The sequence below is a fragment of the Actinomycetospora straminea genome (assembly GCF_028737255.1).
GTDB classification, from domain to species: domain Bacteria; phylum Actinomycetota; class Actinomycetes; order Mycobacteriales; family Pseudonocardiaceae; genus Actinomycetospora; species Actinomycetospora straminea.
This window is the reverse complement of the sequence record NZ_JAQZAN010000002.1, coordinates 283610-340501: the sequence shown is the minus strand read 5'-3', so window position 1 is coordinate 340501 and position 56892 is coordinate 283610. Positions and strand designations below refer to the sequence as shown.

The 56892-nt window shown below is 75.6% G+C and carries 55 protein-coding genes and 2 pseudogenes (2 of these 57 only partly in view); 47 read left to right on the top strand and 10 right to left on the bottom strand.

Translation table 11 applies throughout. From position 1 onward, the window contains the following. The 3 genes from PH190_RS04870 to PH190_RS04860 all read left to right on the top strand — a co-directional run. Positions 1-2933, top strand: the 3' portion of a protein-coding gene (locus tag PH190_RS04870; RefSeq protein ID WP_274230357.1) for a pyruvate carboxylase. The gene continues 445 nt to the left of window position 1, outside the view; 2933 of the gene's 3378 nt are visible here — the last part of the coding sequence; the start codon falls outside the window, past its left edge; the stop codon is at positions 2931-2933. Positions 2934-2961: 28 nt separating this feature from the next. After that, positions 2962-3501 (top strand): 16S rRNA (guanine(966)-N(2))-methyltransferase RsmD, encoded by a 540-nt coding sequence (gene rsmD, locus PH190_RS04865; RefSeq protein ID WP_274230356.1) that lies wholly within the window; start codon positions 2962-2964, stop codon positions 3499-3501. Between the two features lie 326 nt (positions 3502-3827). Then, positions 3828-4973: a hypothetical protein gene (locus PH190_RS04860; protein ID WP_274230355.1), complete on the top strand. Its 1146-nt coding sequence runs from the start codon at positions 3828-3830 to the stop codon at positions 4971-4973. Positions 4974-5018: 45 nt separating this feature from the next. Here the strand turns inward: PH190_RS04860 and PH190_RS04855 are convergent, their stop codons facing one another. Continuing rightward, positions 5019-5258 (bottom strand): hypothetical protein, encoded by a 240-nt coding sequence (locus tag PH190_RS04855; RefSeq protein ID WP_274230354.1) that lies wholly within the window; start codon positions 5256-5258, stop codon positions 5019-5021. Beyond that, a complete protein-coding gene (locus PH190_RS04850) occupies positions 5255-6286 on the bottom strand; it encodes a hypothetical protein (protein WP_274230353.1) in 1032 nt (343 codons plus the stop codon). The genes PH190_RS04855 and PH190_RS04850 overlap by 4 nt, the downstream gene beginning before the upstream one ends. Positions 6287-6422: 136 nt before the next feature. Between PH190_RS04850 and PH190_RS04845 the strand changes: the two genes are divergently transcribed. Then, complete coding sequence (locus PH190_RS04845) at positions 6423-6797, top strand: hypothetical protein (RefSeq protein ID WP_274230352.1); 375 nt, start codon at positions 6423-6425, stop codon at positions 6795-6797. Here the strand turns inward: PH190_RS04845 and PH190_RS04840 are convergent. Next, positions 6787-7449 carry a GNAT family N-acetyltransferase gene (locus PH190_RS04840; RefSeq protein ID WP_274230351.1) on the bottom strand — a complete coding sequence of 221 codons (663 nt, stop codon included), beginning with the start codon at positions 7447-7449 and terminating at the stop codon, positions 6787-6789. The two genes, PH190_RS04845 and PH190_RS04840, sit on opposite strands and share 11 nt — an antisense overlap. Positions 7450-7485: 36 nt before the next feature. Here PH190_RS04840 and coaD point away from each other — a divergent pair, with 36 nt between their 5' ends. The 6 genes from coaD to mutM all read left to right on the top strand — a co-directional run bounded on the left by coaD (position 7486) and on the right by mutM (position 11279). Beyond that, complete coding sequence (gene coaD / locus PH190_RS04835) at positions 7486-7959, top strand: pantetheine-phosphate adenylyltransferase (RefSeq protein ID WP_274230350.1); 474 nt, start codon at positions 7486-7488, stop codon at positions 7957-7959. 81 nt (positions 7960-8040) lie between these two features. Continuing rightward, positions 8041-8796 carry an ATP synthase F0 subunit B gene (locus PH190_RS04830; protein WP_274230349.1) on the top strand — a complete coding sequence of 252 codons (756 nt, stop codon included), beginning with the start codon at positions 8041-8043 and terminating at the stop codon, positions 8794-8796. A 72-nt stretch (positions 8797-8868) separates the two neighbouring features. Then, positions 8869-9456: a YceD family protein gene (locus tag PH190_RS04825; protein ID WP_274230348.1), complete on the top strand. Its 588-nt coding sequence runs from the start codon at positions 8869-8871 to the stop codon at positions 9454-9456. A 15-nt stretch (positions 9457-9471) separates the two neighbouring features. Continuing rightward, entirely contained in the window at positions 9472-9654 is a 183-nt protein-coding gene (gene rpmF, locus PH190_RS04820; protein ID WP_274198908.1) for a 50S ribosomal protein L32, read from the top strand. A gap of 28 nt (positions 9655-9682) precedes the next feature. Continuing rightward, positions 9683-10408 (top strand): ribonuclease III, encoded by a 726-nt coding sequence (gene rnc, locus PH190_RS04815; protein WP_274230347.1) that lies wholly within the window; start codon positions 9683-9685, stop codon positions 10406-10408. Beyond that, the gene (gene mutM / locus PH190_RS04810; RefSeq protein ID WP_274230346.1) at positions 10401-11279 is read left to right on the top strand and encodes a bifunctional DNA-formamidopyrimidine glycosylase/DNA-(apurinic or apyrimidinic site) lyase; all 879 of its coding nucleotides are present in this window, start codon (positions 10401-10403) and stop codon (positions 11277-11279) included. Before rnc ends, mutM begins: the two co-directional genes overlap by 8 nt. Before the next feature lie 4 nt (positions 11280-11283). On the opposite strand, the gene PH190_RS04805 is transcribed toward mutM, so the two are convergent. Beyond that, a complete protein-coding gene (locus tag PH190_RS04805) occupies positions 11284-11775 on the bottom strand; it encodes a DUF1059 domain-containing protein (protein ID WP_274230345.1) in 492 nt (163 codons plus the stop codon). 185 nt (positions 11776-11960) lie between these two features. Here PH190_RS04805 and PH190_RS04800 point away from each other — a divergent pair, with 185 nt between their 5' ends. Further along, on the top strand, positions 11961-12488 hold the full coding sequence (locus tag PH190_RS04800; RefSeq protein ID WP_274230344.1) for a helix-turn-helix transcriptional regulator: 528 nt from the start codon (positions 11961-11963) through the stop codon (positions 12486-12488). Positions 12489-12492: 4 nt separating this feature from the next. Here the strand turns inward: PH190_RS04800 and PH190_RS04795 are convergent, their stop codons facing one another. Both PH190_RS04795 and PH190_RS04790 read right to left on the bottom strand, forming a co-directional pair. Continuing rightward, positions 12493-12705 (bottom strand): hypothetical protein, encoded by a 213-nt coding sequence (locus PH190_RS04795; protein WP_274230343.1) that lies wholly within the window; start codon positions 12703-12705, stop codon positions 12493-12495. 85 nt (positions 12706-12790) lie between these two features. Continuing rightward, positions 12791-13240, bottom strand: a complete 450-nt coding sequence (locus tag PH190_RS04790; RefSeq protein ID WP_274230342.1) for an SRPBCC family protein — start codon at positions 13238-13240, stop codon at positions 12791-12793. Positions 13241-13410: 170 nt separating this feature from the next. Here PH190_RS04790 and smc point away from each other — a divergent pair, with 170 nt between their 5' ends. The 8 genes from smc (at position 13411) to ffh (ending at position 27023) form a co-directional block, all read left to right on the top strand. After that, entirely contained in the window at positions 13411-17184 is a 3774-nt protein-coding gene (gene smc, locus PH190_RS04785; protein ID WP_274230341.1) for a chromosome segregation protein SMC, read from the top strand. A 145-nt stretch (positions 17185-17329) separates the two neighbouring features. After that, entirely contained in the window at positions 17330-17941 is a 612-nt protein-coding gene (locus PH190_RS04780) for a hypothetical protein (RefSeq protein ID WP_274230340.1), read from the top strand. Between the two features lie 435 nt (positions 17942-18376). Further along, positions 18377-20350, top strand: coding sequence for a signal recognition particle-docking protein FtsY (ftsY, locus tag PH190_RS04775; protein ID WP_274230339.1), 1974 nt, complete (start codon positions 18377-18379; stop codon positions 20348-20350). 35 nt (positions 20351-20385) lie between these two features. Then, the gene (locus PH190_RS04770; protein ID WP_274230338.1) at positions 20386-20772 is read left to right on the top strand and encodes a VOC family protein; all 387 of its coding nucleotides are present in this window, start codon (positions 20386-20388) and stop codon (positions 20770-20772) included. Positions 20773-21021: 249 nt separating this feature from the next. Beyond that, complete coding sequence (locus tag PH190_RS04765) at positions 21022-22317, top strand: ammonium transporter (RefSeq protein ID WP_274230337.1); 1296 nt, start codon at positions 21022-21024, stop codon at positions 22315-22317. 5 nt (positions 22318-22322) lie between these two features. Then, the gene (locus PH190_RS04760; RefSeq protein WP_133824904.1) at positions 22323-22661 is read left to right on the top strand and encodes a P-II family nitrogen regulator; all 339 of its coding nucleotides are present in this window, start codon (positions 22323-22325) and stop codon (positions 22659-22661) included. Positions 22662-22779: 118 nt separating this feature from the next. Further along, entirely contained in the window at positions 22780-25248 is a 2469-nt protein-coding gene (locus tag PH190_RS04755; protein ID WP_274230336.1) for a [protein-PII] uridylyltransferase, read from the top strand. A 146-nt stretch (positions 25249-25394) separates the two neighbouring features. Then, positions 25395-27023, top strand: a complete 1629-nt coding sequence (gene ffh, locus PH190_RS04750; protein WP_274230335.1) for a signal recognition particle protein — start codon at positions 25395-25397, stop codon at positions 27021-27023. Here the strand turns inward: ffh and PH190_RS04745 are convergent, their stop codons facing one another. Further along, a complete protein-coding gene (locus tag PH190_RS04745; protein ID WP_274230334.1) occupies positions 27024-27431 on the bottom strand; it encodes an MmcQ/YjbR family DNA-binding protein in 408 nt (135 codons plus the stop codon). Between the two features lie 60 nt (positions 27432-27491). Here PH190_RS04745 and PH190_RS04740 point away from each other — a divergent pair, with 60 nt between their 5' ends. After that, positions 27492-28589: an amidohydrolase family protein gene (locus PH190_RS04740; RefSeq protein WP_274230333.1), complete on the top strand. Its 1098-nt coding sequence runs from the start codon at positions 27492-27494 to the stop codon at positions 28587-28589. A gap of 12 nt (positions 28590-28601) precedes the next feature. Here PH190_RS04740 and PH190_RS04735 read toward each other — a convergent pair whose 3' ends face one another. After that, entirely contained in the window at positions 28602-30083 is a 1482-nt protein-coding gene (locus PH190_RS04735; protein WP_274230332.1) for an MFS transporter, read from the bottom strand. A gap of 63 nt (positions 30084-30146) precedes the next feature. On the opposite strand from PH190_RS04735, the gene PH190_RS04730 reads away from it, so the two are divergent. From PH190_RS04730 to rimM, 4 genes and pseudogenes are all read left to right on the top strand, one after another. Further along, a complete protein-coding gene (locus tag PH190_RS04730; RefSeq protein ID WP_274230331.1) occupies positions 30147-30899 on the top strand; it encodes a LamB/YcsF family protein in 753 nt (250 codons plus the stop codon). Between the two features lie 148 nt (positions 30900-31047). Next, a pseudogene (gene rpsP / locus PH190_RS04725) lies at positions 31048-31380 on the top strand (30S ribosomal protein S16); the annotation flags it as partial. A gap of 20 nt (positions 31381-31400) precedes the next feature. Continuing rightward, on the top strand, positions 31401-31640 hold the full coding sequence (locus PH190_RS04720; protein WP_133824910.1) for an RNA-binding protein: 240 nt from the start codon (positions 31401-31403) through the stop codon (positions 31638-31640). A gap of 4 nt (positions 31641-31644) precedes the next feature. Then, the gene (gene rimM, locus PH190_RS04715) at positions 31645-32175 is read left to right on the top strand and encodes a ribosome maturation factor RimM (protein WP_274230330.1); all 531 of its coding nucleotides are present in this window, start codon (positions 31645-31647) and stop codon (positions 32173-32175) included. Between the two features lie 3 nt (positions 32176-32178). On the opposite strand, the gene PH190_RS04710 is transcribed toward rimM, so the two are convergent. Further along, the gene (locus tag PH190_RS04710; RefSeq protein WP_274230329.1) at positions 32179-32895 is read right to left on the bottom strand and encodes an MgtC/SapB family protein; all 717 of its coding nucleotides are present in this window, start codon (positions 32893-32895) and stop codon (positions 32179-32181) included. A 39-nt stretch (positions 32896-32934) separates the two neighbouring features. Between PH190_RS04710 and trmD the strand changes: the two genes are divergently transcribed. The 10 genes from trmD to PH190_RS04660 all read left to right on the top strand — a co-directional run bounded on the left by trmD (position 32935) and on the right by PH190_RS04660 (position 43394). Next, positions 32935-33783 (top strand): tRNA (guanosine(37)-N1)-methyltransferase TrmD, encoded by an 849-nt coding sequence (trmD, locus tag PH190_RS04705; protein ID WP_274230328.1) that lies wholly within the window; start codon positions 32935-32937, stop codon positions 33781-33783. Positions 33784-33882: 99 nt separating this feature from the next. Then, entirely contained in the window at positions 33883-34242 is a 360-nt protein-coding gene (gene rplS / locus PH190_RS04700) for a 50S ribosomal protein L19 (RefSeq protein ID WP_116706340.1), read from the top strand. Between the two features lie 1023 nt (positions 34243-35265). Continuing rightward, entirely contained in the window at positions 35266-36207 is a 942-nt protein-coding gene (lepB, locus tag PH190_RS04695; protein WP_274230465.1) for a signal peptidase I, read from the top strand. A gap of 77 nt (positions 36208-36284) precedes the next feature. Then, the gene (locus PH190_RS04690) at positions 36285-37142 is read left to right on the top strand and encodes a ribonuclease HII (protein WP_274230464.1); all 858 of its coding nucleotides are present in this window, start codon (positions 36285-36287) and stop codon (positions 37140-37142) included. Beyond that, complete coding sequence (locus tag PH190_RS04685; RefSeq protein WP_274198883.1) at positions 37139-37459, top strand: DUF2469 domain-containing protein; 321 nt, start codon at positions 37139-37141, stop codon at positions 37457-37459. The genes PH190_RS04690 and PH190_RS04685 overlap by 4 nt, the downstream gene beginning before the upstream one ends. A 229-nt stretch (positions 37460-37688) precedes the next feature. After that, the gene (locus tag PH190_RS04680) at positions 37689-38075 is read left to right on the top strand and encodes a YraN family protein (protein ID WP_274230327.1); all 387 of its coding nucleotides are present in this window, start codon (positions 37689-37691) and stop codon (positions 38073-38075) included. Then, positions 38076-39677 (top strand): YifB family Mg chelatase-like AAA ATPase, encoded by a 1602-nt coding sequence (locus PH190_RS04675; protein ID WP_274230326.1) that lies wholly within the window; start codon positions 38076-38078, stop codon positions 39675-39677. Continuing rightward, positions 39674-40909, top strand: coding sequence for a DNA-processing protein DprA (dprA, locus tag PH190_RS04670; RefSeq protein WP_274230325.1), 1236 nt, complete (start codon positions 39674-39676; stop codon positions 40907-40909). Before PH190_RS04675 ends, dprA begins: the two co-directional genes overlap by 4 nt. A gap of 342 nt (positions 40910-41251) precedes the next feature. Continuing rightward, positions 41252-42286, top strand: coding sequence for a tyrosine-type recombinase/integrase (locus PH190_RS04665; protein ID WP_274230324.1), 1035 nt, complete (start codon positions 41252-41254; stop codon positions 42284-42286). Next, entirely contained in the window at positions 42261-43394 is a 1134-nt protein-coding gene (locus PH190_RS04660) for a FliA/WhiG family RNA polymerase sigma factor (protein ID WP_420791575.1), read from the top strand. The genes PH190_RS04665 and PH190_RS04660 overlap by 26 nt, the downstream gene beginning before the upstream one ends. A 3-nt stretch (positions 43395-43397) precedes the next feature. Here the strand turns inward: PH190_RS04660 and PH190_RS04655 are convergent, their stop codons facing one another. Continuing rightward, positions 43398-43979: a M23 family metallopeptidase gene (locus tag PH190_RS04655; RefSeq protein ID WP_274230322.1), complete on the bottom strand. Its 582-nt coding sequence runs from the start codon at positions 43977-43979 to the stop codon at positions 43398-43400. Positions 43980-44540: 561 nt separating this feature from the next. Between PH190_RS04655 and rpsB the strand changes: the two are divergent. The 13 genes and pseudogenes from rpsB to rlmN all read left to right on the top strand — a co-directional run. Next, positions 44541-45300, top strand: a pseudogene (rpsB, locus tag PH190_RS04650) (30S ribosomal protein S2); the annotation flags it as partial. Positions 45301-45623: 323 nt separating this feature from the next. Then, the gene (gene tsf / locus PH190_RS04645; protein WP_274230321.1) at positions 45624-46448 is read left to right on the top strand and encodes a translation elongation factor Ts; all 825 of its coding nucleotides are present in this window, start codon (positions 45624-45626) and stop codon (positions 46446-46448) included. Positions 46449-46565: 117 nt separating this feature from the next. Beyond that, positions 46566-47312: a UMP kinase gene (gene pyrH / locus PH190_RS04640; protein WP_274230463.1), complete on the top strand. Its 747-nt coding sequence runs from the start codon at positions 46566-46568 to the stop codon at positions 47310-47312. A gap of 14 nt (positions 47313-47326) precedes the next feature. Then, positions 47327-47884: a ribosome recycling factor gene (frr, locus tag PH190_RS04635; RefSeq protein WP_274230320.1), complete on the top strand. Its 558-nt coding sequence runs from the start codon at positions 47327-47329 to the stop codon at positions 47882-47884. 11 nt (positions 47885-47895) lie between these two features. Then, a complete protein-coding gene (locus PH190_RS04630; protein ID WP_274230319.1) occupies positions 47896-48840 on the top strand; it encodes a phosphatidate cytidylyltransferase in 945 nt (314 codons plus the stop codon). Beyond that, a complete protein-coding gene (locus tag PH190_RS04625; RefSeq protein WP_274230318.1) occupies positions 48837-49559 on the top strand; it encodes a class I SAM-dependent methyltransferase in 723 nt (240 codons plus the stop codon). The genes PH190_RS04630 and PH190_RS04625 overlap by 4 nt, the downstream gene beginning before the upstream one ends. A 162-nt stretch (positions 49560-49721) precedes the next feature. After that, positions 49722-50945, top strand: coding sequence for a glycine cleavage T C-terminal barrel domain-containing protein (locus tag PH190_RS04620; protein WP_274230317.1), 1224 nt, complete (start codon positions 49722-49724; stop codon positions 50943-50945). A gap of 7 nt (positions 50946-50952) precedes the next feature. Beyond that, entirely contained in the window at positions 50953-51819 is an 867-nt protein-coding gene (locus PH190_RS04615) for a methylenetetrahydrofolate reductase (protein ID WP_274230316.1), read from the top strand. Positions 51820-51852: 33 nt separating this feature from the next. Beyond that, positions 51853-54345, top strand: coding sequence for a GcvT family protein (locus tag PH190_RS04610; protein WP_274230315.1), 2493 nt, complete (start codon positions 51853-51855; stop codon positions 54343-54345). 7 nt (positions 54346-54352) lie between these two features. Then, entirely contained in the window at positions 54353-55108 is a 756-nt protein-coding gene (locus PH190_RS04605) for an electron transfer flavoprotein subunit beta/FixA family protein (RefSeq protein WP_274230314.1), read from the top strand. Beyond that, on the top strand, positions 55108-56067 hold the full coding sequence (locus PH190_RS04600; protein ID WP_274230313.1) for an electron transfer flavoprotein subunit alpha/FixB family protein: 960 nt from the start codon (positions 55108-55110) through the stop codon (positions 56065-56067). The genes PH190_RS04605 and PH190_RS04600 overlap by 1 nt, the downstream gene beginning before the upstream one ends. Positions 56068-56132: 65 nt before the next feature. Next, on the top strand, positions 56133-56729 hold the full coding sequence (locus PH190_RS04595; RefSeq protein WP_274230312.1) for a hypothetical protein: 597 nt from the start codon (positions 56133-56135) through the stop codon (positions 56727-56729). Beyond that, positions 56726-56892, top strand: partial view of a dual-specificity RNA methyltransferase RlmN gene (rlmN, locus tag PH190_RS04590; RefSeq protein WP_274230311.1) — the start only. It continues 1015 nt past the right edge of the window; only the first 167 of its 1182 coding nucleotides appear in the window; its start codon is at positions 56726-56728; its stop codon lies beyond the right edge, outside the window. Before PH190_RS04595 ends, rlmN begins: the two co-directional genes overlap by 4 nt.

Sequence of the window (56892 nt, the reverse complement as noted above, 5' to 3'; positions counted from 1 at the left end):
AGTCGATGGCCTTCCCGGTGTTCGTCAAGGCCGTCGCGGGCGGCGGCGGGCGGGGCATGCGGCTGGTCAAGGAGCCCCGCGCGCTGCGCGACGCCCTGCAGGCGGCGATGAACGAGGCCTCCAGCGCGTTCGGTGACGCCACCGTCATCCTCGAGCAGGCCGTCGTCGACCCGCGCCACATCGAGGTCCAGATCCTCGCCGACGGCGACGAGCACGTCATGCACCTCTTCGAGCGCGACTGCTCGGTGCAGCGACGTCACCAGAAGGTCGTCGAGATCGCCCCCGCGCCGCACCTGACGCCCGAGCTGCGCGAGCGCATCTGCGCGGACGCGGTGCGCTTCGCCGAGGCCATCGGCTACGTCAACGCGGGCACCGTCGAGTTCCTGCTCGACGCCGACGGCCACCACCACTTCATCGAGATGAACCCGCGCATCCAGGTGGAGCACACGGTCACCGAGGAGGTCGCCGACGTCGACCTCGTGGCCGCCCAGATGCGCATCGCGTCGGGCGAGACGCTCGCCGACCTCGAGCTCTCCCAGGACTCGGTCGCCCTGCACGGGTTCGCCGTGCAGTGCCGCATCACCACCGAGGACCCGGCCAACGAGTTCCGCCCCGACATCGGGATGATCTCGGCCTACCGCTCGGCGTCCGGCTCGGGCGTGCGCCTCGACGGCGGGACGGCCTACGCCGGCGCGGAGATCAGCGCGCACTTCGACTCGCTGCTGGTCAAGGTGACGTGCCGCGGGCGCGACTTCACCACCGCGGTGCGCCGGGCCCGTCGCGCGCTCGCCGAGTTCCGGGTGCGCGGCGTCGCCACCAACATCCCGTTCCTCATGGCCCTGCTCGACGAGCCGGACTTCCGCGAGGGCCGGGTGACGACGAGCTTCATCGCCGAGCACCCCGAGCTGCTCTCCGCGCGGGCGCCCGCCGACCGCGGCACGCGCCTCATGAGCTACCTCGCCGACGTCACCGTCAACAAGCCCTACGGCGAGCCGCCGCGGCTGGTCGACCCGCGCGAGAAGCTGCCCGCGGTCGACCTCTCCACGGCGCCGCCGGACGGCTCGCGCCGGCGCCTGGCCGAGCTGGGCCCCGAGGGGTTCGCGTCGTGGCTGCGGAAGCAGACCACGGTCCCGGTCACCGACACGACCTTCCGCGACGCCCACCAGTCGCTGCTGGCGACGCGCGTGCGCACCCGCGACCTGCTCGACATCGCCCCGCACGTCGCACGCACCGCCCCGGAGCTGCTCTCGCTCGAGTGCTGGGGCGGGGCGACGTACGACGTGGCGCTGCGCTTCCTCGCCGAGGACCCGTGGGAGCGCCTCGCCCGCCTGCGCGAGGCCGTCCCGAACCTGTGCCTGCAGATGCTGCTGCGCGGGCGCAACACCGTCGGCTACACGCCCTACCCGACGGAGGTGACCGACGCCTTCGTCGCCGAGGCGGCCCGCGTCGGCATCGACATCTTCCGGATCTTCGACGCGCTCAACGACGTCGCGCAGATGCGCCCGGCGATCGACGCCGTGCGGGCTTCCGGCGGGGCGATCGCGGAGGTCGCGCTCTGCTACACGAGCGACCTCAACGACCCGTCGGAGAAGCTCTACACGCTCGACTACTACCTGCGCCTGGCCGAGCAGATCGTCGAGGCCGGCGCGCACGTGCTGGCGATCAAGGACATGGCGGGGCTGCTGCGTCCGCCGGCCGCGCGCCGGCTGGTCACGGCCCTGCGGGAGCGCTTCGACCTGCCCGTGCACCTGCACACCCACGACACCGCGGGCGGCCAGCTCGCGACGCTGACCGCGGCGATCGACGCCGGCGTGGACGCGGTGGACGCCGCGGTGGCGTCGATGGCGGGGACGACGTCGCAGCCGTCGCTGTCCGCGCTCGTGGCCGCGACCGACCACTCGGACCGCCCGACCGGCCTGTCGCTCGACGCTGTCAACGCCCTCGAGCCGTACTGGGAGCTGGTCCGCAAGGTCTACGCGCCGTTCGAGGCCGGCCTGGCGTCGCCGACCGGGCGCGTCTACACCCACGAGATCCCCGGCGGGCAGCTGTCGAACCTGCGCCAGCAGGCCGTGGCGCTGGGGCTGGGGGACCGGTTCGAGCAGGTCGAGGACGCGTACGCGGCCGCCGACCGGATGCTCGGGCACCTGGTGAAGGTCACGCCGTCGTCGAAGGTCGTCGGCGACCTCGCGCTCCACTTCGTCGGCGCCGGCGTCGACCCGGCGGCGTTCGAGGCGGAACCCTCGCGCTACGACATCCCCGACTCGGTGATCGGCTTCCTGCGCGGCGAGCTCGGCGACCCGCCCGGCGGCTGGCCCGAGCCGCTGCGCTCGCGGGCGCTGGAGGGCCGGACCGAGCGCCCCGGCCTCGCCGAGCTCACCGACGACGACCGCAAGGGCCTCGAGTCCGACCGCGCCGCCACCCTCAACGACCTGCTCTTCCCCGGGCCGACGAAGGACTTCCGCGAGCACCGCCACTCGTACGGCGACACCTCGGTGCTGCGCAGCCAGGAGTTCTTCTACGGCCTGGAGTCCGAGCGCGAGTACGCCGTCGACATCGACACGGGCGTGCAGCTGCTCATCGAGCTGCAGGCGATCTCCGAGCCCGACGAGCGCGGCATGCGCACGGTGCTGATGTCGCTCAACGGCCAGCTGCGCCCGCTGTCGGTGCGCGACCGCGCCGTCGACACCGACGTCAAGGCCGCCGAGAAGGCCGACCGCAGCGACCCGGGCCACGTGCCGGCGCCGTTCGCGGGCGTGGTGACGCTGCAGGTCGGCGAGGGCGACCGCGTCGAGGCCGGCGACACCGTCGCGACGATCGAGGCGATGAAGATGGAGGCGTCGATCACCGCGCCGAGGGCCGGGACGGTGGAGCGCCTGGCGATCGGGTCGGTCCAGCAGGTGGAGGGCGGCGACCTCGTCGTCGTGCTCGCCTAGTCGCGATCAGGCGACAGGGATCGGGGAGATGACCCGCATCATCGGTGGCGTGGCCGGCGGTCGGCAGATCGCGATCCCGCCGACCGGCACCCGGCCGACCGCGGACCGGGTCCGCGAGGCCCTGTTCTCCGCGCTCGAGGCGCGGGGGGCGCTGGAGGACGCGGAGGTCCTCGACCTCTACGCCGGCTCCGGCGCGCTGGGGATCGAAGCGCTCTCCCGCGGGGCGTCGACGGCCGTGCTCGTCGAGCGGGACCCGCGGGCGTGCGGGGTGATCCAGAGCAACATCGGGGTCGCCGGGGTGCGGGGCGCGCTGGTGCGCCGGTCGTCGGTGCTCGCGTACCTGCGCCGGACCCCGGGCCCGGTGGACCTCGTCTTCGTCGACCCGCCCTACGCGGACCCGGTCGACGACGTGCTCGCCCTCCTCCCGCGCTGGGTGCGCGGGGGCGGGCTCGTGGTCGTCGAGCGGGACACACGCTCGCCCGCCCCCTCCTGGCCCGAGGGCCTCGACCCCGAGGCACCCCGCACCTACGGCGAGACGACCCTCCACCTCGCGACCGCCCCGACCTGACCGGGGCGGCAGGCGCCGCGTGCCAGCGATGCGGCCTCGCCGGCGTCCAGCGCCAGGATCGCCACATCCTCGCCGCGCGACACGCCGGGTGCGGGCGGGGCGGCGGGTCGCGCCGACCGGACGGACACCCCCGCGTCCGCGGCGCAGCGGCGCGCGGTGGCGGGGCGCACCGGCTGCGCCGCTCGGAGCCACTTCGCCGTGACGGCCCGTGGTGCGGCGTCACCCGTCCGTGGGTCGGGAATGCCGGGCTCCCACGCGGCGGGTCGACCACCTCGGCCCGCCCGCTCCCTCGGACAGCGACGTCCGGACCACCGGAAGGACCCACCATGACCGAAGCACTCGGCATCGGATCGATCGACCTCCACGGCAGCATCGTCATCGGCGGCCGTCGGGTGCGGATCGACATCACGACCGAGGACGACGAGCCGCGCGACACCGGGCAGAGCCAGGACGGCGCCGAGCAGGACGGGGTCGGCGCGCGGTCCGGCGGGCTCGAGGGTGACACCCGCGCGGTCGGCGGTGAGGACGTCGACGTCGAGGACAGCGCCGACGTCGAGGACGTCGACCTGGCCGACGCCGACGCCGGGGACCTCGAGGACACCGAGGCGGAGGACGCGGAGGACGCCGAGGGCGAGGACCTCGAGGCGGAGGACGCGGACCAGGTCGACGACGAGGCGACGGCCGAGGACGAGGACGAGGACGAGGACGAGGGCGAGCTCGAGGACAGCGACGAGGCGGCCGACGACGAGGTCGAGGACCTCGACGACGAGGCCGACGACGAGGCCGACGACGAGGCCGACGACGAGGCCGACGACGAGGCCGAGGACGAGGCGGACGACGAGGCCGACGCGGAGGACCTCGAGGACGAGGCGGAGGACCTCGAGGACGAGGCCGAGGAGGAGGACGAGGAGGAGGACGAGACCGAGGACGAGACCGAGGACGCCGACGCCGAGGCCGACGACCTCGACGACGAGGCCGAGGACGAGACCGAGGACGAGGACGCCGACGACCAGGCGTCGGTCGGCGGGTCCCGGGACCAGGGTGTCGACGTCGACGAGACGGCGGAGGAGTCCGGCGCCTCGGCCCAGGAGTCGACGGACGACGGCGGGAGGCAGGACGGCGACGACCAGCGCCACGGTCTCGCCGAGCGGCTCCACCTGCGCCGTCCGCGGCGTCCGGAGGAGCCGGCCGGGGCCGCGCCGTCCCCGTCCTCGGGGTCGTCCCGGTCGACGCGGACGTCGTCCTCGTCCCCGACCTCGACCCAGCCCCGCCGCTCCAAGCGCCCCGACGAGACGCCCGACGCGCAGCCGGGCCGGAACGGGGGAGCGCGGCGCCGGCGGTCGTCGGAGTCGGGTACCGACGAGCCGGCGCGCCCGCGCTCGCCGCGACGTCCCCGGCAGACGGGCGAGGGCGGCGACGAGGAGCAGCCCTCGACCCGCCGTCGCCGCAGCTCGTCGGGATCGGCCGGCTGATCGGTCATCCCGGGCGGCCGGCGCCGAGCCGGCCGCCCGGGCCGATCAGGCCGGGTCGTCGGGCGCGTCGATCCAGGACAGGATCGCCTCGTCGACCTGGATGTCGCGGTAGGTCGTGAGGGCCTGCACCCGGTCGGGGAGGTTGCGGCGCCGGCTCCCGGAGGTCGAGTCGTCGTCCTGGTCGCCGGTCAGGTCGACCCGGACCTCCGGCTCCTCGTGGAAGCGCAGCCGGTCGGCCCGGATCCTGGCCCGGAACTCGAGGTCGGGCGGGCGGTCGTCGCTCACCCGGTCGTCCGCCGTGCGGTTCGGGGCCGCGTCGACGTCGACCGGCGGGACCGCCCGCCGCTCGACGACCGGCTCGAGGTCCGGGCAGCGCCCTCCTCGCCGTCGTCCTCGCCCGTGCTCCCGCTCCCGGAGGTCCTCGACGCCGCGTCCTCCCGGCCGGAGTCGGAGCCGGACTCGGAGTCGGAGTCGGAGTCGGAGTCGGAGGACGCGGCATCGGAGACCGCCTCGCCCGCCACGCCGACGGCGTCCCCGGCCGTCTCGGTCGTCGAGCCGATGGCGTCGCCGGCCGTCTCGGTCGCGCTGCTCGCGGCGTCCCCGACGGCCCCGGTCGCATCGCCGACGGCACCGCCGGCCTGCTGCCCGACCTCGCCGACGGCGCCGCCCGCCGCCTCGCCGACGTCCCCGACCGCGTCCCCCGCCGCACTGCCGAGCTGACCGACCGCACCTCCGGCCTGCTGCCCGAGCTCGCCGACCGCGCTGCCGGCCTGCTGCCCGAGCTCGCCGACCGCGCTCCCGGCCGCACGCCCGACCTCGCCCGTCGCCTCGCCGAGGCCCGACCCGACGTCCTGCACCGCGCTCGCGGCGCTGCGCACGACCGTCTCGAGGATCTGCGGGTTGCGGTCGATCGTGGTGAGGACCCGGTCGATGATCCCGGCGACCTCGTCGAGGCGGACCTTCAACGTCGCCTCGGCCTGCACCCCGTCGATCTCGAGCGCGACCTTGCCGAGCTGGGCGTCGACCCCCACGTTGAGCTTGAGCAGGTTGAGGACCTCGGCCTGCAGCGACACCTTGGCGCGCAGGTCCTCGACCTCGAGCCCGATGTGGTCGACCTCGAGCTTCGCGATGTCGAGGTAGACGTCGGGGCGGCCGTCGCCCTCGGTGCGCGGGCTCGTCGACCCGGACGCCCGGCGTTCCGGACGCTGCTCGCCCTGCCGACGCGGGGTGCCCTCCTCGGACTCGGTGCGCCGGGCGCCGTCGCCCGTCGAGGTGCTCGTCCGGCGGGTCCGCCGCGGGGCTCCGTCAGCCATGTGTGCCTCCTTGTGGGGTACCTGGCAGGGTCGCCGCCGCCATGAGGTGCGGAAACGACGCCGGTCGGCGCAGCCGGAACCGCCCGACGGACCAGGTCGCGGCTCCCCGCACGGAGCACCTGCCAGGATCGGCGCCGTGCGGTCGACCGTCCTGCGCGTCCTCCTGACGGCCCTGCTGGTCGCCCTGCCGGTCGCCCTGCCGGGGTGCACGACCGCGCCGCCGCCCCGCGACGGCCCGCCCACCCCCGCTCAGGTCGACCGCGCCCTGCGCTTCGCCGCGCTCGCCCCGCTGCCCGGGGACGCGGTCGTGACGCGGCTGGACACCGAGAGCGGGATCGACACCCGCGTCGTGCTCGCGGTCCGCCTCGCCGAGGCCGCCCCGTGGCGCGCCGCCTCGGGGCTCCCGGCCGACGACGCCCAGCAGCGCGTCGCGAACCCCGACGGGGCGGTGGTGTACCGATCCGCCGTCGACGGGCCCGGCGAGGTGACGGTCACGGCCTTCACGACGTGACGGCGGCCAGGAACGCGTCCACGCCCTCCACGTCGACGTCGGGCAGGCGCCGGCGCCGCCAGGTCGCCGGGGTGATCGCGGCGTGGACCTCGACGACGCCGTCGCCACCCGTCACGCGGTGGGTCTCGCGGTAGCCGAGCCGCCCCGTCACGGCCCGCGACGCCGCGTTCCCCTCGGCCGCGCCGGTCACCGCCCGCAGCGCCCCGAGGTGCGCGAACGCCAGCTCCAGCAGCATCAGCCGCACCCGCCGCCCCAGCCCGCGCCCCTGCTCGGCGCGCGCCAGCCAGGACGAGGTCCGCACCGTCCCCGCGGGGTCGTCGAGCTCGTGCGCCAGCACCGCGAGCCCCAGCGCCCGGCCCCCGTCGAGGATCGCCAGCGGCGCCCGCCACCGTGCGGGGGTCGGCGCCTCCCGCAACCGCCACGCCCACTCGAGGAACCGCCGGGCGGCGACCTCACCCTGGTCCTCGGGCCAGCCCATGAGCTCCCCGGAACGCCCCGGCTCCACGACCCCTCCCGGCTCGGCGACGAGGTCGGCGAGCTCGAGGAGCTCCTCGTCGGTGGGCCCGAGCAGCACGGTCCCGGCGTGGGCCACCCGCAGCCCGAACTGCGGGTAGAGCGCGGCGAGGTCGGCGCGCAGGAGGTCGGCGTCCACGCCGCTCATCGTCGCGCTCTGGAATGATCAGGCGCCATGGCGATCGCGGTCTGCCCCGGCTCGTTCGACCCCGTCACGCTCGGGCACGTCGACGTCGTCTCGCGCGCCGCGGCGCTGTTCGACGAGGTGGTCGTCGCCGTCGCGGTGAACCCGAACAAGCAGGGCATGTTCACCGTCGACGAGCGTCGCGAGCTGCTCGCCACGGCGCTGGAGGGCGTCCCGAACGTCCGCACCGACGCCTTCGAGGGCCTCGTCGTCGACTACTGCCGCGCGATCGGTGCGGCGACGCTGGTCAAGGGGCTGCGCTCCTCGGTCGACTTCGGGTTCGAGGAGCCGATGGCGCAGATGAACCGCCACCAGACCGGGGTCGACTCGACGTTCCTCATCACCGACCCGCGCTTCTCCTACGTCTCGAGCTCGCTGGTCAAGGAGGTCGCGCGCGGTGGCGGGGACGTCAGCGCCTTCCTGCACCCCGAGGTCCACCGCCGCCTGCGCGAGCGGATCGGCTGACCCCGCACGGACCTGCCCCGACACGCCGACGCACGGGCGCAATCCCCGGTCCCGGTGATCGCCGGGCGCACACTGTCCGCCGTGTACCGCGTGTTCGAGGCGCTCGACGAGCTCGTGACCCTCTGCGAGGAGGCGCGCGGGCTCCCCATGACCAGCAACTGCGTCCTGCCCCGCGGCGACGTGCTGGAGCTCCTCGACGACGTCCGCGAGGCGATCCCGGGCGAGCTCGACGACGCCCAGGACGTCCTGGACCACCGCGACAAGCTGATCGCCGACGCCACCGAGGAGGCCGAGACCGCGCGCCGCGAGGCCCGCGAGGAGGCCGACCGCCTGCTGGCCGAGGCGCGCGAGCAGGCCCAGCAGATGATCGCCGAGGCCGAGCACGAGGCGGAGCGCACCGTGGGCCGGGGGCGCCGCGAGTACGCCGAGCTGACCGAGCGCGCCGAGGCCGAGGCCGAGCGCATGGTCGAGGCCGGGCGCCAGCACTACGAGCGCTCGGTGGCCGACGGGCGCGCCGAGCAGGCGCGGCTCGTCGAGGCCCACGAGGTGACGCGCGCGGCCCAGGCCGAGGCCGAGCGGATCGTCGACGCCGCCACCGACGAGGCCGACCGCCGCCGGGCGGAGTGCGACCACTACGTCGACGGCACCCTCGCCGACTTCTCCGAGACGCTCGAGTCGGTGCTCGACACCGTCGGGCGCCACCGCCACCAGCTTCGGATGAGCGCCCCGGTCGGTCCGGCCGCCGCGGGCCCGCCCCGTCGCGACGAGGAGCCGGAGCCCCGCGACGAGGCGCCGCGCGAGGGCTGGCGGCGCTGGACCGAGCGCCTCGGCGCCTGATCGTGCTCGCGTAGACTGGCTCGTCGGGCCGTGATCACGCGGCCACCGAGCACCACCGTCACGAGCAGTGAGATGACGAGCGAGAAGAAGAGCCCCGAGCCGTCCGTCGACGCGACCAGCCCCTGGGTGGTCGACGTCGCGCGCGAGCTGCTGCGCCGCCCCGGCCAGATGAAGACGCTGCGCCGCGACGTGCCCGCCCCCGAGGGCTTCGGCCTGGAGATGGTCGGCGTGCCCGTGGGCGAGCCGATCCACCTCGACCTGCGTCTCGAGTCGGTGATGGAGGGCGTGCTGGCGTCCGGCACGGTCGAGGCCGACGTCACCGGCGAGTGCTCGCGCTGCCTCGAGCCGTTCACCGACCACGTGGACGTGGACCTCACCGAGCTCTACGCCTACCCCGACTCGGTCACCGACGACACGGCCGACGAGGACGAGGTCAGCCGCATCGTCGACGAGCGCATCGACCTCGAGCCGGCCGTGCGCGACGCGGTCCTGCTCGAGCTGCCGGTGACCCCGCTGTGCCGCGAGGACTGCCCCGGCGTGCCGACCCCGGACCCGGAGGCATGGGCCTTCGTCCCGGCCGGGGAGGCCCGTGAGACAATCGATCCTCGCTGGGCCGCGCTGCAGGAGAAGTACGGCGGCACCGGCCGCACCGAGAACTGAGGAGAAGGAACCACCGTGGCCGTCCCCAAGCGCCGGATGTCCCGCGCGAACACCCACGCCCGCCGCTCGCAGTGGAAGGCGTCGGTGCCGCAGCTGGAGGCGTGCCAGAACAAGGCCTGCGCGAAGCCGAAGCCGCCGCACGTGGCGTGCCCGCACTGCGGCCAGTACGCCGGCCGCCGCGCCGTCACCCCGGCCTGAGGCCGCACCGGACGTCACCGTGACGGCCATGAGTGCGGAGCCGGTGGAGCCACCCCAGGAACCGACGCTCAGCGAGGTCCTGCAGGTCGATCTCGACCAGGAGCTGGTCGAGCTCGCCCTGACCCACCGCTCCTACGCCTACGAGCACGGCGGTCTGCCGACCAACGAGCGTCTCGAGTTCCTCGGTGACGCCGTGCTCGGCGTCGTCGTGACCGAGCGGCTCTACCGCGAGCACCCCGACCTGCCCGAGGGGCAGCTGGCGAAGCTCCGCGCGAGCGTGGTCAACATGCACGCGCTGGCCGGCGTCGCCCGCGAGCTCGGCCTCGGCGACCGCCTGCACCTCGGGCGCGGCGAGGAGCTCACCGGCGGCCGCGACAAGCCGAGCATCCTCGGCGACGCGGTCGAGGCCGTGCTCGGCGCGGTCCACCTCCAGCACGGCATCGAGACCTCGCGCTCACTGGTCGAGCGCCTCTTCGGCGAGCTGCTGCGCACCGCGCCGCTGCTCGGCGCCGGGCTCGACTGGAAGACGAGCCTGCAGGAGCTCACCGCCGCCCGCGACCTCGGCGTGCCCGAGTACCGGATGGCCGAGGAGGGCCCGGACCACCTCAAGGAGTTCACGGCGACGGTCGTCGTCGCGGGCGAGGAGCGCGGCACCGGGGTCGGGCGCACCAAGAAGGAAGCCGAGCAGAAGGCCGCCCGCGCGGCGTACCAGTACCTCGAAGGGGACGACGGGACGCCGTCCGGCAGTGCCTGAGCTGCCCGAGGTCGAGGTCGTCCGGCGGGGGCTCGCCGACCACGTGCTGGGCCGTCGGGTGCGCGAGGTCGAGGTCCTCCACCCCCGCTCGGTGCGCCGCCAGCCCGGCGGCGGCCCCGAGCTGGTCGAGCGCCTGACCGGCCAGGTGCTGCGCGCCGTCCGCCGTCGCGGCAAGTACCTGTGGGTGGAGCTCGGCCCCCTCGACGCCGACGCCCCCGACGCGGCGCTGCTCGCGCACCTCGGGATGAGCGGCCAGCTGCTCGTCCAGCCCGCCGAGCGCCCCGACGAGAAGCACCTGCGCATCCGGCTGCGCTTCGCCGACGACGGCCCCGAGCTGCGGTTCGTCGACCAGCGCACCTTCGGCGGGCTCACCGTCGTCGACGTGGCGGGCCCCGAGGCGCTGCCCCTGCCGGTCGTCCACATCGGCCGCGACCCCCTCGACCCCGCGTTCGACGGGGAGGCCGCGGTCGCCGGGCTGCGCCGGCGCCGCACCGGCCTCAAGCGGGCGCTGCTCGACCAGACCCTGGTCTCGGGCATCGGCAACATCTACGCCGACGAGGCGCTGTGGCGCGCCCAGCTGCACTACGAGCGGCCCACGGCGACCCTGACGCGCCCGGAGGGCCGGCGCGTGCTCGCGGCGGCCACCGAGGTGATGGGGGAGGCCCTGGCCGCGGGCGGCACCTCGTTCGACGCGCTCTACGTCGACGTCCACGGCGAGTCCGGCTACTTCGACCGCACCCTCGCGGTCTACGGGCAGGAGGACCGGCCCTGCCCGCGGTGCGGCACGCCCGTCCGGCGCGCGCCGTTCATGAACCGGTCGTCGTACTGGTGCCCGCACTGCCAACCGCGGCCGCGGCGCCGGCACGCCTGACCGGCTACGGCGTCATCGCCCGGATGACGTCGAGGTTGCGGAAGCCCACCGGGCCGTCGCACAGGGCGGTCATCTTGCCGGCGAAGGCGGTGGTCACGGGGCTGTCCGAGTTGGCCTGCGCGGCCTCGGCGCTCGGGAACTCGACGACCTCGACGTAGGTGTCGGCGTGGTCGCGGTCCCGGCCCATGATCATCCACTGTGCGGTGCGGTCGGCGCCGATCTCGCTGGCCCAGCCGTCGATGAGACCGTCCATCTGGTCGTAGTGCTGCGTGCGGAACTCGATGAGCTGCACGAACGCTCCCGGGCCGGTCGCCTGCGGCGCGTCGCGCAGGGCGCCGCGCAGGGCGTCGCGGAGCTCGGGGCCGTCGGTGTGCCCGTGCACCGCGACGGCGTGGGCGGCGCCGGCCTCGAGGACCTCGTCCTCGGACCCGGTGAGGGTGAGCGAGCAGCCGCTGTCGCTCGGGACCTCGCGACAGTCGAGCATGCGGCGGGTCATGGGGACCTCCTGGTGACTCCGGTGGACCACGGACGGCGGTGTGTTCCATGAAGCCGCAATGTCGCTTCCGTGAGCGATACGGAGGAATCCGTAGGCCGGACGAGTGACGGCGATGCCGTACGCGCGGGCGCCGGTCCACACTCGGTGGCCCGCCTCCGCCTGCGAGCGTGCCCGATGAGCTCCCGATGAGCCCCGAACCGGTCCTGACCGCCGCGCTGGCGCTGGCCGCCGGGGCCGCCGTGGTCCGGGCCCCGGGCGACCTCGCCACGCACCTGTGGCCGCGCCTCGCCGACCTCGTGCCGTGCGCCGGCGTCCTCGTCACGCGGTTCGACGGGGTGACGACCGCGTGGCCCGGGGTGCGCCCGCCCGGCGGGCACCGCGCCGCCGTCGACCTCGAGCGCGCCGGCGCGCGGGCCCGCGTGGTGCTCGACCGGCCGGCGCCGTTCGCCGACCGGGACCTGGCGCTGCTGCGCCTCGTGCGCCCGCACCTCGCCGACGCCCTGTGGCGCGTCGCCGCCGGCGGCGCACCCGTGCGGCTGACGCCGCGCGAGCGCCGGGTGCTCGCGCTGGTGGCCCGGGGCGCCACGGACCGCGCGATCGCCCACGAGCTGGGCATCAGCCGCCGCACGGTGGGCAAGCACCTCGAGAACGTCTACACGACGCTCGGGGTGCACGACCGCACGTCGGCGGCGATGCGGGTGGGCGCGGGGTGACTGTCTAGCCGTCGCCGCGCAGCGAGCGGCGGATCTCCTCGAGCTTGTCGCGGGCCGCGGCGTCGTGGTCGGCCTCGCGCTCCGCGCGCTCGCGGCCGGCGGGGCTCTCCCCGACGAGCTCCTCGTAGCCCGCGGCGGTGGCGGAGCGGCGCTCGATCGTCTCGCGGACGTGCTCGAACGTGGGCACGCCGTCCTCGGTGTATCCCGGCTCGGTCACGCCGCCCAGCCTAGCGGTCCGGACGCACGTCGGGCCCCGATCCGCGTCGGCGGAACGGGGCCCGAGGAACGTGCGGGGGTGCTGCTCAGACGTTCTGCGAGGAGCGCTCCATGAGCTGCTTGAACTCCTCGAGCGCCTTCTCGATCTTCTTCTGCGGGTCGGCGAAGAGCTTCGCGACCGCGTCGCCCGCGGCGCCGCCCGGGGTGTTGACGTGCAGGCTGACCTCGACACCGGTGGTGTCACCGTGCGGGTCGAACCGGACCGCACCGCCGGTCTCGACGTGGTTGTTGCTCTGCTCGAGCGACTTCCACGCGATCTTGCGGTCGGTCTCCTCGTCGATGATCTTGGCGTCCCACTCGACGGACTTGCCCAGCGGACCGTCCACGACCCAGTGCGTGACGTCGGCCGAACCGTCCTTCGGCTCCACCGAGCGCACGTCGTCCATGATCTGCGGCAGATGGGTCAGCGGCCGCCACCACTGGTAGCACTGGGCGGCCGGGGCGTTGACCTCGAGGTAGTGCGTTGCGGTAGCCATACCAGCGGGTTGACGCGCCGTCACGGGGCCGAAACGCCGGCGTGGCGACCCGTCCGTGCGACGCGGCCCACGGGCTCGACCGATCCGGACGACGTTTCACCGCGCCCGTCGGGGTGTCGGGGGGCTCGCGTAGCGTCTGGCGCACCCGGGGCGGGGAGGAGGACCGGGCCGTGCACCTCAAGAGCCTCACGCTGAAGGGCTTCAAGTCCTTCGCGTCGACCACCACCCTGCGCTTCGAGCCGGGCATCACGTGCGTCGTCGGGCCCAACGGGTCGGGCAAGTCCAACGTCGTCGACGCCATCAGCTGGGTCCTCGGCGAGCAGGGGGCCAAGGCGCTGCGCGGCGGCAAGATGGAGGACGTCATCTTCGCCGGCACGTCGGGGCGCGCCCCGCTGGGCCGCGCCGAGGTCACGCTGACCATCGACAACGCCGACGGCGCGCTGCCCATCGACTACGCCGAGGTGTCGATCACCCGGCGGGTCTTCCGCTCCGGGGCGGGCGAGTACGAGATCAACGGCTCGAGCTGCCGCCTGCTCGACGTCCAGGAGCTGCTGTCGGACTCCGGCATCGGCCGCGAGCTGCACGTCCTCGTCGGCCAGGGGCAGCTCGACGCCATCCTCCAGTCGCGCCCCGAGGAGCGGCGGGCGTTCATCGAGGAGGCCGCGGGCGTCCTCAAGCACCGCAAGCGCAAGGAGAAGGCGTTGCGCAAGCTCGAGGCGATGCAGGCGAACCTCACCCGCCTGTCCGACCTCACCACCGAGCTGCGCCGCCAGCTCAAGCCGCTCGGGCGCCAGGCCGAGATCGCCCGGCGCGCCCAGACCATCCAGGCCGACCTGCGCGACGCCCGGTTGCGCCTCGCCGCCGACGACCTCGTGACGCTGCGGGGCACCATCGAGCGCGAGCAGGCCGACGAGGACGCCGCCCGCCGCCGCCGCGACGAGACCGAGCGGGCGCTGGCCGAGGCGGGTGCGCTGGTCGCGGAGCTCGAGGCGGCGGTCGAGGCCGCGACGCCGGCGCACACCCGCGCGCAGGAGGGCTGGTACCGGCTCTCGGCGCTGCAGGAGCGGCTGCGCGGCACGGTCGCGCTGGCCGCCGAGCGCCACCGGCACGTCGCCGCGGCGGAGGACGCGCCGTCCGGGCCCGACCCCGACGAGCTCGAGCACCGCGCCGGTGAGGCGGCCCAGCACGAGGCCGCGCTCGAGGCCGAGGTCGCCGAGGCGCGCGCCGTGCTCGAGGGGCACGCCGAGGGACGCGAGCGCGCCGAGGACGCGCTGACCACCGCCGAGCGCCGCCTCGCCGCCGCCACGCGGGCGGCCGCCGACCGCCGGGAAGGGGTGGCGCGGCTCGCGGGCCAGGTCGAGACGCTGCGCGGGCGACTGGCGTCGTCGACCGAGGAGCTCGAGCAGCTCGCGTCGTCGCTCACCGAGGCCCACGAGCGGGCGGCCGCCGCCCGCGAGGAGCTGGCCGCGGTGGAGGAGGAGGCCGGCCCGGAGCCGGCGGCCGGGCCGTCGGGCGAGCCGGTGGCCGAGCCGGTGGCCGAGTCGGTGGCCGAGTCGGTGGCCGAGTCGGAGTCCCCGGCACCCGACGCCCCGGACCCCGAGGCCGCCCTCGACGCCGCGGTCGAGCGCCACGAGGCCGCCCGCGCCGCCGTCGACGCCGCCGGCGCCGCCCACCGCGACGCCGAGCGGGACCGCGCCCACTGGAAGGCGCGCACCGACGCGCTCGCCCTCGGCCTGACCCGCCGTGACGGCGCCGGCGCGCTGCTCGCCGTCGCGGACGCGTCGTCCGGGGTGCTCGGGTCGGTCGCGGCCCTGCTGCGGGTCGCGGCGGGGGACGAGGACGCGGTCACCGCCGCGCTCGGGCCGGCCGCCGACGCCGTCGCGGTCCGCGGGCCGGAGGCGGCCGCCGACGCCCTCGACCGCCTGCACGACACCGAGGGCGGGCGCGCGGGGCTGCTGGTCGGCGGCGGGGACGCCCCACCGCCGTCCGAGCTCTCCCCGCCCTCCCCGCCGCCCCCGGGCACCCGCTGGGCCGCGGACCTCGTCGCCGCCCCCGACGAGCTCGCCGGCGCCGTCGCCCGGGTCCTGGCCGGCGTCGTCGTGGTGGAGGACCGCGCGGCCGCCCGCGTCGTGGTGCGCGACCACCCGCACCTGCGCGCCGTCACCCGCGGCGGCGACCTCCTCGGCGCCGACTGGGCGGCCGGCGGACCGTCGGGCAACCAGAGCCTGCTCGAGATGCAGGCCGCCGCCGACGAGGCGGGCGACCGGCTGGCCGCGGCCGAGCGCCACGTCCGCGAGGCCGAGGCCGCGCTCGAGACCGCCCGGGAGGCCGAGTCCGGGGCGCGCGCGGAGGTCGGGGTGGCCCGCCAGGTCCGCGACGACCGCCGCCGCGCCGACGCCGATGCGCGCCGCGCCGCCGACGCCCGCCGGGCCGCCGACGACGCCGCGCGGGCCGAGGCGGCCCGCCGTCACGGGCGCCTGGGCGAGACCGTGCGCGCCGCGGAGGCCGAGGCCCAGCGGCTCACCGAGCGGCGCGCGGCCGTCGAGCGCACGCGCGACGAGCGCCGCGACGAGCTCGACGAGCTCACCGAGCGGCTCGCGATGGCGCAGGACGAGGCCGCGGACGACACCGCGGGCGACGAGACCGACGAGTACGCCGCGGCGCGCGACGCGGCCTCGGCGGCGCTGACGGCGTCGCGCGCGGCCGAGGTCGACGCGCGCCTGGCCCTGCGCACGGCCGAGGAACGCCTGCGCGCCGTGGCCGGGCGCGCCGAGGGGCTGCGCCGCCGCGCGGACGGCGAGCGCGAGGCGCGGGCCCGGGCGGAGGAGCGCGCACGGGCACGGGCGCGGGCCGCGGCGGTCACCGAGGAGGCCGTGCGCCACGGGCAGGAGGCCCTCGCGCGCCTGGAGTCGTCGCTGGCCGCGGCCGCCGAGGCCCGCGACGCCGCGGCTGCGGTCCGTACGGCGCGCGCCGGGGAGCTGGACACCGCCCGCGAGCGCCAGCGGGAGCTGCAGGCGAGCCTCGAGCGGCTCACCGACACCGTCCACCGCGACGAGGTCGTGCGCGCCGAGCAGCGCACGCGGCTGCAGCAGATGGAGGCGGGGATCGGCGAGCGCTTCGGCATCGGGCTCGCCGACCTCGTCACCGAGTACGGCCCGGACGTGCCGATCCCGCCGCCGGTCGGGGAGGTCGCCGAGGTCGAGGCGGCCCGCGAGCGCGGCGAGCAGGTCGTCATGCCCCCGCCCGAGCCGTTCGACCGCGCCACCCAGCAGCGCCGGGCCGCCCGCGCGGAGAAGGAACTGGGCACGCTCGGCAAGGTCAACCCGCTCGCCCTCGAGGAGTACGCGGCGCTCGAGGAGCGCTACCGCTTCCTGTCCACGCAGCTCGAGGACGTCAAGAACAGCCGCAAGGACCTCCTCGAGGTGGTCTCGCAGGTCGACGCGACGATCCTCGAGGTCTTCGCCTCGGCCTTCGCCGACGTCGCCCGCGAGTTCGAGGCCGTCTTCCCGGTGCTGTTCCCCGGCGGCGACGGCCGTCTGGTGCTCACCGACCCCGACGACCTGCTGGCCACCGGCGTCGAGGTCGAGGCGCGCCCGCCCGGCAAGAAGGTCAAGCGGCTCTCGCTGCTCTCGGGCGGGGAGAAGTCGCTGACGGCCGTGGCCATGCTCGTCGCGATCTTCCGCGCGCGGCCGTCGCCGTTCTACGTCATGGACGAGGTCGAGGCGGCGCTGGACGACGCCAACCTCCGGCGGCTCATCGGCCTGCTCGCCGAGCTCCGCCGCAGCTCGCAGCTGGTCATCATCACCCACCAGAAGCCGACGATGGAGATCGCCGACGCCCTCTACGGCGTCAGCATGCGCGGCGACGGCATCACCGCCGTCATCTCGCAGCGCCTGAGGGGAAGCGACGCGCCGGGGCCGTTCGCGCAGACCACCCCAACGTGATCACAGAGCGTGCTGCTACGTTGCTGTGAGTATCGCCGGGGTCATCGTTCGAGCGGCGAGGACGACGCTGTCGTGGCCTCCCGGCGTGCGGTCGGCGCCTCTACCGTGCTGGTGAGGGCGCTGCGAGGACCCGGGGGGAGCGAACATGACGGCGGTGCGATCCGGTCCGGTGCACGCGGCCCCCGCCACCTCCGCCGTGCCCGGTGTCGTGCGGTCCGTGCCGCCGCCGACGCCGCCGGGCGGGACCACCGGACGCCACGCCCGCCGTGAGACCGGCGCGCCGTCGGGCCCGCTGGTGCGGCTGCGCACGGTCGTGCGGGCCCCCGAGCCGGAGCGCGCGCTCGAGGTCGCGTCGGGCCGCCTGGTCATCGACAGCTCCTACAGCCGCCTGACCCCGCACCTCGGCGCCCGTCGGGTCGCAGTGAGCGTCGACGGTCTGCCGTGGCGCTTCGCGTGGGGACGCACGCCGATCGACCTGCCCGCCGGCCGGCACCTCGTGGAGATCGAGGTCGAGCACGGCCGCGCCGGCCGCCGCGCCTGGGGACACGTCGCCGACGCCGTCCCCGTGGCCGCGGGCCACACCGTCGAGGTCTTCTACCGCGCGCCCGCCCTGCCGCGCCTCGCCGGCTCGCTCGGTCCCTCGCGCCAGCGCACGGCGGGGTTCTCGCTGTGCGCGGCGCTGCTGCTGCTCGGCGGCGCGGCCGTCCTCGCCGGCCTCGCCCTGCTCGTGACGGCGCTGGTCCAGCTCGTCGCCTGACGGCTCCGTCCCGGGTGATCAGCAGGACGTGGCGCACCGCGCGGGCCCCTGCGGGGTGCGTGGCGTCCTCCTGATCTTCCGGCGCGCCGGGTGCGCGTGATCAACAGGACGTAGCGCACCTCGCGGGCCCCTGCCGGGGTGCGTGGCGTCCTCCTGATGTTCCGGCGCGCCGGGTGGCGAGGGGCGTCGCCCGACACCGACCAGGTCCTGGCTCGGCGGGGCGTGTGTCCGGTCCGCGCATCCCGTCCGGCGGAGGCATGCCCACGTCGCCGACCAGCGAGCACGATCGCTGCGGGTGCTCCCGTGAGCTCCTCACACGGCGTCCGCGGAGCACCCCGAGCGATCATGGTCGACCGTCGGGGCGAGCTCGGCTCCCGGTCGCCGAGCGACCCCCGGCCGCGCGCCCCCACCCCGCGCGGCTGGGACACTGACCGGGTGTCGTTCCGGAGCTCGTCGCTGACCTCCCCGCTCGACCTGACCCCCACGGACCAGGCGGCGCTCGCCGTCGCGGCTCCGTCCGCGGGGCTCTCGCCGGGGCTGATCGCCACGATCGTGGTCGTCGCGGTGGTCATCCTCCTGCTCATCATCCTGGGCGTCGGCCTCTACCTGCGCCGACGCCGGCAGGTCTCGCTCGCCGAGCCCGAGCCGGAGGAGCCGGCCAAGCCGACGAAGGGCACCTACCAGGCCGGCGGCGGCTTCAGCTTCAGCGCGGGCACGGGTGGCTCGACGCTCACGCCACCCCGCCGCGGGCCCAGCGCCCCGCCGCCCGAGGAGCCCGCCGAGCCCGCCGAGCGCCCCGAGGCCGGCGGCCCCCAGGGCACGGCCCCACCCGGGGCGGCCGAGGCGCCGCCGCTGTCGGCGCCCACGGGCTCGGCCGCCACGGCCACCCCGGACACCGCGACCGCGCCCGACACCGCCGCCACCGGCCCCGGCGTGCTCGAGGAACCCGAGCTCGCCGGCCCGCAGGCCACGGCGCCGCCCGAGGCCGCCGAGGCCCCGCCCGCGCCGACGACCCCGACGACGCCGGCCACCCCGACCGCCGACACCACCACCGAGCGCGCCGACACCACCACGGCCGACACGACCACGACCGGCACCGAGGCCCCCGCCGAGCCCGAGGTCGCCGGCCCCCGGGCGACGGCGCCGCCCGGGGCCGCCGACGCCCCGCCCGCCACCGCGGCCACCACCGCGACGACGGCCACCCCGGACACCGGCACCGACACCGACGCCGGCACGGCGATCGGCACCACCGGCCCCGGCGTCCTCGACGAGCCCGGGGTCGCCGGCCCGCAGGCCACCGCCCCGCCCGAGGCCGCCGAGGCCCCGCCCGCGCCGACGGCCCCGACGGCGACCCCGACCACGACGCCCACCCCGACGACGACCCCGATCACCACCCCGACCCGGGGCACGACGACCGAGGAGACCACCGAGGTCATCCCGCCCCCGACCGGCGACACGGTCGCACCGGCGGCGCCGACCGAGGAGATCGCGCCGGCCGAGGGGCGGCTCGAGCGCCTGCGCGGCCGGCTGGGGCGCTCGCGGTCCACGCTCGGCCAGGGCCTGCTGGGTCTGCTCGGCGCCGGGGACCTCGACGAGGACTCGTGGGAGGAGGTCGAGGACACGCTGCTGATGGCCGACCTGGGCTCGTCGACCACCCAGGAGATCGTCGGCAAGCTGCGCGAGCGGATCGCGGTCCGCGGGGTCCGCACCCCCGACCAGGCCCGGGAGCTGCTGCGCGAGGTGCTCGTCGAGCAGCTCGGGCCCGAGATGGAGCGCTCGGTGCGCGCGCTGGCCCACGACGGGCGGCCGGCGGTGGTGCTCGTCGCGGGCGTCAACGGCACCGGCAAGACCACGACCACCGGCAAGCTCGCCCGCGTCCTCGTCGCCGACGGCTTCGTCGTGCTCCTGGGCGCCGCCGACACCTTCCGCGCGGCCGCCGCCGAGCAGCTCGCCACCTGGGGCGAGCGCGCCGGCGCCGAGACCGTGCGCGGCAAGGAGGGCGCCGACCCCGCCAGCGTCGCGTTCGACGCGGTCAAGCGCGGCACCGAGTCGGGCGTCGACGCCGTCCTGCTCGACACCGCCGGCCGGCTGCACACCAAGACCGGCCTCATGGACGAGCTCGGCAAGGTCAAGCGGGTCGTCGAGCGCCAGGCCGTGGTCGACGAGGTCCTGCTCGTCCTCGACGCCACGACCGGCCAGAACGGCCTGACCCAGGCGCGCGTGTTCAGCGAGGTCGTCGACGTCACCGGCGTCGTGCTCACCAAGCTCGACGGCACGGCCAAGGGCGGCATCGTCTTCCAGGTGCAGCGTGAGCTCGGCGTGCCGGTGAAGCTCGTGGGGCTCGGCGAGGGTCCGGACGACCTCGCGCCGTTCGAGCCCGAGGCGTTCGTCGACGCGTTGCTCAGGTAGCGCCGCCGTCGGGGCCCACCCCTAGCCTGCGTGCCGTGACCCCGATCGCCCGCCTGCAGCTGACCGCCATCGACACCCCGGACCCCTACGCGCTCGCCCGGTTCTACTCGGCGCTGACCGGCCTCCCGGTCGCCGAGGACTCCGAGGACGGCTGGGTCGAGCTCGACGCGGGGGGTGCGCCCACGCTGGCGTTCCAGCTCGCGCCGCGGAAGCGCGCCCCGGCGTGGCCCGAGGAGGGCGCGCTGCAGTTCCACCTCGACCTCGAGGTGGGTGACCTGGACATCGGCGAGGCGGCCGTGCTCGAGGCCGGGGCGACGAAGCCCGAGACGCAGCCGGGGACGACCTTCCGGGTGTTCCTCGACCCCGACGGCAACCCCTTCTGCCTGGTGCTCGCCGGCAGCGACGACGTCGGGGGCGCGTGAGAGGCTCTCCGCCGTTCGGGACGCCGGTCATCGCGCAGCGTCATGACCCACGTCTCTCCCGGGCCGCCGCCCGGCGAAATGCCCGCTCGCGAAACATGATGGTGACACGGCCGAGCGGGCTGTTAACTGCCGCGAAACGAACCGCGACGCCGCCCGAAACACGCCCTGCGCATCCTCGCTCAACGAAACCGCCCCCCGCGAGGAAGGACGCTGCTGGCCGTGGAACTCGACAGCGGAACGATCGCCTGGATGTTGACCAGCACAGCGCTGGTCCTGCTCATGACGCCGGGCCTGGCGCTGTTCTACGGCGGCCAGGCGCGCTCCAAGAGCGTCCTCAACATGATGATGATGGTCTTCAGCACGTGCGCCACCGTCGGCGTGCTGTGGGTCATCGTCGGCTACTCGATCTCGTTCGGTGACAACTTCCTGGGTGGCTTCATCGGCAACCCGGGCCAGTACTTCATGCTCTCGAGCCTGCTCTCCGAGACGGTGCAGACCGACGGGCTGCCGGACATCGCCTTCGTGGCCTTCCAGGCGATGTTCGCGATCCTCACGGTGGGCCTCATCGCCGGTGCCGCTGCGGACCGCATGAAGTTCAACTCGTGGATGGTCTTCTCCCTGCTGTGGGCGACGCTCGTCTACTTCCCGATCGCGCACTGGGTGTTCGACCTCGACGCCGGCTGGATCGCCAGCGGCATCGGTGCGGTCGACTTCGCCGGTGGGACCGCGGTGCACATCAACGCCGGTACCGCCGCCCTCGTGCTCTGCATCGTCCTGGGCAAGCGCCGCGGCTGGCCGCGCGAGGCCATGCGCCCGCACAACCTGACGATGGTCATGCTCGGCGCCGGACTGCTGTGGTTCGGCTGGTTCGGCTTCAACGCCGGCTCGGCCGCGGTCGCGAACTTCGCCGCCACGTACGCCTTCCTCAACACCGTGGTGGCCACCTGCACCGCGATCTGCGGCTGGCTGATCATCGAGCAGATCCGTGACGGCAAGGCCACCTCGCTCGGTGCCGCCTCGGGCATCGTCGCGGGCCTCGTCGCCATCACCCCGGCCTGCGCCGCGGTGACCCCGCTCGGCGCCATGGCCATCGGCTTCATCGCCGGCATCGCCTGCGCCTACGGCGTCGGCCTGAAGTACAAGCTGGGCTTCGACGACTCGTTCGACGTCGTGGGCGTCCACCTCGTCGGTGGTCTCGTCGGCACCCTGCTCATCGGCTTCTTCGCCTGGGACGGCGCCCCGGCCGCGGCCGGGGGCGTCTTCTACGGCGGCGGGTGGGGCCAGCTCGGCATCCAGGCCATCGCCGCGGTCGCCGTCATCGCCTACTCGGGCATCGTCACCGCGATCATCGCCTTCATCGTCAAGGCGATCATGGGTCTGCGCGTCGACGACGACAGCGAGGCCGCCGGCGTGGACGAGGGCGAGCACGCCGAGTCCGGGTACGACTTCTCCAGCCTGCGCAGCGGGGGTGGCGGACTGGGGTCCTCGCACTCGACGCTGTCCGCTCCGACGCAGGTCACCGCGACCGCAGGCAAGGAGGGCTGAACGAGATGAAGATGGTGACGGCGATCATCAAGCCGTTCGTGCTCGAGGACGTCAAGGGCGCTCTGGAGCAGCTCGGGGTCCTGGGCATGACCGTCAGCGAGGTCCAGGGCTACGGCCGCCAGAAGGGCCACACCGAGGTCTACCGGGGCGCGGAGTACTCCGTGGACTTCGTCCCCAAGGTCCGCATCGAGGTCGTCACCGACGACACCGCCGCGGAGAAGGTCGTCGACGCGATCGCCGAGACCGCCCGCACCGGCAAGATCGGTGACGGCAAGGTCTGGGTGACCCCGGTCGAGACCGTGGTGCGCGTGCGCACCGGCGAGCGCGGGGCCGACGCCCTGTAGGAGCTCGGCACGTGACGACGCCGGGTCCCCTGTCGCACGGGGGACCCGGCGTCGTCGTCGCGGACGGCGCCGTCGCGGCGCCGTCGTGGAGGACCACCACCACCGGAGAGGGGACAGCGTGGCCGTGGCGGACGCGGGGCGGGGCGGCACCGACGGGGGACCGCCCGGCCTCGACGACGAGCGGGGGACGACCAACGGCGACGCCGTCGACCTCGTCCGGGCCCGTGCCGCCCTGCTCGACCCGCCGCCCGGGGCGCGCCGGCTCGGTCCGGCGGCGCTGCGCGAGGCGATGGTCGACCTGCACGACTTCTGGCTCTCCTCGCGCGCCGCGGCGGTGGGCGTGGGGGAGGGCTCGGCGCTGGTCGCGGTCGGCGCGCTCGGACGCCGGGAGCTCGCGCCGCACTCGGACCTCGACCTCGTCCTCGTGCACGACGGGCGGGGACGCCGGGGCGCGCGGGAGCAGATCTCGCAGGTCGCCGACGCGCTCTGGTACCCGCTGTGGGACGCGGGGATCGGGCTCGACCACTCCGTGCGGACGGTCGGCGAGGCGATCGAGGTCGCCACCACCGACCTGCGCGTGGCCCTCGGGCTGCTCGAGGTCCGCCACCTCGCGGGCGACCCCGAGCTCGCCGAGCGCCTCGCCGCCACGGCCCGGCAGGCCTGGCGGGCGGGCATCCGCCACCGCTTCGACGACCTCGTCGCCGCCACCGAGGCGCGCTGGGCGCGGTCCGGCGAGGTCGCCCATCGCATCGAGCCCGACCTCAAGAACGGGCACGGGGGCCTGCGCGACGTGCAGCTCCTCGACGCCCTGGCCGCGGCCCAGCTCGTCGACCGCCCGACCGTCGACGTCCAGGACGCCCGCCGCCTCATGCTCGACCTGCGCGTCGAGCTCCACCGCCGCGCCGGCCGCGCCCGCGACGTCATGCAGGCCGAGGACGCCCACGAGGTGGTCGCCGCCGCGGCGGCCGAGCTCGGCGTCACCGACCGCTTCGACCTCGCCCGCGCGCTGTCCGGCGCCGCCCGCACCGTCGTCTTCGCCACCGACACCGCCCTGCGCTCGGCGCGCGCCGCCCTGCCGCGCCGGGGCCTGGCCGCGTTGCGCCGGGCGCCCGCGCGCCGGCCCCTCGACGACGGGGTGGTCGAGCACGGCGGCGAGGTGGTCCTCGCCCGCGACGCGCAGGTCTCCCGCGACCCCGCCCTGGTGCTGCGCCTCGCCGCCACCGCGGCCCGCACCCGCCTGCCGATCGCCGCGAGCACCCTGCACCGCCTCGCCGAGGCGGCCCCGGAGCTGCGCGAGCCGTGGCCGCGCGCCGCCCTGTCCGAGCTGCTCGCGCTGCTCGGGGCGGGGGAGGGGATGGTCGACGTCGTCGAGGCGCTCGACCGCACCGGCCTCTGGGGACGGCTGTTCCCCGAGTGGGGCGCGGTGCGCGACCTGCCCCCGCGCGACCGCCAGCACGTCTGGACCGTCGACCGCCACCTCGTCGAGGTCACCCGCCGCGCCGCGGAGCTGACGACGCGGGTCTCGCGGCCCGACCTGCTGCTGCTCGGCGCGCTGGTGCACGACATCGGCAAGGGCCGCGACGAGGACCACTCCGTGGTCGGCGAGCGCCTGGCCGCACACCTCGGCAAGCGCCTGGGCCTGTGGCCCGCCGACGTGGACACGCTCGCGGCGATGGTCCGTCACCACCTGCTGCTGCCCCACACCGCGTCGCGCCGCGACCCCGAGGACCCGGCGACCGTCGAGCGGGTCGTCGAGACCCTCGGCGAGGACCCGATCCTGCTCGAGCTGCTGCACGCCCTCGCCGAGGCCGACGCGCTCGGCACCGGGCCCGGGGTGTGGACGCCGTGGCGCGCGACGCTCATGGGCGACCTGGTGAAGCGGTGCCGCGTCGTCATGGCCGGCGACCCGGCGCCCGGGCCCTCGGCGCTGTCGGAGAACGCCCTCGCGCTGGCCCGCGTGGTGGCCGCCAACGGGCGCCCGGAGGTGTCGATCGACGGCGACGGCGAGCTCACCACGATCACCATGACCGTCGCCGCCCCGGACCGCCCCGGCCTGCTCTCCCGCGCGGCGGGGGTGCTGGCGCTGCACTCGCTGCAGGTCCACACCGCCGACCTCGGCGAGCACGACGGCGTGGCGGTGGACGCGTTCACCGTCTCGCCGCGCTTCGGGCGCCTGCCCGAGGCGTCGCTGCTGCGCGAGGACCTCGTGCGCGTGCTGCGCGGCTCGCTCGACCTGCCCGCGCGGCTCGAGGCCAAGGAGCGTGACTACGACCGCCCGGGACCGGCGCCGGCCCCGAGCCGCGTCGTGTGGTTCGACGACGAGGCCACGGGCGCGGTGGTGCTCGAGCTGCGCACCTCCGACCGGATCGGGCTCCTGCACCGGGTCGCGGCGGCGCTCGAGGCCCAGGAGCTCGACGTGCGGTGGGCGCGGGTGTCGACCCTCGGCAGCTCGGTGCTCGACGCCTTCTGCCTGGAGACCGCCGAGCACGAGGGCCTCGACGACGAGCGCCGACGTAAGGTCGAGGAGGCGGTGCTGGCGGCGGCCGAGGCCGGGCTCGTGACCCCGGAGCGCTCGTCGGCCGGATGAGGCCCGGCGGTGCGGCGGTCAGCGCGGCGCGAGGGCGGACGGCGAGGTCGCCGGGGGCCGGCGGTTAGGCTGGGGGTTCGTCCTCGGCGGTGCCACCTCACCTGCCGGGCCCCGCGCCGCCGGCGAGAACAAGGAGAGCGAGCGCCGTGTTCGACACCCTGTCCGACCGCCTCACGTCGGTCCTGTCCGACCTGCGCGGCAAGGGCCGTCTCTCCGAGACCGACATCGACACGACGTGTCGCGAGATCCGCATCGCGCTGCTCGAGGCCGACGTCGCCCTGCCGGTGGTGCGGGCGTTCGTCAAGCAGGTCAAGGAGCGGGCGCGGGGCGCCGAGGTCTCGGAGGCGCTGAACCCGGCGCAGCAGGTCGTCAAGATCGTCAACGAGGAGCTCGTCGGCATCCTCGGCGGCGAGACCCGGCGGCTGCGGTTCGCCAAGAACCCGCCGACGGTGATCATGCTCGCCGGCCTCCAGGGCTCCGGCAAGACGACCCTCGCGGGCAAGCTCGCGCACTGGCTCAAGGGCCAGGGCCACACCCCGATGCTCGCGGCCTGCGACCTCCAGCGCCCCAACGCGGTCAACCAGCTGCAGATCGTCGGCGAGCGCGCCGGCGTCGAGGTCTTCGCGCCCGAGCCCGGCAACGGCGTGGGCGACCCGGTGGACGTCGCACGCCGCGCCGTCGCCGACGCGAAGAGCCGCCAGTACGACGTCCTCGTCGTCGACACCGCGGGCCGCCTGGGTGTCGACGAGGAGCTGATGCGCCAGGCCGCGGACATCCGCGACGCCGTCAGCCCCGACGAGACGCTGTTCGTGCTCGACGCGATGGTCGGTCAGGACGCCGTCGTGACCGCCGAGGCGTTCCGCGACGGGGTCGGGTTCTCCGGCGTCGTGCTCACCAAGCTCGACGGCGACGCGCGCGGCGGGGCCGCACTGTCGGTCCGCGAGGTCACCGGCGAGCCGATCCTCTTCGCCTCCAACGGCGAGAAGCTCGACGAGTTCGACGTCTTCCACCCCGACCGGATGGCCTCGCGCATCCTCGGCATGGGCGACGTGCTCACCCTCATCGAGCAGGCCGAGCAGGCCTTCGAGGAGGGCCAGGCCGAGGCCGCCGCGGCCAAGATGGGCTCCGGCGAGCTCACCCTCGAGGACTTCCTCGAGCAGATGATGGCCGTGCGCAAGATGGGCCCGATCGCCAACGTGCTGGGCATGCTGCCGGGCGCGGCGCAGATGAAGGACCAGCTCGCGGGGCTCGACGAGAAGCACCTCGACCGCGTCCAGGCGATCATCCGCGGCATGACGCCGGCCGAGCGGGCGGACCCGAAGATCATCAACGGCTCGCGGCGCCTGCGCATCGCCAACGGCTCCGGGGTGGGCGTCAGCGACGTCAACCAGCTGGTCGAGCGCTTCTTCGAGGCCCGCAAGATGATGAAGAACATGGCCGGCCAGTTCGGGCTGCCGGGCATGGGCGGGGGCCGCAAGGGCAAGCGCCAGGCCGCGAAGGCCGCGAAGAACGTCCGCAAGGGCCCGAAGCAGATGCCGGCGATCGCAGGCATCGCGGCGGAGAGCTCCGGGAGCTCCGGGCAGTCGAGCGAGCGCTCGGTCGGCAGCTACCAGACCCCGGGCCTCAACCAGCTCCCGCCCGCGCTCGCCGGGATGAACGAGCTGCCTGCAGGCTTCGACCCCGGCGCGCTGAGCTTCCCCGGTGGCGGCGGGGGCGGTGGCGGCTCCCGCGGCAGCGGCGGGGGCAAGAAGGGCAACAAGAAGAAGCGCAAGTAGTCAGCGCTGCTGGGCCAGCCACTTCTCGCGGCGCCGCTGCGAGGCCCGCGACAGCCAGGCGTCCTGCACGATCTCGGCCAGCTCGTCGCGCGAGAGCCGGTCGAGGTGGGCCGCGCGCAGCAGCACCGACAGGTGCCCGTCGAAGCGCGGCGTGGTGAAGAACGGCGAGGTCGGGTCGTGGACGAGGGCGTCCTTGTCCTCCTCCGACTCGACCCAGAACATGATCACGTCGGGGTACTTCTCGCCGGTCTCGGGGTCGCGGGCGTCGGGCTGGGGCGTGCGGAAGAAGACGAACGACTTCCCGCCGACCTGGTAGACCGTGTTGCCCTTCGGTCCCTCGACGCTGGTGACGTGCGGCATCGCCGACGCCAGCGCGTGCACGTCCTCGACGCGGGCGGGCTCGGTCACGTCGCGGAGCCTAGGTCGTCGCGGGCCCGCCGCCGCGACGATCTCGTTACCCTCCCCGGCATGACGTCGCCGTCCCCGGCCCTGCACCTGCGCGGTGTGCTCCTCGACGGCACGGCGGAGGGTGAGCGCGTCGGCGAGCTGTGGGTCACGCCCGACGGCCGGATCAGCCTCGACCCGGTGCCCGACGCGCAGACCGTCGCCGACGGCGGGTGGATCCTCCCCGGCCTGGTCGACGCGCACTGCCACGTCGGCATCGGGCCCGACGGCGCGGTGGAGCTCGAGACGGCCCGCGAGCAGGGCCACATCGACGCCGCAGCCGGCGCGCTGCTGGTGCGCGACTGCGGCAGCCCCGTCGACACCCGCCCGCTCGACGACGACCCGCGGATGCCCGAGATCGTCCGCGCCGGGCGCCACCTCGCCCGCCCCAAGCGCTACATCCGCGGACTGCCGATCGACCTCGAGCCCGAGGAGCTGCCGGCCGCCGTCGCCGAGACCGCGCGGGCCAACCCGTGGGTCAAGCTCGTCGGCGACTGGATCGAGCGCGGTGCGGGCGACCTCGCGCCGCTGTGGCCCGACGACGTGCTGCGCGAGGCCATCGACGCGGCGCACGCGCAGGGTGCGCGGGTCACCGCCCACGTGTTCGGCGAGGACGCGCTGCCCGGGCTGATCGGCGCGGGCATCGACGGCATCGAGCACGGCACGGGCCTGACCGACGAGACGATCGCGATGATGGTCGAGCGGGGCACGGTGCTGGTCCCGACGCTGATCAACGTCGAGAACTTCCCGGAGTTCGCGGACGCGGCCGGCGACAAGTTCCCCCGCTACGGCACCCACATGCGCGAGCTCTACGCCCGCGCACCCCGCACCATCGCCGCCGCGATCGAGGCCGGCGTGCCGGTGTTCGCCGGCACCGACGCGGGTGGGGGCATCGAGCACGGGCGGATCGTCGACGAGGTCGCGGCGCTCGCCGGGGTCGGGCTCGGCCCCGCCCGCGCGCTCGCGGCGGCGTGCGGCGACGCCCGGGCCTGGCTGCGCCGACCCGGTCTCAGCGACGGCGCGCCCGCCGATCTCGTCGTCACCACCGAGGACCCGCGCGTCGTCACCGACACCCTGCGCGCGCCCGAGCTCGTGCTGCGGGCGGGGACGTCATTGCGCTGATAGCGCTGAGGCTCACGTCCGGTGGGGCAGGCGCCGGGACAGCGCGATGGCCACGACCAGCACGCCGGCCACGACCAGCAGCGCGTCGGAGAACGGCGCGCCCGCGCCGTCGTGCAGCGGGTTCCACGAGCCGGCGCCCCCGGTGGTGCGGGCCGCGAGCACGGTCCCGAGCACCGCCGCGCCGGTGCCGCCGCCCAGGAAGAACGCGCCCTGGTAGAGCCCGATCCCGACGCCGGCGTGCTCGTCGGGCACGGCCGCGGCGACGGCGTTGATCAGGGGCGAGGTGATCGTCGCGAGCGCGACGCCGACGAGGAACGTCACCGCCGACAGCAGCACCGCCGACCCGCCTGCCGCGCTCGAGAGCGTCGCCACCGCGAGGAGCAGCAGCGTGAGGCCGAGGCCGACGAGGGTGCGCGGGCCGAAGCGGTCGGAGAGCCGCCCGGCGAGCGACGACAGCAGGGCGACGGCGACTGCGCCGGGCAGCAGCACGAGGCCGACCTGCCCGACGCCGAGCCGGTTGACCGTCGCGACGAGCAGCGGCACGAGCAGGATCGTGCCCAGGTAGCCGAACATCGCGAGGAAACCGATGCCGACCGCGGTGACGAACGGGCCGTGCGTGAGCAGGGCCGGGGGCACGAACGGCTGCGGCGTGCGACGGATCCACAGCGTGAAGCCGACGGCGAGCACGGCCGCGGCCACGATCGCGCCCCACGACGTCGACGCGCCGAGCCCGACCTGCTGGGCGCGCGTGAGCCCGAACAGACCGAGGCCGACCGCGCCGCCGAGCAGGACGCCGCCGACGAGGTCGACCTGGCGCCACGACCCCGGGGTGTCCGGGCGGCCGTCGGGCAGCACCCGCGGCGCGATGACCAGCAGGGGGGCGACGAGCAGCGCGGCGCCGAGGAACGGCCAGCGCCAGCCGGCGGCCTCGGCGACGAACCCCGCGAGGGGCGGCCCGAGCGCCTGCCCGGCCCCGACGCCGGTGCCGACGATGCCGAACCCGAAGCCCCGCCGGCCCGGCGGCAGCGAGCGCGCGACGGCCACGGATCCCAGGGCGGGCACCGCGGCGCTGCCGAGGCCCTGCAGCACCCGGCCGACCAGGTGCAGGCCGATCCCGGGCGCGAGGCCCGCGAGCACCGAGCCGACGATGAAGATCGCGAGCCCGGCGGCGAACACCCGCCGCACCCCGAACACGTCGGCGATCCGTCCGTAGAGCGGGGTGGCGACCGCGAAGCTGAGCGAGAACGCCGTCACCACCCACGCGAGGCCGCCCGGCGAGGCGGCGTAGTCCCGGCCGATCTCGGGGACGAGGACGAGCACCATGCTGTTGGCCAGCACGGCCGTCGCGACCGCGACCAGCAGCACGCCGAGGAGCAGGCCGACGCGGACCGGCGGTTCCGGGGCGGGCCCGGGGGTGGGCTCCGGGATGACCGGTTCGGGGGGCGGACCGTCCTCGGGGCGGGGCTCGACCGTCGACGGCCGCGGATCACTCACTCCTACAGCGTGCGCCTTCGAGTGCGATCGAGGTCAAGGGAGCGCGGGTCCTAGGCTGGCACCGTGGCGCGCCTCGACCTCAACGCGGACCTCGCCGAGGGCTTCGGCACCTGGTCGCTGACCGACGACGACGCGCTGCTCGAGGTCGTGACCTCGGCGAACGTCGCCTGCGGCTTCCACGCGGGCGACCCGGCGACGATGCGGCGGGTGTGCACGGCGGCCGTCGAGCGGGGCGTGGCGGTCGGGGCACAGGTCTCCTACCGCGACCTCGCGGGCTTCGGGCGGAGGTTCATCGACGCCCACCCCGACGAGCTGACCGCGGACCTGCTCTACCAGGTCGGCGCGCTGCGGGAGTTCACGCGCGCGGCGGGCGGCGAGGTCGCCTACCTCAAGCCCCACGGCGCGCTCTACAACGCGGTCGTGCACCACGACGCCCAGGCCCGTGCGGTGGTCGCGGCCGCGCGGGAGGCGGGTCTGCCGGTGCTCGGCCTGCCCGGCTCGCGGTTCCTGGCGCGTGCGCAGGAAGCCGGACTGACGACCTACGCCGAGGCGTTCGGGGACCGCGGCTACACGCCGGAGGGCACGCTGGTGCCCCGCAGCGAGCCCGGTGCCCTGCTGCCGGACGCCGACGCGGTCGTCGAGCGCGCCCGCCGCCTGGCCGTCGACCAGGTGATCGTGGCCGTCGACGGCACCGAGATCCCCGTCGACGCCGCCTCGCTGTGCCTGCACGGCGACAGCCCGGACGCCGTCGACGCCGCACGCCGCGTCGCCGAGGCCCTCCGCGACGCCGGGGTCACCCTCGGCCCCTTCGCCTGAGGGCCTGTCTGGCACAATCGTCGAGTTGCCGTGAGCCCGCCCGGACGCCCGGGCGGGAGGTCGCGGCCGCGCACGAGCGGGCACGCCGTCCCGGGTCCCTCCCAGCAGGGCGGCCCCGAGCACCATCGACCGAGGAGCACTCAGAGCAGTGGCTGTCAAGATCAAGCTGGCGCGCATGGGCAAGATCCGCGAGCCGCACTACCGCGTCGTCGTCGCGGACGCCAAGAACCGTCGCGACGGGCGCGTCATCGAGCAGATCGGCGAGTACCACCCCAAGAGCCAGCCGAGCGACATCAAGATCGACTCGGAGCGCGCGCAGTACTGGCTGGGCGTCGGCGCCATCCCGACCGAGCCGGTGCACGGCCTGCTCAAGATCACCGGCGACTGGCAGAAGTTCAAGGGCCTCCCCGGCGCCGAGGGCAAGCTGCAGCCGCAGCCCGAGAAGGTCGACAAGCAGGCCCGCTTCAACGAGGAGCTGGCCAAGGTCACCGGCTCGGCCGAGTGAGCGAGCTGGCCGAGGCGCTCGAGCACCTCGTGCGCGGGATCGTGGCGCACCCCGACGAGGTGGCGGTCGACCTCGTCACCAACCGTCGCGGTCGCACCCTCGAGGTCCGGGTCCACCCCGACGACCTCGGCAAGGTGATCGGCCGCAACGGCCGCACGGCCACCGCCCTGCGCACCGTCGTGGGCGGTATCGGCGGCCGCGGCGTCCGTGTCGACGTCGTCGACACCGACCGCTGAGGACATGAGCACGCCGTCCGACGAGCGCGTGGTCGGTCGGGTCGTCAAGGCCCACGGCCTGCGCGGCGAGCTCGTCGTCGAGCCCCGCACCGACAACGTCGACGCCCGGTTCACCCCGGGTGCGGTGCTGTCGGTGCGGGGCTCGCGCGCGTCCGGGGCCCGGAGCCTGACGATCACCGCCGCGCGCCGCCACGGCGACCGGCTGCTCGTCACCGTCGAGGAGGTCGCCGACCGCGACGCGGCCGACGCCCTGCGCAGCGCCGAGCTCACCGCACCCGCCCTCGACGCCGACCCCGAGGACCCCGACGAGTTCCACGACCACCAGCTCGAGGGCCTCGCCGCGGTCCTCGCCGACGGGACGACCGTCGGCACCGTCACCGCCGTCCTGCACGGCGCGGGCGGCGAGCTGCTGGCGATCGAGCGCCCGGACGGCGGCGAGGCGCTCGTCCCGTTCGTCGCCGCGATCGTCCCCGAGGTCGACCTGGCGGGCGGCCGGCTCGTCCTGGACCCGCCGGAGGGCCTGCTCGAGGAGTAGCGGTCAGTCCGCGGTCTCCTCGTCGGTGTCGACGTTGACGGCGATCACGCCGTCGATCTCGGAGAGCTCGCCCGAGAGCGCGGCGAGGTCGGCCCGCCCGGTCACCGACAGCGTCACCGACGCCGTGCCCGCGCCCGAGTCCTCGCGGTCGACGTGCATGCCGGCCACCGCGAAGCCGCTCTCGGTGCAGGCGGTGACCACCGAGCGCAGCACGCCCCGACCGTCCTGGTAGGTGACGTGCACCGGGCGCGCCGCCCCCGAGCGTCGCGAGAGCAGCCGCGAGAGCGGCCGGAAGCCGCGGGTCACGAGGTAGTGCACGGCGACCCCGGCCACCGCCAGCACCGGGAGCCCGGCGCCCGCCGCCATGCCGACCGCGGCCACCGTCCAGATCGTCGCGGCCGTCGTGAGGCCGCGGACCGCGTCGCGCCGGACGAAGATCAGACCGCCGCCGATGAAGCCGAGGCCGGCGATGATCTGGGCGGCGACACGGGACGGGTCGAGCGTGACGTCGGGTCGCTCGAGGAGGTCGTCGAAGCCGTACTTCGAGATGAGCATGAACGCGGCCGCGCCGACCCCGACCAGCGTGTGCGTGCGCAGCCCCGCGCTCTTCGCCGCGAGCTCGCGCTCGATGCCGACCAGCGAGCAGAGCACGAGGGCGAGACCCAGCGGCGCGAGCAGCGCCCACTGGTCGCCGTACGCGATGAACTCGTTGAGGCCCACGTCCCCTCCTCTCCCGGTGCCGGGGCAGGATCGTGCCCGATGCGCATCGACGTCGTCACGATCTTCCCGGCCTACCTCGCTCCGCTCGACGAGGCGCTCGTCGGGCGCGCGCGGCGGGCCGGGCTGCTCGACGTCCGGGTGCACGACCTGCGGCGGTGGGCCACCGGCGTGCACAAGGCCGTCGACGACGCCCCGTACGGCGGCGGCCCCGGGATGCTCATGACGGCACCGGTGTGGGGCGCGGCGCTCGACGAGGTCGCCGGATCCGGGGAGGGCGTGCCCCGGCTGCTCGTGCCGACGCCCGCTGGCGCGCCGCTGACCCAGCGCCGCGCGGCGAGCTGGGCGTCGGAGCCGTGGCTGGTGCTCGCCTGCGGGCGCTACGAGGGCATCGACGCGCGGGTCCTCGACGACGCGCGCCGGCGGATGCCGGTCGAGGAGGTCTCGCTGGGCGACTACGTGCTCGCCGGCGGGGAGGTCGCGGCCCTCGTGGTGGTCGAGGCCGTGTCGCGGCTGGTGCCGGGGGTGCTCGGGAACCCGGCGTCGGCGGAGCTGGACAGTTTCGCGGAAGGGACGGGCGGTCTGCTCGAGGCCCCGGCGTACACGCGTCCCGAGCGGTGGCGCGACCTCGACGTCCCCGAGGTCCTGCGCGGCGGCAACCACGCCGTCGTCGACCGCTGGCGCCGCGACCGTTCGCTGGAGCGCACCGCCGCCGTGCGCCCCGACCTGCTCGACGCGCTGCTCGCCCGCCACGGCGCGGCGGCGTTCGATGCCCGCGACCGCGAGGTGCTCGCCGCGTGCGGGTACGACCCGGCCGGAGGAGCACGGTCGGCGGCATGGCAGACTGGGGAGGTTGCCGCGGACGGTGCACGGCCCGATGGAGGCCGGTGAGAGCCGCCCGCCGCCCGAGAACCGCCTTGGCCGGCTGCACTCGGACGCCCGTCCCCGCGGGCTCCGGCGCCGGCCCGTGAGACCGCGAGGACGCTGACGATGAACGCCCTGGACGAGCTCGACGCCAAGTCGCTGCGCTCCGACATCCCCGACTTCCGCGCCGGGGACACCGTGAAGGTGCACGTCCGGGTCATCGAGGGTTCACGCTCTCGTGTACAGGTCTTCCAGGGTGTCGTCATCCGCCGCCACGGTGGCGGCCTGCGGGAGACGTTCACCGTCCGCAAGGTCTCCTTCGGCGTCGGGGTGGAGCGCACCTTCCCGGTGCACTCGCCCAACATCGACCACATCGAGGTCGTCACCCGCGGTGACGTCCGGCGCGCGAAGCTCTACTACCTCCGTGAGCGTCGGGGCAAGGCCGCGAAGATCCGCGAGAAGCGCGAGACCACGCCGGCCTCCTGAGCCGACCCGCCCCGGTCTCCTAACCTGAACCGCGTGCGCCCCCAGGAGCCCCACGGCCCCCCGTTCCGGAACCCCGGAGCGGGCGGCGAGACGACCCGTCGCGACGGCGGGTCCGACGGCTACGGCGGCCGCGCGCCGGCGCACGCCCGGCCCGACGACGAGCACCCCGCCGACCCGTACGGCGACGTGCCCGCCCGGACGGCCGGCGGCGTGCAGGCGCCCTACGGCGCGTCGGGATGGAGCGGGTCCGACCGGCCCGGCGACGACTTCCGGCCCGACCCGGGGTACGGCTCCGTGGGCGACCCCTCCGGCAACGGCCACGGCACCTCCGGCAACGGCCGGCACAGCGATCCGTACGGCGACCCCTACGGCGAGGCGTACGGCGCGCCCGACGCGGGCCGCGGCGCGCCCGGGTACGGCAGCTCGTTCGGTGCCTCCGGGCTCTCCTCCGGTCCGGACGGCCTGAACGGGTCGCGGCCGGGCTCGCCCGGCGCGCCGGCCGGGTGGCCGGGGCCGTACGGACAGCAGGGTCCGCCGGGTCCGTCCGGCCGGCCCGACGACGGCGGCCGGGCGGCGTACCCGGCCGCGACGCCGGTGGCCCCGCCGGCTCCCTCGGGACCGCCCTGGGCCGCCGCGCCGCCGCCCGCACCCTTCGGGGTCCCGCGGCCCTCGGGACCCCCGCCCGGCGGGCCGACCGTGCCCGGTCCGGGCAACGGCCACGCCCCCCGTCCGGTGGCCCCGCCGCCGGGCACGCACGGCGCCGCGGCCTCGGGCCCCGCCGACCCGGCGGCGAACGGCAGGGCGTCGAACGGCACGGCGTCGAACGGTTCCCCGGCGAACGGTGCCCCGGCGACGTCGTCCTCCGCGGACTCGGCCCCGTCCTCCGCGTCCTCCTCCGCGGCGTCCGGTGGGTCCTCCGACACGACGTCCGCGGCCGACAGCGGCCTCGCGGGCGCGGACGGGTTCGCCTCCCGCCCGCCGAGGCCGCGCACCGAGAGCACGACGACGGCCACGACCACGGCTCTGACCGGTGGCGCCAACCCCGGCCGGCACGGCAGCGCCGCCGGCAAGCCCAAGGGCAAGGCGAAGAAGAAGGGCTCCTTCTGGCGCGAGCTGCCGCTGCTCATCGTCGTCGCGGTCGTCCTGACCTTCGTCATCCAGACGTTCCTCGCGCGCATCTACGTCATCCCGTCGGCGTCGATGGAGCGCACGCTGCACGGCTGCAACGGCTGCGCGAACGACCGCGTCGCCGTCGACAAGCTGAGCTACCGGTTCTCCGAGCCGTCGCCCGGCGACGTCGTCGTCTTCCGCGGGCCGCCCGCCTGGGGCGACAACAGCGAGGTCGGCGGCAGCGGCCCGCCGTCGGGGAACGTGCTGGTCCGCGGCCTGCAGAGCGGGCTGTCGCTGATCGGTCTCGCGCCGCCCGACGAGAAGGACTTCGTCAAGCGGGTCATCGCCGTCGGCGGCCAGACCGTCGCGTGCTGCGACCCGCAGAACCGGGTCACGGTCGACGGCCAGCCGCTCAACGAGCCCTACCTGTACTTCCAGCCCAACCTCGGGCGCACCCAGGCGGACTTCGCGCCGGTGCAGGTCCCGGCGGGCCAGCTGTGGGTGATGGGCGACAACCGCAACAACTCCGCGGACGCCCGCGTGCACGGCCCCATCGGTGTCACCGACGTCATCGGCAAGGCCCGCGTCATCGTGCTGCCCGTCGGCCGCTGGGGTGGCGTGCCCGACACCGACCCGCAGGCCCAGGTGTCCGCGCTCGGCGCGCCGGGGTGGACCTCGGCCGCGCCGCTGGCCGCCGGCGTCCTGGGAGCCGTCCCGCTCGTCGGGGTGTCGCGGCGCCTGCGCCGGCGCTGGTGGTCGTCCGGCGGCGGGGTACGCGGTCCCGACGAGCTCCCCGGTGACGACCCGGGCCGCGAGCCCGGCGCGTCACCGCCGTCCCCCGATCCCGGCCGGTGACGGCGGGACACGACGCGGGCCGACGGCGCCCCACCGCACGGACGAACGGTCGGGGTCCCGCCCGTCGTCGCAAGCCCCTGCCGCCGCGCACCGGGGTACAGCCACCGCGCGCGATCGTCCGGCGCAGCTCCGAGAGCTGGGCGCTGCAGTCGGCGCTCGAGCGCCACGGGCTCGGGCCGGTCGTCGGCGTCGACGAGGCCGGACGCGGCGCCTGCGCCGGCCCGTTGGCGGTCGCGGCGTGCATCCTGCGACCCGGTGACGCCCGCCGCTTCGAGGGGCTGACCGACTCGAAGCTGCTGACGAAGGACGAGCGGGAGGAGTTCGCGCGGATCATCGAGCGGCGCGCACTGGACTGGCACGTCGTCCTCGTCGACCCGCCCGAGGTCGACCGCCGCGGCGTGCACATCGCGAACATCGACGGCATGCGTCGGGCCGTCGCGCGCCTCGACGTGCGTCCGGGCTACGTGCTCACCGACGGCTTCCGGGTCTCCGGCTTCGGGGTCCCGTCCCTCGCCGTGCCGAAGGGCGACCTCGCGGCGGCGTGCGTGGCGGCGGCGTCGGTGCTGGCCAAGGTCACCCGGGACCGCCTGATGACCGAGCTGCACGAGAAGCATCCGGAGTACCGCTTCGACCTGCACAAGGGTTACTGCACGCCGACCCACAGCGCAGCGCTGGCTGCGCACGGGCCGTGCGAGGACCACCGGTTCAGCTTCGTCAACGTGGCCGCCGCCGCGCGGGGCCGGAGCCCGGACGGGTACGCGGTCGGCGTGCGCCACAATGGGGCCGTGACCGTCGACGACGTGTCCGCCGAGAGCGGGGAGGCAGACGAGCTCGTGGTCCTCGACGAGAACGGGTTCGACGAGACCGAGCTCGGTGGCGACCTGCCCGCCGGTCTCACCGAGGACGTGGCGCCGGAGGGGGGAGAGCCGCGATGAGCGCGGAGGATCTCGAGAAGTACGAGACCGACATGGAGCTCTCGCTCTACCGCGAGTACCGCGACATCGTCGCCCAGTTCTCGTACGTCGTGGAGACCGAGCGGCGGTTCTACCTGGCCAACTCGGTCGACGTCGCGGTCCGCAACGCCGACGGCGAGGTCTACTTCGAGGTGACCATGTCCGACGCGTGGGTCTGGGACATGTACCGGCCCGCCCGCTTCGTCAAGAACGTGCGCGTGGTGACGTTCAAGGACGTCAACGTCGAGGAGCTCGAGAAGCCGGATCTGCGGCTCGACGAGGGTCCGTTCAACGGCTGACACTTGTCGCGGCGGCTCGGCCCCTGGCCGGTCGGCGGGTCGGTGTCCACGGCCGCCCGGCCGTCGCCGCTGACCCGTCCGGCGGCTGATCGCGCCGGGTACGGCACCGGTCCGTCCCCACCCCCGCGAGTTGTCCCCAGGCGCGCAGCGTGTGCTCCCGCCGCGGCCCGCGCCCGCCGCAGGCTCGTCCCTGCCGCCGGAGCGTCCGGCGAGGACGAGGGGGCCGGACATGGTCACGACACACGGGACGCCCGATCGGAGGGTGCTCGGGCGCCGGGGTGAGGACGTCGCCGCCGAGCACCTCGCAGCCCGCGGGCTGACGGTGCTCGACCGCAACTGGCGCTGCCGCGAGGGCGAGCTCGACCTGGTGGCGGCCGAGGGCGAGCGGCTCGTCGTCGCCGAGGTGAAGACGCGCTCGGGCACGGGGTTCGGGGTGCCCGCCGAGGCGGTGACCGGCGTGAAGGCCGCCCGCATCCGGCGTCTCGCGCAGCGCTGGCTCGCCGAGCGGCACGCCGCCGGGGGCAGGGGCTTCGCGGAGGTGCGCTTCGACGTGCTCGCGGTGCTCGTCCGGCCAGGTGGGGCGCCGGAGGTCGAGCACTACGAGGGGGCGTTCTAGGTGGCGCTCGCGTGCGCGTGGGCGATCGGGCTGCGCGGGGTCGACGGCGAGGTCGTGGAGATCGAGGCCGACATCGGCCAGGGGCTGCCCGGTGTCTCGCTGGTGGGCCTGCCCGACGCGGCGCTGGCGGAGTCGCGCGACCGGGTGCGCGCGGCCGTGGTCAACTCGGGGGAGACGTGGCCGGCGCGGCGGATCACTCTCGCGCTGTCCCCGGCGACCCTGCCGAAGCAGGGCAGCGGCTACGACCTGGCCCTCGCCTGCTCGGTGCTCGCCGCGGCGCGGGCGGTGCCGGTGGCGGCGCTGCGCGGGGTGGTGCTGCTCGGGGAGCTGGCGCTCGACGGCCGGGTGCGCGGCGTGCGGGGCGTGCTGCCGGCGCTGCTGGCGGCCCGGCGCCTCGGGGTGGAGCAGGCGGTGGTGCCGGCCGCGGCGTCGGTGGAGGCGGGGCTGGTCGACGGGCTCGAGGTGCTCGGCGCCGAGCACCTCTCCGACGTCCTGGCGTGGTTGCGCGGCGACCGGGGCCGGCTGCGGCCGGTGGGTTCGGGGACCCGCGCGCGCCACGGCGGCCCGCGGGAGGACCTCGCCGACGTGGTGGGACAGCGCGCCGCGCGTCGGGCGGTCGAGGTCGCCGCGGCGGGCGGGCACCACCTGTTGATGGTCGGCCCGCCGGGCTCGGGCAAGACGATGCTCGCGCGGCGGATGACCGGCCTGCTGCCGGACCTCGACGGTGACGCGGCGCTGCAGGTCGCCGCGGTGCGCTCGCTGGCGGGCGCCACGGATCCCCAGGAGGCGCTACCGGCCGCGCCGCCGTTCGTCGCGCCGCACCACTCGGTGTCCTCGGCGGCGCTCGTCGGCGGCGGGAGCGGGCTCGCCCGGCCGGGCGCGGTGTCCCTGGCCCACCGCGGAGTGCTCTTCCTGGACGAGATCTACGAGTTCGGGCCGCACGTGCTCGAGATGCTGCGCACGCCCCTGGAGGAGGGCGAGGTGCGCCTGGCCCGCACCGACGGCGTCGTGCGCTACCCCGCGCGCTTCCAGCTGGTGATGGCGGCCAACCCATGCCCCTGCGCGCCGCCGCGGCCGACCGACTGCCGCTGCACGAGCCTCGAGAAGCGCCGCTACCAGCTGCGGCTCTCCGGCCCGATGCTCGACCGCGTCGACCTGCAGGTGACGCTGCGGGCGGTCGAGGAGCTGACGTTCGCGAGCGGTGTCGCCGCGGCGCTCGAGGAGGTCCCCGAGGACACCGCGTCGGTCCGCTCGCGGGTGCTGGCGGCGCGGGCCGCGGCGCGGGAGCGCTGGCTCGACGCCGGCTGGCGCACCAACGCCGAGGTCCCCGGCCCGGAGCTGCGCCGGCGCTCGCGCCTGCCGGTGGAGGCGGCGGCGGTGCTCGAGCGCCAGTTGCGCAGCGGCGCCATGACCGCCCGCGGCGCCGACCGCGCGCTGCGGGTCGGGTGGACCATCGCCGACCTGCGGGGTGCGCCGAGCCCCGGGACCGCCGACATCGAGGAGGCCGTCGCCTACAAGGGCTTCGTGGACGAGAACGGGCCGGAGCGGGCCGTCGAGGCGCTCGACCCCGGGTCGCTCACGAGCGACGAGGAGGTCGCGTGAGCGCCACCGTCCCCGCCGCGGTCCCCGCCACGGTCCCCGCGGCCGTCGCGCCGGTCGACCCGGCGGTCCTGCGCGCCCGCGCCTACCTCTCACGGGTCGCCGAGCCGCCGGCCCCGGCCCTCGCGGCGCTGGTGGAGGAGATCGGGCCGGTCGCGGCCGCCCGGCGGGTTCGCGACGGGGTCACCGAGGGGCCGGGCGCGCTGCCGCCCGGGGTCGCGAAGGAGACCGCGGCGCGCCGGGGCACCGACCGGGCGGAGGCCGACCTCGCCCTGCTCGCCGCACGGGGCGGGCGGCTGCTCGTCCCCGAGCACCCGGAGTGGCCGGCGGCGGCGCTCGCCGGCCTTGGACTGGTGGCCGGGCCCGACGGGGCGCCGGGGCTCGACGGCCCCGCCGGGCGTGACGGGGCCGCCGAGCCGCTCGCGCTGTGGGTGCGCGGGCCGCTGCGCCTCGACGGCGGGCCGATCCGCTGGGCCGGCGTGGTCGGGGCGCGGGCGGCGTCCGACTACGGCCTCTGGGTCGCCCGCGACTGGTCCGCCGAGCTCGCCGACCGGGGCATCACGGTGGTCTCCGGGGCGGCGCTGGGCATCGACGGGGCGGCGCACCGCGGAGCGCTGGCGGTGGGCGGCCCCACCGTCGCGGTGCTCGCCTGCGGCATCGACCGCGCCTACCCGCCGAAGCACGCCACGCTGCTCGAGCACGTCGCCCGTCACGGCCTCGTGGTCACCGAGTACCCACCGGGCGCCAACCCGGCGCGCCACCGGTTCCTCGTGCGCAACCGCCTCATCGCGGCACTCACCGCGGGCACGCTCGTCGTCGAGGCCGCGGCGCGGTCGGGGGCGATGCGGACGGCGCTGGTCGCCGAGGCGCTCGGGCGGGCGGTCATGGTGGTGCCGGGGCCGGTGACGTCGCTGATGTCGCTGGGGTGCCACGAACTCGCCCGCCGGCCCGCGATCTCGGTCGCCGGGCGCGTGGACCACGTGGTCGAGGAGGTGAGTCAAGTGGGCGACGGCCTCGCCGCTCCACCGGGGACCCCCTCGCGTCCGACGGACGGTCTTGACCCGGATGCGCTCCGTGTGCGTGAAGCGCTGCCCCTCCGCGCGGCGCGCACAGCCGCGCGTCTGGCCCACGACGCCGGCGTCGACCCCGCGGACGTCACCACCCACCTGAGCGATCTCGAGACCCGTGGACTCGTCTCGCAGGACGGTGGGCGGTGGCGACGCCGACCCGGGTGAACAGGCACAGCGCGACGAACGGTTGCAGAGCGCGACGAGTGGAACCGCTCCCCGACGGTGGCCCACGGTCACCGAACGCGTCGTGGCGGTGCTTGACCGTCGGCGCCCTGATCGGGAGTCTTCACCGCGATGACCGGCACGTTCTCTCCCGACGGCTCGACCGGACGCCCTGTGCGGGCGTCCCGGTCACCTGGTCGAGGGGCCTCTCGTGAGTTCCCCTTCTACCCGGTCACGTCGTCACGCTCCGCGTTCACCGAGACGGACGCAGCGCGGGGTCCGCGGCCCGCCGCGACCGCCGGTCCGGGTGCCGCGCGTGACGTCGTGGACAACCGATCCGCGGCCGTGCCGACACCGCGGGACCGGGACGCGCCCGCCGCCGAGTCCAGCGCCGGCGAGAACACCGCCGGCGGGAGCACCGCCGGCGAGGCCACCGCCGCCGCGGCCACCGCCGCCGCGGCCACCGCCGCCGCGCACCTCGCCGCCTTCGCGTCGCACCTGCGCTACGAGCGGGCGCTCTCCCCGCACACCGTGCGCGCCTACGTCGGCGACGTCGGCTCGCTGCTCGGTCACCTGCGCGGCCCGGACCTCGCCGAGGACGCGCCGCTCGAGCTCGACGCCCTGGACCTCGCGGGCCTGCGCGCCTGGCTGGCCGACGAGCGGGGCCGCGGCGCGAGCCGCACGACGCTCGCGCGCCGGGCGGCCGCGGCGCGCACGTTCACGGCCTGGGCGGCCCGCACCGGGCGCGCGCCCACCGACGCCGGCGCGCGCCTCGCGTCGCCGCGCGCCCACCGCCGCCTGCCCGAGGTCCTGCGTACCGACCAGGCCGCCGCCGCGCTGGCCGCCGCGGCGTCCGGGGCCGCCGAGGGCGACCCCGTCGCCCTGCGCGACCACCTGCTGCTCGAGCTGCTCTACGCCACCGGCGTGCGCGTCTCCGAGCTCTGCGGCCTCGACGTCGACGACGTGGACGACGGGCGGCGCACGCTGCGGGTGCTCGGCAAGGGCGCCAAGGAGCGCACCGTCGTCTTCGGCGCGCCGGCCGCGGCCGCGCTCGACACCTGGCGCCGGGAGGGCCGCCCGGCGCTCGCGGTCCCGTCGTCGCCACCGGCGCTGCTGCTCGGCGCGCGGGGCGGGCGGCTCGACCCGCGGATCGCGCGCAAGGTCGTGCACGACGCGGCGGGCGCGGTGCCGGGCGCGCCCGACATCGCACCGCACGGGCTGCGGCACTCGGCGGCCACACACCTGCTCGAGGGGGGAGCGGACTTGAGGAGCGTCCAGGAACTACTGGGTCACGCCTCACCGGCGACGACCCAGCTGTACACCCACGTGTCCGCCGAGCGACTGAGGGCCATCCATGACACCGCCCACCCCCGTGCCTGAGCCCGGGCGGGACGGCGTCTCCGGGATGTCGACGGCCACCGTGGCCGGCGGGTCCGACCGCTTCCCGAGCACCGGCCCGCTGCCCGCCCTGCCCGGCTCCGACTCCGACGCCGCCGTGCGCGCCGCCGGGGTCGCCGCCCGCACCCCGCGCCGTCGGGCGCCGGAACGCCGCGAGCCGCCGGCCACCGAGGGCGCCACGGCGCTCGCCCCCGTGCCGGCACCGGCCGACGGGACCCGCGGCGACTGGTCGGCGCCCGCCGAGGTCCACCCCCTGCCTGCCACGCTCGGCCGCGCGCCCTCGGGCAGCGCGGACGAGGAGGCGATGGTCGAGGCCGGCATCGCCGAGCTCTGGGCCGCGTACGCCGACGATCCGCGCAAGTCCACGAAGGACCGGCTGGTGCTGCACTACGCCCCGCTGGTCAAGTACGTCGCCGGCCGCGTCGGCACCGGCCTGCCCGCGCACGTCGACGTCGCGGACCTCATCCAGTGCGGCATCTTCGGCCTGGTCGACGCCATCGAGCGCTTCGAGCCCGACCGCGGCCGCAAGTTCGAGGTCTACGCGATGCAGCGCATCCGCGGCGCGATCCTCGACGAGCTGCGCTCCCAGGACTGGGTGCCGCGCTCCGTGCGGTCCCGCGCCCGCGAGATCGAGCGCGCCATCGAGCGCCTCGAGGGCCGCGAGCAGCGCTCGGTCAGCGACGCCGAGCTGGCCGCCGAGCTCGACACGTCCACCGACGACCTGCGCTCCACCTTCGGGCAGATCGCGATGACCAGCGTCGCGGCGCTCGACGAGCTCGTCGCGGCCGGACGCGGCGGCGGCTCGGTCGACGGCGCCACGGCCCCCTCGCTCGCGGACTCGCTGCCCGACGCCGACGCGGAGGACCCGCTCTCGGCGATGGAGGACCGCGAGACGCGGCGCCTGCTCGCCGAGGCCGTCGGGCAGCTCGCCGAGCGCGACCGCACCGTGGTCGGCCTCTACTACTTCGAGAACCTGACGCTGGCCGAGATCGGCCGGGTCCTCGGGGTCACCGAGTCGCGGGTCTGCCAGCTGCACACCCGCGCGGTGATGCGGCTACGCGCCCGGCTCGCCGAGCTCCAGCACGCCTGAGGATCACGGGTCGGTCGGCAGCAGCCGTACCCGCCCGAGGCCGAGCAGCAGGAGCGGGTCGAGGTACTCCAGCGCGCCCGCCGCCGGGTCGGCCGACGGCCGGCGCAGGCCCCAGTGCAGGCACGCCGCCACCGGGCAGCCGCGGTGCCCGGGCTCGAGCGCGCCGAGGGTGTCGCCGCGCCGGACGGCGGCGCCCGGCACCACCGCGACCGTGACCGGCTCGTAGGTGGTGCGCAGGCCCGCCGCGTGCTCGACCGAGACCACGCCGCGCCCGGCGAGGCGCCCGGCGAACACCACGGTCCCGTCGCCGGCGGCCACCACCGCGTGTCCCGGGTGCCCGGCGACGTCGGCGCCGCGGTGGCCGCGGCCGTAGTAGTGCGGGGGCGGGTCGAACAGCCGGGTCACCGCGCCCGGCGCGCCGGCCGTCGCCGGGGCGCCGTCGCCGGCCACCCCCGCCAGCGGCCAGCCGAACGCCCCGGCCGGCACCACGGGCGGGGGAGCGGGCGCGGCGCGCGCCGGGGTGCCGGCGAGCGCGACCACGAGCAGCAGCAGGACCGCGAGACCCCTCGCGCGGGAACACGTCACACCGGGTTCGACGCAGCCGGCGCCCCATCGGCTCCGTCGATGTCGGGATCCGCCGCTCGCACCGCCTGCCGCGGAAGATCAGGAGGACCTCAGGCACCCCGGGCGGCGCCTCGAGGTGCGTCACGCCCTCCTGATCTCCGCGGCCGCCGGCGTGCTGCTCCCCGCCACCCGCCGCGAAAGGCCGAGCACCGCCCACCCCGGCGTGTCGCGCCGGCGAGGATGTGGCGATCCTGGCGTCAGACGCCAGCGATGCCGCATCGCTCGTGGCACCACGGACGTGAGGGAGTGAGGGCGCGGGAGAGGGCGGCGGGGGCGCGAGTACACTCGTGACCAGCGGTCCGTCGACTCCTCGTCCGCGTGGAGCCGGACGGGCCGACTTCGCGTGCCCTCCAAGCGCCCGCCCCGCGGACGCTGCCAGCACCCGGGCGGTCCCGCTGCGAGCAGCGGGTTCCGGGATCGGTTCCACGAGGGCACCAGGGCGGCGGCCCGGCCGGGACCGTCGCGACAACCGCCAGGCCTGGCCGCAGAGCGCCGGACCGCCGAGAGAGGTAGTTCCACCGCATGGCCGTCGTCACGATGCGCCAGCTGCTGGACTCCGGTGTCCACTTCGGTCACCAGACCCGCCGCTGGAACCCCAAGATGCGCCGCTTCATCTTCACCGAGCGCAACGGCATCTACATCATCGACCTGCAGCAGACGCTGTCCTACGTCGATCGCGCCTACGAGTTCGTCAAGCAGACCGTCGCCCACGGCGGCACGGTGCTCTTCGTCGGCACGAAGAAGCAGGCCCAGGAGGCCATCGACGAGCAGGCGCGTCGCGTCGGCATGCCGTTCGTCAACCAGCGCTGGCTGGGCGGCATGCTCACCAACTTCACCACCGTGCACAAGCGTCTCCAGCGCCTCAAGGAGCTGGAGGCCATGGAGCAGAGCGGGGGCTTCGAGGGTCGCACCAAGAAGGAGATCCTCATGCTCACCCGCGAGCACGACAAGCTCGAGAAGACGCTCGGTGGTATCCGCGACATGGGCCGCGTGCCCAGCGCGGTGTGGGTGGTCGACACCAAGAAGGAGCACATCGCGGTCGGCGAGGCCCGGAAGCTCAACATCCCGGTCGTCGCCATCCTCGACACCAACTGCGACCCCGACGAGGTCGACTACCCGATCCCGGGCAACGACGACGCCATCCGCTCGGCGGCGCTGCTGACCCGCGTGGTCGCCCAGGCGTGCGCCGACGGCCTGCAGGCCCGCGGCCAGCGCGACGGCGGCGAGCGCGGCGAGGACGAGCCGCTGGCCGAGTGGGAGCAGGAGCTCATGGCCCAGGGCGGCGACGGCGCCAGCGCGCCGACCGGCCTGGAGCAGGGCAGCACCAGCTCCGCGGCCGACGCGCCCGGCGACATGCCGGTCGCCTCGCCGGAGGCCGAGGCCACGACCAACGCCATCGGCGACGACACGACGCCGACCAGCCGCCCCGAGCGCACCGGCGGCACCGTCGACGCCGACTCCGAGAGCGACGACAACGCGATCGCCGCCGCCCCGGAGGCCGGCCAGCAGAACGGCGCCCCGACCCCGCAGGGCGGGGCGGGCTGACGGTCGGCCGACGCCGGACCGCCAGCACCCCACGACACGAGGACGGACGAGAGCCGCACCATGGCGAACTACACCGCTGCGGACGTGAAGAAGCTCCGGGACCTCACCGGGTCCGGGATGATGGACTGCAAGAAGGCCCTCGAGCAGAACGAGGGCGACATGGACAAGGCCGTCGAGGCCCTGCGCATCAAGGGTGCGAAGGACGTCGGCAAGCGGGCCGGCCGCACCACCGCCAACGGCGTGGTGGCCGCCCGTGACGGCGCGATGATCGAGCTCAACTCCGAGACCGACTTCGTCGCCAAGAACGCCGACTTCGTCCAGCTCGCCGACGACATCCTCGGCGTCGCGCTCGAGACCGGCGCCGAGGACCTCGAGTCGCTCAAGGCCGCGAGCCTGGGCGAGGGCACGGTCGACGACAAGGTGCAGGAGCTCTCGGCGCGCATCGGCGAGAAGCTCGAGCTGCGCCGCGTCGCCGTGCTCGACGGCCCGACCGCCACCTACCTGCACCGCCGGTCCTCGGACCTGCCCCCGGCCATCGGCGTGGTCGTCGCCTACGACGGCGACGGCGACGACGCGGCCGAGGCGGCCCGCGGCGCGGCCATGCAGGTCGCGGCGGCGCGCCCGCTCTACACCTCCCGCGACGAGGTGCCCTCGGACGTGGTGGAGAACGAGCGCCGCATCGCCGAGGCCACCGCCCGCGAGGAGGGCAAGCCGGAGAAGATCATCGACAAGATCGTCGACGGTCGCCTCAACGGCTACTACAAGGACACCGTCCTCGTGGAGCAGGACTCGGTGTCGGTGGAGAAGAAGACGGTCGGCAAGGTGCTGGAGGAGGCGGGCGTCTCGGTCCGCACCTTTGCGCGCTTCGAGGTCGGCCAGCCCTGAGCCCTGCGGGGCGGGACCGGAGCACCCGGTCCCGCCCCCGCCCGGGTCCACTCCGGTAGCCGTCGCGCCGAGCACACCATCGGCGGTGGGAGGAACAGCGTGGCCAGTCCCCAGACCGTGTCGGACGCCGGCCCCGAGGCGCGGTCCGGCCACCGCCGGGTCCTCCTCAAGCTCGGCGGCGAGATGTTCGGCGGTGGCGGGGTCGGGGTCGACCCGGTCGTCGTGCAGACCGTCGCCCGCCAGATCGCCGACGTGGTCGCCACCGGCGTGCAGATCGCCGTGGTCATCGGCGGCGGCAACTTCTTCCGCGGCGAGGAGCTGCACCGCTACGGCATGCAGCGCCAGCGCGCGGACTACATGGGCATGCTCGGCACGGTCATGAACTGCCTCGCCCTGCAGGACTTCCTCGAGCGCGAGCACCACATCGACACCCGGGTGCAGACCGCCATCACGATGGGCCAGGTCGCCGAGTCGTACATCCCGCGCCGCGCGATGCGCCACCTCGAGAAGGGCCGCGTCGTCATCTTCGGCGCGGGCGTCGGCATGCCGTACTTCTCCACCGACACCACGGCCGCCCAGCGCGCGCTGGAGATCGAGTGCGAGGTCGTGCTGCTGGCCAAGGGCGTCGACGGCGTCTACACCGCCGACCCCAAGCTGGACCCGACGGCGACGATGTACCACGAGATCTCCCACCGCGAGGTGCTGGAGAAGGGCCTCAAGGTCGCGGACGCCACCGCCTTCAGCCTCTGCATGGACAACCGGATGCCGATCATGGTGTTCAACCTGCTGGTCGAGGGGAACATCGCACGAGCCGTGCGGGGTGAGAGGATCGGCACGCTCGTCCACACCCCATCCGGCTCCTGAGGAGGAGGCGACCCATGATCGACGAAACGCTCCTCGACGCCGAGGAGAAGATGGAGAAGGCGGTCAGCGTCGCGAAGGACGACCTCGGCGGTGTCCGCACCGGCCGGGCCAGTCCCGCGATGTTCAACCGCATCACCGTCGAGTACTACGGCGCGTGGACCCCGCTGAACCAGCTCGCCTCGGTCCAGGTGCCCGAGGCCCGCATGGCCGTCATCAAGCCGTACGACGCCAGCCAGCTCCAGAGCATGGAGCGCGCGATCCGCGACTCCGACCTCGGCGTCAACCCCAGCAACGACGGCCAGATCATCCGGGTCGTGTTCCCGCAGCTCTCCGAGGAGCGCCGCAAGGACATGGTCAAGGTCGCGCGCAGCAAGGGCGAGGACGCCAAGGTGTCCATCCGCAACGTGCGCCGCACCGCCATGCACGAGCTGCAGCGCATCGTCAAGGACGGCGAGGCCGGCGAGGACGAGACGACCCGCGCCGAGAAGGAGCTGGAGAGCGTCACCTCGCGCTACGTCGCCCAGGTCGACGACCTGGTGAAGAACAAGGAAGCCGAGCTCCTCGAAGTCTGAGGTCTGGAGCCATGCCCTCCTCCGCATCGCGGCCCCGCCGGCCGGCACCGGACGCGTCCGCCCCGGGCGCGACCCTGGACGCCTCCGCGTCCGCGCCGGCGGAGGAGCAGCCCGCGCCGCCGGCCCCGGAGAAGCCGAAGTCGCGGGCCGGACGGAACCTGCCGGTCGCGATCGGCGTCGGCCTGGCGATGGGCGCGGTCGTCCTGGTCGCGCTGCTCACCGTGCGGCAGGCGTGGATCGGCATCGTCGCGATCTGCGCGGTGATCGGCACGTGGGAACTCTTCGGCGCGCTGCACCGTGCCGCGGGCATCCGGCTCTCGCGGGTCCCCGTGCTGGTGGGCGGCCAGGCGATGATCTGGTTGGCCTGGCCGTTCGGCACCGAGGGCATCCTCGGCGGCCTGCTCGTCACGGTCCTCGGCTGCTTCCTGTGGCGCATGCGCCTCGGCGCCGCGGGCTTCGTGCGCGACGTCGGCGCGTCGATGCTCGTGCTGTGCTGGATCCCGCTGTTCATGGCGTTCGCGACGATGCTCGTCGTCCCCGCCGACGGCGCCGCGCGCGTGCTGACCTTCCTCATCGTCGTCATCTGCTCCGACACCGGCGGCTACGCCGTGGGCGCGCTCATCGGCCGGCACCCGATGGCCCCGAAGGTCAGCCCGAAGAAGTCCTGGGAGGGCTTCGCGGGCTCGATCCTGTTCGGCTCGCTGGGGGCGTGCCTGTCGATCGCCCTGCTCCTCGGCGACCGGTGGTGGTGGGGCCTCGTCGTCGGGCCGCTGCTCGTCGCCACCGCCGTCACCGGTGACCTCGTGGAGTCGCTGGTCAAGCGCGACCTCGGCATCAAGGACATGGGCTCGGTACTGCCCGGGCACGGCGGGCTGATGGAGCGCCTGGACTCTCTGGTCACCTCCGCGCCGGTCGCCTGGCTGCTGCTCTTCCTGCTCGTCCCCGTCCACGGGTGACGCGCTTCCGCAAGGGCGACGTCGTCGAGTCGCCGAACATCTGGCGCTGGCCCGAGGTCTACGAGCGCGAGAACGAGGCGCAGGACGCCACCGGCGCGCTGTGGGACACCGTCGCCGAGCTGGCCCCGTACGACGGCGCGGACGTCGTCGACGTCGGGTGCGGCGACGGCTACCACCTGCCCCGGTTCGCCCAGCGCGCCCGCACGGTCGTCGGCGTCGAGCCCCACGCGCCGCTGGTGGCCCGCGCCCGCGAGCGGGTCGCCGGGCTCCCGTCGTGCCGCGTGGAGCAGGGGAGCGCGGCCGCCCTGCCGCTCGCCGACGACAGCGCGGACGTCGTGCACGCCCGCACCGCCTACTTCTTCGGCCCCGGCTGCGAGCCCGGCCTGGCCGAGGCGTCGCGGGTCCTGCGCCCGGGCGGTGTGCTGGTCGTCGTCGACCTCGACGCCACCCGGCACTCCTACGGCACCTGGATGCGCGCCTCGGCCCCGCGCTACGACCCGGGCGCCGCCGAGCGCTTCTTCGCCGAGCAGGGGTTCGCGGTGCGGCGGGTCGACACGCTGTGGCGCTTCGCCGACCGCGCGACGCTCGGCGACGTGCTGCGCATCGAGTTCACGCCGGCCGTGGCGCAGCGGGCGCTGGACGGCACCCCGGGCCTCGCGCTCCCCGTCGCGTACCGGGTGCACACCCGCCGCGAGCCGTCCGGGCTCGTCCGGCCCTGAGGTACTGCACCGCTCCAGAAAGCCACTGATCGGGATCCCTTGACGTGATCTCGGTCACGGTCGCACGCTGGTTGCGCTCAGGGAAACAAGTTGCCTGAAGCGCAACGAACGTCCGCATGCCGGCTCGGGGGGCCGCCGGACGCACGACGAAGTGAGGTGCTGATGACGGACGTCCTGCCCGGCCGAACGGCGGTGGATCTCGCGCCGGAGCCGTCGTCGACGGTGGTGAGCCCGGGGATCCTGCTCTACCCGCGGCTGCGGAAGTCGCCGTACTTCTGGAAGTCGCGCGCGCACGGCGTGGCGATGTACAGCGTCTACAACCACACGTACCACCCGCGCCACTACGGCGACCCGATCGCCGAGTACTGGGCGCTGCTCGAGGACGTGACCCTCTGGGACGTCGGCGTCGAGCGCCAGATCGAGATCGCGGGCCCGGACGCCTTCGCGTTCACGAACTCGCTCGTGCCGCGCGACCTGAACAAGTGCGCGGTGGGCCAGTGCAAGTACGTGTTCCTCACCGCGCCCGACGGCGGGATCATCAACGACCCGGTCCTGCTGCGCGTCGAGTCCGACCGCTTCTGGCTCTCGCTCGCCGACTCCGACGTCGGGCTCTGGTGCCGGGCGCTGGCGCACGCCGGCGGGTGGGACGTGCAGGTCCGCGAGATCGACGTCGCCCCGGTGCAGGTCCAGGGGCCGAAGGCGAAGGCCGTCGTCACCGACCTGGTCGGGGCCGAGGTCGCCGAGATGCCGTACTACCACCTGCGGCACGCGGTCATCGACGACATGGAGGTCGTCGTCAGCCGGACCGGCTACAGCGCCGAGATCGGCTACGAGATCTACCTGCACGACGCCGTCCGCAACGCGGGCCGGCTCTGGGACCGCGTGTGGGAGGCGGGGCGGCCGCACGGGATGCGCCCGATCGGGCCGTGCCACATCCGCCGCATCGAGGGCGGGATGCTCGCCTACGGCTGCGACATCACCCTCGACACCAACCCGCTCGAGGTCGGCTACGACTACACGTGGATGGTCGACCTGCACCAGGAGGCCGACTTCGTCGGCAAGGACGCCCTGATCCGCGCGAAGGAGCGGGGCCTGTCGCGGTCGATGGTGGGCGTCGAGATCGGCGGCGCGCGGCTGGGGTCGTTCAACGACGGGTCGATGATCGAGCCGTTCACGGTGCGCGACGAGGCGGGTGAGGTCGTCGGCACGGTGACCAGCGCGTGCTGGTCGCCGCGGCTCGAGCGCAACATCGGCCTCGCGATGGTCGCGACGCCGTCGACACCGCTGGGGACGACGCTGCAGATCGCCACGCTCGACGACGTGCGCGACGGCGTCGTCGTCGAGAAGCCGTTCGTCGACCCGCGCAAGCAGACGCCCAAGGGCTGACCGGCTCGTGGACCACCTCACGGACGGAGCCGGCGAGGGTGGTGCGGGAGCCCGCACCACCCTCGCCGCCCTGCTCGCCGACCCGCGCTTCGAGGTGGCGCCGACGGCGGACGTGCTGGACCTCGCGTCCGACCTGCCCGCCGGCGCCACGGTGACGGTGACGACCACCCCGCGGCGGGGCGTGGCCGCCACCGTCGCCGCCGCCGAGGCGCTCGCCGCCCGCGGTTTCGCGGCCGTGCCCCACCTCGCGGCGCGCAGCCTGCGCGACCGCGCCGAGCTCGCCGAGCACCTCGACCGGCTGGCCGCGGCCGGGGTGCGCGAGGTGTTCGTCGTCGGCGGCGACGCCCGCGAGGCCGCGGGGCAGCTGCCCGACGGCCTGGCGCTGCTGCGGGTGATGGAGGAGCTCGGCCGGCGCCCGCCGCGCGTCGGCGTGCCGTCGTACCCCGACGGCCACCACCGCATCGACGACGACGTGCTGTGGGCCGACCTGCGGGTCAAGCAGTTCCACGCCGACTACACCGTCACGCAGCTGTGCTTCGACGCCGACCTCGTCGGCCGCTTCGCCCGGGAGGCCCGGGCGCGGGGGATCGACCTGCCGGTGATCGCCGGGGTGCCCGGCGTCGTCGACGCCGCGCGGCTGCTGCGGCTCTCGGTGCGCATCGGGGTCGCCGACGCCGCCCGCTTCGCGCGCTCGCACCGCGGGACGGCGGGATCGCTGCTGCGGCCCGGCCGCCACACCCCCGACGAGCTGGTCGCCGGCCTCGCCGCGGGTGCAGCGGCCGGCGCCGACCTCGCCGGGCTGCACCTCTACACGTTCAACCAGGTCGCACCGACCGTGCGGTGGCTCTCGCGGGCCCGCCGCGCGGCCGCCTGACCCTCCACCCCAGCCAGTGACGCGGGAGGAACCGTGACACCGTTCCCGGACCGGGCCCAGGTCGTCGTCATCGGGGCCGGCATCGTCGGCAACGCCGTCGTGCACCACCTCGCCCGCCTGGGGTGGCGCGACGTCCTGCTCGTCGACAAGGGGCCGCTGCCCGACCCGGGCGGCTCCACCGGGCACGCGTCGAACTTCGTGTTCCCGGTGGACCACTCGCGCGAGATCACGCTGCTGACCGCCGACTCGGCGCGCCAGTACACCGAGCTCGGGACGCTGACGACCTGCGGCGGCATCGAGGTCGCGCGCACCGAGGAGCGGGTCCAGGAGCTGCACCGGCGGATGTCGTCGGCGACGGCGTGGGGCATCGACGCCGAGATGATCAGCCCGGCGGAGGTGGCCGAGAAGGTCCCCTTCCTCGACCCGTCGGTGGTGCTCGCGGGGTTCTGGACGCCCTCGGTGTCCGTCGTCGACCCGCTGCGGGCCGGCGAGCTGATGCGCGAGCGCGCCACGGCGGCCGGGGCGCTGACGGTGTCGGCCCTGACCGAGGTGCTCGGCATCGACACCGAGGACGGCCGTGTCCGGCGGGTGCGCACCGACCGCGGCGACGTCGAGACCGAGTACGTCGTGATCGCGTGCGGGGTGTGGAGCCCGCGCATCGCGGCGCTGGCCGGCGCGACCATCCCGCTGACGCCGGCCGTGCACCAGATGATCGACGTCGGGCCCATCGCCGAGCTCGCCGCGACCGGGCGGGAGATCGCGTTCCCGATCATCCGTGACATGGACCCGCTGATGTACGAGCGGCAGAGCGGCCCCGACCTGGAGATCGGGTCGTACGCCCACCGGCCGATCCTCTGCGACCCCGACGACATCCCGTCGATCGCGGCCGCGGCGCTCTCGCCGACGCAGCTGCCGTTCACCCCCGACGACTTCGACCCGCAGATGGAGGCGGCGCTCGAGCTCTTCGGCGGCATCCTCGACCGGCCGGACGCGGGCATCCGCCACGCCATCAACGGGCTCCTGTCGCTGACCCCCGACGGGCACCCGCTGCTCGGCGAGCTCCCCGAGGTGCGGGGCCTGTGGTCGGCCGCCGCGGTGTGGATCAAGGAGGGGCCCGGTGTCGGGCGGCTCGTCGCGGAGTGGATGACGTGCGGCGCGCCGGAGATCGACCCGCACGCGTCGGACGTCGCCCGGTTCGCCCCGCACGAGCGCACCCGCGCCCACGTGCGCGCCCGCGCCGCCGAGGGCTTCAACAAGACCTACGGGATCATCCACCCGCGCGAGCAGTGGAGCTCGGACCGCGGGGCACGCCGCTCGCCGTTCTTCCCCCGCGAGGAGGCGCTCGGCGCGGAGTTCTTCGAGGTCGCGGGGTGGGAGCGCCCGCAGTGGTACCGGTCCAACGAGCCGCTGGTGGCCGAGTTCGGCGTCGAGGACCGGTCGCACGAGTGGGACGCGCGCTGGTGGTCGCCGATCACGAGCGCGGAACACCTCGCGATGCGGCGCGGCGTGGCGATGATCGACCTCAGCGCCTTCTCCCAGTTCGCCGTGCACGGCCCGGGCGCGCTCGCCTACCTCCAGCACCTGTGCGTCGCGCAGATGGACCGGCCGGTGGGCCGCGTGATCTACACGCCGGTGCTGGGGCCCGACGGCGGCTTCCGCAGCGACCTGACGGTGGTGCGGCTCGCCGACGACGCGTTCCGCGTCGTCACGGGCGCGTCGGACGGCGCGCGGGACCTCGCGTGGTTCCGGCGGCACCTGCCGGCCGACGGGTCGGTCGCCCTGGAGGACGTCACGTCGGCGGTGTGCACCCTCGGGCTGTGGGGCCCGCGGGCGCGCGACGTCCTCGCCGAGATCACCGACGACGACGTCACCGACGCCGCCTTCCCGTTCGCGACGGCGCGGACCGTGCACGTCGGCTCGATCCCGGTGCTCGCCCTGCGGCTGTCGTACGTCGGCGAGCTCGGGTGGGAGCTGCACACCGCCACCGAGCACGGCCTGCGGCTCTGGGACGCGGTCGCCGCGGCCGGCGCGCCGCACGGGATCGTGCCGGCCGGCATCGGCGTCTACGGCACCACGGCGCGCCTCGAGAAGGGCTACCGGCTCATGGGCCACGAGCTCGACGCCGAGCACGGGCCGGTGGAGGCCGGGCTCGCGCTGCCCCGGCTCAAGGAGGCGGACTTCGTCGGCAAGGCCGCGTACACCAAGGCGCGCGAGGGCGAGCCCGAGGCGACGCTGTGCACGCTGCGCCTCGACGGGACGACCCGCGTCCCGCAGGGCGGCGAGCCGATCCTGACGCCCGACGGGGCCCGGATCACCGACCGCCGCGGCCGGCCGTCGTACGTCACGAGCGCGGGGACGGCGCCCTCGCTGGGCACCCACCTGGTGCTCGCGTACCTCCCGCCGTGGCACGCGGTCGAGGGCACCGGCCTGCTCGTCGAGTACCTGGGGGAGCGGTACCCGGTGACGGTCGCGCGGGCCGGGCGCACGCCGCTGTTCGACCCCGACGACACGCGGATGCGCGGGTGAGGCCGGCATGGACGTCCTGGTCTGCATCAAGCGCGTGCCCGCCGTGGGCGCCGAGATCGCGCTGACGGCCGACGCGACGGCGGTCGACACCCGCCACCTCGGCTTCACCATCGGCCCGCACGAGGAGTGCGCGGTCGAGGAGGCGGTGCGCCTCGCCGACCGGACGGGCGGCCGCGCGGGCGTGCTGACGGTCGGGCCGCCCGAGACCGAGGAGCAGCTGCGCTACGCGCTGTCGATGGGCGCCGACCACGCGATCCGGGTCGAGGCGCCCGTCGCGGACCCGGAGCCCGAGGTCACCACGGCCGCGATCACGGGCGCGCTGCGGGAGCTGCCGCCCTACGACCTCGTGCTGTTCGGGGAGGCGTCGGCGGACGCCGGGCACGCGCAGGTCGGCTTCCGCGTCGCGTGCGCGCTGCGCCGCCCGATCGTCGGCGGGGTCAAGGGCATCGACGTCGGCGAGGAGCACGTGACCCTGCGCCGCGAGGCCGGCGGTGGCGTCGAGGTCCACGAGGCCCCGCTGCCCGCGGTGGCCGCGGTGCTCGAGGGCCTCAACCTCCCGCGCTACCCGACGATCAAGGGGCGGCTGCGGGCGAAGAAGGCGCCGGTCCGGGTGCTCGCGGGCCCGGCGGCGACGAGCGGCCTGCGGACGCTGCGGCTGCGCCACCGGCCCGAGGCGCGCGCGGAGACCGTCCTGCTCGGGCACGGGGCCGGGGCGGCGCCGGCGGTGGTGGACGTCCTGGCGGAGCTGGGGGTGGTGCGCTGATGGTGCTCGCGTGGATCGAGAGGGACGCGCAGGGCAGCCCGACCGCCGCGGCGGGGGAGGTGCTCGCCACGGCGCGGGAGCTGGGCGCCGAGGTCACGGCGGTCGCGGTCGGCGAGCCCGGCGACCTGCCCGACGACCTCGCCAAGCAGGGCGTCGCGCACCTGGTCCTGCTCCGGCACGACCTGCTCGCCGACGCGGAGCCGGCCACCGTCGGCGAGGCGCTCGCCGGGCTCGCGGCGGCCCGCGGGCCCGCGGCGGTGCTCGCGGCGGCGACCCCGGAGAGCACCGAGGTGCTGGCGTGGGCGGCCGCGGCGCTCGGTGTGCCGCTCGCCACGGCCTGCACCGGGATTCGTCCCGGCGAGCCGTGGGAGGTCACCCGGGAGCGCGCCGGCGGCATCCTGCTCGAGGACGCGGTGCTCGACGCCCCGGTCCACCTCGCCACCCTCACCGGCGGCGCGCGGACGACGGGCGAGACCGCGCCGGCGCCGGAGGTGGGCGTCGAGGTCGTCGTCCCCGAGCTGGACCCGACGCTGCCGCGGGCCCGGCTGGTCGAGCACCGGGCGCGGGCGTCGGGCATGACGCTGGCGACGGCGCCGGTGGTCGTCTCGGGCGGGCGCGGGGTCGGCAGCGCCGAGGGCTACGCCGTGCTCGAGGAGCTCGCGGGCCTGCTCGGCGGGGCCGTGGGGTGCTCGCGCGTCGCCACCAACAACGGCTGGCGCCCGCACGCCGACCAGGTGGGGCTCACCGGCACCCGGATCAGCCCCGACCTCTACGTGGCCTGCGGCATCAGCGGCGCCACCCAGCACTGGGTGGGCTGCATGTCGGCGCGGTCGATCCTCGCGGTGAACACCGACCCGGAGGCGGCGATGGTGCGCCGGGCGACGTGGGCGGTGATCGGCGACGTGCACGAGGTGCTGCCGGCCGTGGTGGCCGAGATCCGGCGGCGCGCCGGGACGTGACCGGGGCTTGACAAGGGTGGGGCTGGCGTCGGGTGCCCGCGCGCGCCCGCGTTACCGTGGATGTCGTGTCCGCGTACCCGCCGCCGCGCCCGCCCGGGCGGGGCTTCCAGGGCTCCCCGCCGCCGCGCGGGGGGCGTGCCGTCCGCCTCGACCCGGTGCTCGTCGAGATCGGGGCCGGGCTGGTGTGGCTCGCGGCCGGGACGATCGGCCTCGGCGCCGACGGCGTGGGCACGGTGATCCTCGCGGTGGGCATCGCCGTGGCCATCGGCATCGGTGTGGAGAACCGCCGGCGCGGGCCGCGCCCGTTCGACACGACACGCTCGAACGAGGTGCTGCGCCTCGGCGGCGCGGTGATCGTGCTCGTGATCGTCGCGTCGATCGTGCTCGGGCTGATCAGCGCCTCGGCGTTCCTGCCGGGGCTGGCGCTGATCGCCACGGGCGTGGCGTTCGTGCTGCTCAGCCGCTCGACCGGGCAACGGCCGACGCGCTGGCTCGGGTTCGTGCTCGTCGGCGCCGGGGTGCTCTCCGCGCTGATCACCACGGCCACCGCGGGCGGGTTCGTCTCCCAGGGGCTGCTCGGCCTGCTCGCCGGCGTGCTGCTGCTGCTGTCGGCCGCCGACCGCGTCGGCCTCGTCGAGATGCTGCGGGACCGGGCGCGATGACCGAGCCCGTCACGGCACCGGGAGCGCCGGAGGCCACCGAGGCGCCGGAGGCGCAGGACACCCCCGGCCCGGTGCTCTCCCTCTCCCCGCGCGGCACCCGGCGCACGCGCCCGGCGCGCCACCTCGCCGACCTCGACCCGGCCGCGCGCCGCGAGGCCGTCGC

What these genes read in the sequence shown, in the direction of transcription:
- rsmD (WP_274230356.1), top strand. Translation starts at nt 2,962, where the DNA reads ATGACCCGCATCATCGGTGGCGTGGCCGGCGGTCGGCAGATCGCGATC.
- PH190_RS04860 (WP_274230355.1), top strand. Translation starts at nt 3,828, where the DNA reads ATGACCGAAGCACTCGGCATCGGATCGATCGACCTCCACGGCAGCATC.
- PH190_RS04850 (WP_274230353.1), bottom strand. Translation starts at nt 6,286, where the DNA reads ATGGCTGACGGAGCCCCGCGGCGGACCCGCCGGACGAGCACCTCGACG.
- coaD (WP_274230350.1), top strand. Translation starts at nt 7,486, where the DNA reads ATGGCGATCGCGGTCTGCCCCGGCTCGTTCGACCCCGTCACGCTCGGG.
- PH190_RS04825 (WP_274230348.1), top strand. Translation starts at nt 8,869, where the DNA reads ATGACGAGCGAGAAGAAGAGCCCCGAGCCGTCCGTCGACGCGACCAGC.
- rnc (WP_274230347.1), top strand. Translation starts at nt 9,683, where the DNA reads ATGAGTGCGGAGCCGGTGGAGCCACCCCAGGAACCGACGCTCAGCGAG.
- PH190_RS04805 (WP_274230345.1), bottom strand. Translation starts at nt 11,775, where the DNA reads ATGACCCGCCGCATGCTCGACTGTCGCGAGGTCCCGAGCGACAGCGGC.
- PH190_RS04800 (WP_274230344.1), top strand. Translation starts at nt 11,961, where the DNA reads ATGAGCCCCGAACCGGTCCTGACCGCCGCGCTGGCGCTGGCCGCCGGG.
- PH190_RS04790 (WP_274230342.1), bottom strand. Translation starts at nt 13,240, where the DNA reads ATGGCTACCGCAACGCACTACCTCGAGGTCAACGCCCCGGCCGCCCAG.
- PH190_RS04780 (WP_274230340.1), top strand. Translation starts at nt 17,330, where the DNA reads ATGACGGCGGTGCGATCCGGTCCGGTGCACGCGGCCCCCGCCACCTCC.
- PH190_RS04765 (WP_274230337.1), top strand. Translation starts at nt 21,022, where the DNA reads ATGTTGACCAGCACAGCGCTGGTCCTGCTCATGACGCCGGGCCTGGCG.
- PH190_RS04760 (WP_133824904.1), top strand. Translation starts at nt 22,323, where the DNA reads ATGAAGATGGTGACGGCGATCATCAAGCCGTTCGTGCTCGAGGACGTC.
- PH190_RS04740 (WP_274230333.1), top strand. Translation starts at nt 27,492, where the DNA reads ATGACGTCGCCGTCCCCGGCCCTGCACCTGCGCGGTGTGCTCCTCGAC.
- rimM (WP_274230330.1), top strand. Translation starts at nt 31,645, where the DNA reads ATGAGCACGCCGTCCGACGAGCGCGTGGTCGGTCGGGTCGTCAAGGCC.
- trmD (WP_274230328.1), top strand. Translation starts at nt 32,935, where the DNA reads ATGCGCATCGACGTCGTCACGATCTTCCCGGCCTACCTCGCTCCGCTC.
- rplS (WP_116706340.1), top strand. Translation starts at nt 33,883, where the DNA reads ATGAACGCCCTGGACGAGCTCGACGCCAAGTCGCTGCGCTCCGACATC.
- PH190_RS04685 (WP_274198883.1), top strand. Translation starts at nt 37,139, where the DNA reads ATGAGCGCGGAGGATCTCGAGAAGTACGAGACCGACATGGAGCTCTCG.
- PH190_RS04680 (WP_274230327.1), top strand. Translation starts at nt 37,689, where the DNA reads ATGGTCACGACACACGGGACGCCCGATCGGAGGGTGCTCGGGCGCCGG.
- PH190_RS04660 (WP_420791575.1), top strand. Translation starts at nt 42,261, where the DNA reads ATGACACCGCCCACCCCCGTGCCTGAGCCCGGGCGGGACGGCGTCTCC.
- tsf (WP_274230321.1), top strand. Translation starts at nt 45,624, where the DNA reads ATGGCGAACTACACCGCTGCGGACGTGAAGAAGCTCCGGGACCTCACC.
- frr (WP_274230320.1), top strand. Translation starts at nt 47,327, where the DNA reads ATGATCGACGAAACGCTCCTCGACGCCGAGGAGAAGATGGAGAAGGCG.
- PH190_RS04630 (WP_274230319.1), top strand. Translation starts at nt 47,896, where the DNA reads ATGCCCTCCTCCGCATCGCGGCCCCGCCGGCCGGCACCGGACGCGTCC.
- PH190_RS04620 (WP_274230317.1), top strand. Translation starts at nt 49,722, where the DNA reads ATGACGGACGTCCTGCCCGGCCGAACGGCGGTGGATCTCGCGCCGGAG.
- PH190_RS04605 (WP_274230314.1), top strand. Translation starts at nt 54,353, where the DNA reads ATGGACGTCCTGGTCTGCATCAAGCGCGTGCCCGCCGTGGGCGCCGAG.
- PH190_RS04600 (WP_274230313.1), top strand. Translation starts at nt 55,108, where the DNA reads ATGGTGCTCGCGTGGATCGAGAGGGACGCGCAGGGCAGCCCGACCGCC.